Genomic DNA, 54,666 nt, shown 5'->3' with positions numbered 1-54,666 from the left:
GGCCCGCAGCATGCACGTCGACGGGGTCCAGCCGGTCCTGGTGATCGGCATCTGCGCCGCGCTGGGCGCGTCGGCCGGCATCTTCGCCGCCTACGCGGCGCTGAGCCGGTCGGTGGCCAGGTGGAACTTCAGCACGGTGGGCATCGCCGTGTGGGTGATCGCGCTGGTCTCGGTGGCGCCGGGTCTGGCTCCGGGCAAAACCACGTCGGCCGTACGCCTGGGCGTGCTCGAACCCGAGTTCCTCTCCGCCGATGTCATCAAGCGGACCGCCCTGTTCACGATGCCCGCGCTGGCCCTGCTGGCCGGCCTCGCGGTCGGCTGGTCGGCTCGGCGCCACGGCCTGTCGACGCTGACCATCGCGCTCGCCGGGCTGGCCGGCCCCGCCCTGCTCACGGTGTCCTACCTGATCGCCGGCCCAGGCTCGGCCGACGACCAGTACCAGGCCGTTCCGTACTGGGCGGCGATGACCGCGGCCGGCGCCGGCGTGCTCGGCTCGGTGCTGGCGGCCGTGCTGCGCCGCTCCCCGGCAGTCCAGCCGCCGGCCTCGCCGACGCCGGACCGCCCGGCACTGCCCAAGCGCGGCGCGCAGCCCGAGCCGACGATCGCCCGGGCGGCGGCCTCGGCCGCGCAGCGCCCCCAGGAGCAGCTCCGCCCGTCGGACACCGGCGTCTTCTCGATGAAGGACCTGCCCTCGTTCGACGGCTTCACCCCGCAGCAGCCGCCGCCGCAGCAGCAGCCGGTCCCGCCGCAGCCGGCCCGCGGCCGGGCCAAGCGCCCCCGGCAACGGCCCGACCAGCAGCAACAGCAGCAGGACAACGTGGCGACCTGGGTCAGCGGCCTGGGTAACGGATAGCCGAACATCACGCGCGACGCGTACCGGATCGTGATGAACCGGTCCGCCAGGAGACTGGTTCACCCCGACCACTACGTCACGTTCTACCAGCTCGACCCGGTGGCGGGCGGGCCTAGGCTCCCGCCTGCAGCTCGACGTAGACCTTGCCGCCGCCGGCCACGAACTCGTCCGACTTCTCCTGCATACCTCGGGCCCGGATCTCGTGCGAGATCTTCATCGAGCAGAACTTCGGCCCGCACATCGAGCAGAAATGCGCGGTCTTGGCGGGCGCCGCCGGAAGCGTTTCGTCGTGATATGCCCGAGCCGTCTCCGGATCGAGGGCCAGCTCGAACTGGTCCTCCCAGCGGAACTCGAAACGCGCCTTCGACAGCGCGTCGTCCCACGCCTGTGCCCCCGGGTGCCCTTTCGCGAGGTCGGCCGCGTGCGCCGCGATCTTGTACGCGATCATCCCGGCCTTCACGTCGTCCCGGTTCGGCAGCCCGAGATGCTCCTTGGGCGTCACGTAACAGAGCATCGCCGTCCCGAACATGCCGATCATCGCGGCCCCGATCGCCGAGGTGATGTGGTCGTAGGCCGGCGCGATGTCCGTGGTCAGCGGCCCGAGCGTGTAGAACGGCGCCCCGCCGCACAGCTCGACCTGCAGGTCCACGTTCTCCTTGATCTTGTGCATCGGCACGTGGCCGGGCCCCTCGACCATCACCTGCACGTCGTGCTGCCAGGCGAGGTGGGTCAGTTCGCCCAGCGTCCGCAACTCGCTGAACTGGGCCTCGTCGTTGGCGTCGGCGATCGATCCGGGCCGCAGCCCGTCGCCGAGCGAGAACGTGATGTCGTAGTCCGCGAAGATCCGGCAGAGCTCCTCGAAGTTCTCGTAGAGGAAATTCTCCCGGTGGTACGCGAGACACCAGGCCGCCATGATCGAACCACCCCGCGACACGATCCCGGTCACCCGGGCAGCGGTCAGCGGCACGTACGGCAGGAGCACCCCGGCGTGGATCGTCATGTAGTCCACGCCCTGCTCGGCCTGCTCCAGCACGGTCTCCCGGAAGATCTCCCAGGTGAGCCGCAGCGGGTCGCCGTTGACCTTCTCGAGCGCCTGGTAGATCGGCACGGTCCCGATCGGCACCGGCGAGTTCCGGATGATCGCCTCCCGGGTCTCGTGGATCCGCGGCCCGGTCGACAGGTCCATCACGGTGTCCGCGCCCCACCGGGTCGCCCAGGTCATCTTCTCCACCTCCTCGGCCACCGACGAGGTGACCGCCGAGGTACCGATGTTGGCGTTGACCTTCACGAGGAACCGCGACCCGATCACCATCGGCTCCGACTCCGGATGGTTCCGGTTGGCCGGCAGCACGGCCCGCCCGGCCGCGATCTCGTCCCGGACGAGCGTGGCGTCGACGCCCTCCCGGATCGCCACGAACTCCATCTCCGGCGTGATCACGCCCGCCCGCGCGGCGGCCAGCTGGGTTCCGTGCGAGCCGCGCCACGACTCTCGCAGCGGCGGCAGCCCGGCCGCCGGGTCGCTGCCCGGTCCGGACGTGTCGTACAGGCGAACCGGCGCGTTCCCGTCGCCGAGCACCACCTCGTTGAACGGCACGCGCAGATCGGAGCGCGAGCCCTCGACGTAGACCTTCCGCCTCATTTTTCCTCCCAAGTAGGTAGATAACGGGCGCCTGATGGCAGCACGAATCCCAGGTCCCGGGCCCGCAATGATCAGGCGAAGTGGTTCAGCGGCCCGGGCCCGGCGCCCAGCCGCCAATCACGACCACCTCGCAGTGCGGTCGTCACGTACTTCTTGGCGGCCGAGACCGCCTCCGGCACCGCATCGCCGAACGCCAGCCGCACCGCGAGCGCCGACGAGAAGGTGCAACCCGACCCGTGGTTGTTTCTGGTGTCCACGGGCTCGCCGCGCAGCATCGTGGTCCGTCCGCCGTGCCGCAGCACGTCGACCGCCAGCTCGCTGCCGGTCACCACCACCGCTCGCGCGCCACCGTCGGCGAGCCGGACGGCCGCCGACACCATGTCGTCCGCGGTCTCCACGGGACTTCCGCTGAGTGCCGCGGCTTCCTGCCGGTTCGGCGTCAAGATGCTTTCCCCGTACGCCACGAGTGGCGCGACCGAGACGGCGGTCGCGAGCCGCGCACCCGAGGTGGCCACCAGCACCGGATCGACGACCAGGTTGGGCAGCCGAGCGCCGCGCTCCCGGATGAGCTCGGCCACCGCCCGGTCCCCGATCATCCCGACCTTCACCGCCGACACCTCGAAGTCGGCCAGCACCGCATCCAGCTGCGCGGCCACCACCTCGATCGGCACCGGGTGAACAGCGGTGACGCCGACCGTGTTCTGCGCCGTGATCGCCGTGACGACGCAGGTCCCGTACGCCCCGAGCGCCGCGAACGTCTTGAGGTCGGCCTGAATCCCGGCTCCCCCACCGGAATCCGACCCGGCGATCGTCAACACCACCGGCGGATTCATCGCGGCCTGGCCGTTCCCCGCGGTCGGCGGCCCTCCGGCGAGGGCGCCGGCCGAGCCGTCCCCGCGGGCCGGGCCGAGCCGACCGGCCGGGCCGACCCCGCGGCGCCGGCCGCCAGGGCCGCACCGGTCGGCCGCACCTCGGACCCCGGCTCGGCCGCGCAACCGTCCAGATCGCACGCCGCGTCGTGGTCGTCGGCGGCAGCTGCGTCGTGCTGATCGGTTGTCGCCGCGTCGAATTGATCGGCTGAACTCGATGTCGACACCTCGGTGGCGGCCTCCTCCCGGCGGCAGGCCGAACGGGCCGCCCCGAAGCCCGCGGCCAGCTCCCGCGCCGTCCGCTCCGGGTCGCTCGCCCGCATGATGGCGCCCATCACGGCGATGCCCTGCGCCCCGGCGACCGCGCAGGCCGCCGCCCGGTCCGCCGTGTCGACCCCGCCGAGCGCGAGCCACGGCACCAGGCCCGCGAGCTCGGCGGCCGCCGCCGGGGCGAGCGCCGGTCCGTACCCCGGCTTCGTCTGGGTCGGGTAGACCGGCGACAACGTCACATAGTCCTCGATGGTCAGTTGCGGCGTGTCGTGGCAGGAGCGCCCGATCAGCGCCACCTCGGCGGCCGGCAACGGATCCGCCTCGGCCAGGTGCACCGCGTCCGCGCCGAGCGGGTCGGGCCCGGAGACGATGAGCCGGCCCGGCGGCAGGAGGTCGCGGAGGGTGACGGCGAGCGCTCGTCTCTCGGCGTACGGCAGATCGCGCTCCCGGAGAATGACCCACGCGACGCCGCCGCGGACCGCGGCCGCAACCACCCGCGGAAGCGAGCCGCAGGCGAGCCGCCGATCGGTGAGCAGCACCAACCCGCTCGGCGTCACCACCGGGCGAGCCCCTCGTCCGAGGTGGACGCGACGGCGTGGAAGCGACGGGGAATCCGCCCCGACGTGTAGGCGAGCCGGCCGGCCCGGACCGCGTGCCGCATCGCCGCCGCCATCCCGGCGGGGTCGTCGGCCCGGGTGATCGCGCTCGCGATCAGCACCGCGTCGCAGCCCAGCTCCATCGCCAGCGCCGCGTCCGAGGCGGTGCCGATGCCCGCGTCGAGGACGACCGGCACCTCGACCGACTGGCGGATCAGCCGGATGTGGTGCGGGTTGGAGATGCCGAGCCCGGAGCCGATCGGCGACCCGGCCGGCATCACCGCCGCGCACCCGGCGTCGGCCAGCCGGCGGGCCAGGATCGGATCGTCGCTGGTGTACGGCAACACCGTGAACCCGTCGGCCACCAACGCCTCCGCCGCCCGCAGCAACTCCACGCCGTCGGGCAGCAGGGTGCGTTCGTCGCCGATCACCTCCAGCTTGATCAGGTCGGTCTCGAACGCGTCCCGGGCCAGGTGCGCGGTCTTGATCGCGTCGCCGGCCGTGTAGCAGCCGGCCGTGTTCGGCAGCACCCGCACGCCGAGCCGGTCGAGCATCGGCAGCAGGCCGGGCCCGGCGGCGTCCACGCGGCGCAGCGCGACCGTGACCAGCTCGGCGCCGGACGCCGTGATCGCCTCCTCCAGCGCCACGAGGCTGGTCGCGCCGCCGGTGCCGAGGATGAGGCCTTCGCCGAACTCCACGATCAGCCTCCCTGCGCCGCGGTGAGCACCTCGACGGCGTCCCCGTCCACTACCCGGCTGGTCGCCCAGGTCGAGCGGGGCACCACCGTCCCGTTGACCGCGACCGCCACCCCGCGCCGGGCCTCGGTGAGCCGCTCGACCAGCGCCGCCACCGAGAGCCCGTCGCCGCTCTCGACGAGCTCCCGCCCGTTGACCGTCAACCGCATCAGAACCTCCCCGGCCGCTTCTCGCGCTCGTTCTCGCGCTCGTTCTCGCGCTCGTTCTGGCTCTCGCTCTCGCGCTCGTTCTGGCTCTCGCTCTCGCGCTCGTTCTCGCGCTTGCTCTCGCGCTTGCTCTCGCTCTCGCTCTCGCCGAGCCGTGACTTTCCGGGCGGCGTCCTCTCCAGCCGTCCCGGCGCGAACTGCGCGAGCAGCGGATCGGCGTGACCGTCGGCCACCAGGGCGGCGATCAGATCCGCGGTGATCGGGGCGAGCAGCACCCCGTTGCGGTGATGCCCGGCCGCCACGACCACCCGGCGGTCGCCGTCGAGCGGTCCCAGCAGCGGCGCGTTGTCCGGCGTGCCCGGCCGGTGCCCGACGGTGGTCTCCACCAGCTCCAGCTCGGCGAGCCCGGGCACCACGTCGAGCGCGGCGTGCAGCAGCTCGTGCACCCCGCCCGCGGTGATCGCGTGATCGGTTCGCTCCTCCTGGGTCGCGCCCACCACGATCTCGCCGTCGGCCCGGGGCACGAGGTAGACGTGCCGGCCGTCGACGGTCGCGTCGAGCACGTGCCGCAGCAGGCCGGGCTCGCCGCGCAGCCGCACCAGCTGGCCCTTGACCGGCCGCACCGGCAGCCCGGTCAGCTCGGCGGTGCCGCAGCCGGCCGCCACCACGACGACGTCCGCGTCCACCTCGGACAGGTCCTCGACGCGCTTGGCCACGATCCGGTCGGCCAGCCGGTCCCGGAGGGCCGCCACCACCTTGCGCGGGTCGACCTGCCGCTCGGTCGGCGCGTGCACCCCGGCCCGCACCCGCGGCGACAGGGCCGGCTCGCGTTCGCGCAGCTCCGAGGGGCGCAGCAGGGGCAGCTTCTGCCGGGTCCAGACCCGGGCCGCCTCGGCCAGGTCGTCCGCGGTCATCGCCAGCCCGAGCGTGCCGGTGGCGTCGTAGCCGACGTCCACGCCGAGCTCGGCGGCGAAGGCCGGCCAGCGCTCGTTCGCCTCATCGAGGAGCCGGACCAGCGCCGGTTGCTCGAAGGCGGACTCGCCCCCGGGCGCGAGCATGCCGGCCGCGACGTGCCAGGCGCCCGGTTCGCCGCTGTCGAGCAGGGCGAGGTCGGACACGCCACGCTGCCGCAGCCGCCAGCCGATGGCCAGCCCGATGATCCCGGCCCCGACGATCGCGACCCGCGGCCCGGTCATCGAGCACCGCCCGCGCCGGCCCGCAACTCCCCAGGATCGCCACTCGGCCGAAGATCGCTCGGCGGCCGCAGATCGCTCGGCAGCCGAAGATCGGTCGGCAGCCGAAGATCGCCGCGCGGGGCGAGGGCGTCGAGCAGCGCGATCGTCCCGCCGGCCGGGTCGCGGGCGATCGCCGAGATCACCGCAACCCCGTATCCGGGCAGTTCACGGACTCGATCCGCGGTGATCCCCCCGATCGCGATCACCGGCGTTCCGGGCACCGCGTCGGCCACCGCGCCGATGCCGGCCGCCCCGAGCGGCGCCGGCAACCCGTCCTTGCTGGTCGTGGCGAACGCCGGTCCGACACCGAGATAGCCGGCCCCGTCCGCGACGGCGGCCCGCGCGGCCTCCGGCGTACGGCAGGTGGCTCCGACGACGGCCGACGCACCCAGCACCCGGCGCACCGCCGCCACCGGCAGGTCCTCGGCACCGACGTGGACGCCGTCCGCACCGGCCGCGAGCGCCACCCCGACCCGATCGTCCACCAGGCACAGCGCCCCGGCAGCCCGGCAGACGTCGAGCGCCGCCACGGTCAGCTCAAAGGCCGCCCGGTCCGACGTCTTGACCCGCACCTGGATGGCGACCGGCCCGTGCCCGACCGCCGCCCGCACGACCGCGAGCGAGTCGGTGATGATGTGCAAGCGAGGAAACAAAACGAACGCTCCTCCCTGCGCCGGCATGATCCGGATCAGGTTCGACGGTCGGGGGCCGCATCAGCCCCCCTCTCAGCCCGGTGCTCCGGACTCCCGTGGGGTTGTCTTATCCCGGACCATAACCGGCCCGGCGGCGAAAAACTAGCGATCGGAGCCGGCCGGCTCAGCGGACGTCCCAGACCGGCTCCGGGGTCTCGATCACCTCGCCGTCGCCCTGGAACAGCACGAACCGGTCGAACGATCGGGTGAACCATCGGTCGTGGGTGACCGCTATCACCGTCCCCTCGAACTGCTTCAGCCCCTCTTCCAGGGCCTCCGCCGAGGCGAGGTCCAAGTTGTCCGTCGGTTCGTCCAGCAACAGAACGGTCGCCCCGGACAGCTCCAGCAGCAGCACCAGGAATCGTGCCTGCTGCCCGCCGGAGAGCGTGCCGAACCGCTGGTCGCCCTGACCCGCCAGCTCGTACCGATTGAGCGCCTTCATCGCCCCGGCCCGGTCCCGTCCGGCACGGTGGTCATCGCCCCGCCAGAGGATCTCCACGAGCGTGCGTTCGAGAAGCTCGGGCCGGTCGTGCGTCTGCGAGAAGTGCCCGGGACGGACCCGCGCACCGAGCCGCGCCACCCCGGTGTGCGCCACGTGCGCGAGCGGCGCGCCGTCCACCGGCTTGTTCTCGGCCTCCGGGTCGGTGCCGCCGGCCGCGAGCAGCCGCAGGAAGTGCGACTTACCGGTGCCGTTCGCGCCCAGCACGGCGACCCGGTCGCCGTACCAGATCTCCAGGTCGAACGGGAAGGTCAGGTCTTCCATCTCCAGTTGCTCGCAGATCACCGCCCGCTTGCCGGTGCGGCCGCCGCGCAGGTCCATCCGCAGCGACTGGTCCTTCGGCGGCAGCGGCGGCGGGCCCGCCTCCTCGAACTTCCGCAACTTCGTCTGCGCGGACTGATACCGAGAGGCCATATCGGAGTTGTAGGCAGCCTTCTGCTTGTACATCAGCATCTGCTCGCGCAGCTTCTGATGCTCCTCGTCCCAGCGGCGGCGGTTCTCCTCGAGCTTCTCGTGCCGGTGCACCCGAGCCTCGTGCCAGGAGGCGAAGCCGCCCGGATGCGTCCACGCGGAGCCGCCCTCCACCGCGACCACCCGGCTGGCCGTCTCGGCCAGCAGCTCGCGGTCGTGCGAGACGTAGAGCACGGATTTCGGCGACTCGCGCAGCCGCGCCTCGAGCCAGCGTTTGCCGGGCACGTCGAGAAAGTTGTCCGGCTCGTCGAGCAGCAGCACCTCGTCCCGGCCGCGCAGCAACAGGTCGAGCGCGAACCGTTTCTGCTGCCCACCGGAGAGGGTGCGGACCGGCCGGGCGCGTACCTCCTCCCACGGCTTGCCGAGAATGCCGACCGCCACGGTGTCGAAGAGGACCTCGGCGTCGTAGCCGCCCACCTCGCCCCAGTGCGCCAGGGCATTCGCGTACGCCAGCTGGCTGCGCTCGGTCTCGTCGAGAGCCGCCGCGGCCGTGGCGAGCCGCTCCCCGGCGGCGCCCAGCGCGGGCTCGACCAGCGAGAGAGCGAGGTCTTCGAGCGTACGGTCGTCGCCGATCATGCCGATGAACTGGCGCATCACCCCCAGCCCGCCGGAGCGCGCGATGCCGCCGACCGGGGTCGGCAGGTCGCCGGCGACCATCCGCAGCAGCGTGGTCTTGCCGGCGCCGTTCGGACCGACCAGCGCGACCTTGGCGCCCTCGCCGACCCGGAACGACACGTCGGCGAACAGCTCCCGGCCGTCGGGCAGCACGAACCCCACCCCGGCGACATCCACGTAACCCATGGGCGGCATTCTCCCGGGCGGCGAGCGTTCCGGTCAGCCGGTTTTCCGCGTCACCTTCAGCACGCGGAACCCCTTCTGGCTGGCCACCCGCTCGACCTCCCAGCCGAGCTCGACCAGCCAGGCATGCAACGAGTCCCCGCCGAGATGCCGGTTGATCACCAGCCAGGCCACGCCGTCCACGGCCAGCCGGGGCAGCCAGCGCTCCATCAGCGCGCGCAGCTCGGCCTTGCCGACGTGGGTCGGCGGATTGCTCCAGATCTGGTCGAAGACGACGTCGCCGGGCACCTCGTCGGGCTCGGCCACTTCGAGGTTGCCGAGGCCGAGCGACTCGGCGTTCTCGGCGGTCAGCTCGCGGGCCCGCGAGTTCACGTCGACCGCCCAGACGGTCGCCCGCGGTGACTCGGTGGCCAGCACCGCGGCGATCGGCCCGTACCCGCAACCGAGGTCCAGGAAGACCCCGGTGGTCGTGGCCGTGGGCAGGTCACCCTTTCGCAGCAGGACGGCGGTGCCCGGGTCGAGCCGACCGGCCGAGAAGACACCCGACGCCACGGTCAGCCGGTAGTCGCGCCCCGCGGCGCTGAACTCGATCTCGCCGCGCTGGGCGGGCGCGGTGGGCTCGGCGCTGAAGTAATGCTCGGCGGTCACCCCGCCAGTCTGCCGCCGTTCCGAACGACACGGCACGCCGGGGTGCCGCACAGTCAGTGCGTTCATCGACCGCCGTGCGCTTCTAACGTGAAAATCATGCTGTACGGGACTCCCTCGCTCGCGCCCGCCAGACAGCACCGCTCGCTTCGCCGCATCCGCCGCCGCGCCGCCCGCCGGCCGGAGCGTGCCGCCGAGATCCTGGTGCGTGGCCTCGGCGGGCTGATCCTGCTGGCGCTGCTCGCGGTCGGCGTGTTCTTCGTGGTGGCCGGCGAGCAGCACCGTGCCGACCCGCCCGCGCCGGCCGGCGGCCCCCCGGTCGCGGCCGACGCGCTCGACTCCCGGCAGGTCGACACGGCGCCGCTCTCGATCGAGGAGATCTTTCCGGACCAGGCCGCGGTGCGTCCGGCCGCGGCCTCGCCGTACCGGATCACCATGACCCACCTCGACGCCGACTGCCGCTCCGCGGCGTTCGGCGAGCTGGCCGCGCTGCTCGCCGCGCACGGCTGCGACCAGGTGGTACGCGCCGGTCTGGTCGCACCGTACGGCGGCTACCAGGTCACCGCGGGCGTGTTCGACCTGGCCGACGCGGCCGGGGCGGAGTACGTCGACGGGCGGCTGCGGCACGTGGTGGAGACCGGCGACGGCACGTTCACGACCCTGCCGACCACCAACCCGGACCCGTACGCGCTGCCCACGTCCCAGGTGGGCTGGCGCGCCCGCGGCCACTACCTGCTGTACTGCGTGATCAACCGGCCGGACGGCGCGGTGGTCACCGCCGACGACCCGTACGCCGCCCGGATCACCAGCGACCTGGTCGACAGCTATCTCGGCACCACGGTGCTGGGCCGGCGCGCGGCCGCCATGTCGGCAGCCCCTTAGGCCCGCAGCCGGCGCGTTGCCTCCGCTCGGGCCGCGTAGTCGGCCTCGTCCGCGTACCCCACCGCCACCAGCGTCAGCCCGTGTGCCGGCGCCACCGTCACCTCGCTCGAGCGTTCCCGCAGCGTGAGCAGGGTCGCGGGCCAGGACGGCTCGCGCCGCCCGTCGCCGACCGTGAGCATCGCCCCGACCAGGCTGCGCACCATCGACTGGCAAAACGCGTCGGCCTGCACGGTCGCCACGCACACCCCGTCCGGATCGCGCCGCCAGTCCAGCCGGGTGATCGCCCGTACGGTCGTGCCGTGCTCCTTGCGCTTGCAGTACGCCGCGTAGTCGTGCTCCCCCACCAGCCCCGCCGCGGCCGCGCCGAGCCGGTCGAGGTCGAGCGGCCGCACCCAGCCCAGCGTGTCGTGCCGGCGCAGCGGCTCCGGCCCCCACGGCGTGTCCGCGACCCGGTACTCGTACCGCCGGAAGGTCGCCGAGAACCGCGCGTCGAAGGTGGGCGGCACCGGGGTGATCGCCCGCACCCGGGCGTCCGGCGGCATCAACGCCGCCAGCCGCCGCAGCAGCGACCCTTCCAGGTCGGCCCAGGCCTCGAGCGGGACGTCGACGTGACAGACCTGCCCGGTGGCGTGCACCCCGGCGTCGGTACGCCCGGCGACGGTCAGCCCGAGCGGCGTGTCGGCACCGACCAGACGACCGAACGCCTCGGTGAGCACGCCCGCCACGGTGCGCCGCGTCGGCTGTGCGGCCCACCCCGAGAAGTCGGCGCCGTCGTACGACACATCCAGGCGCAAGCGGATGGATCCCATTCGCCCCTCCGACAAGAAAGGCCCGGCACCCAGGGGTGCCGGGCCTTTCGCCAAGACAATTACTTCTCGTCGCCCTCGGCCTGGTCGTCGGCCACGGCCTCGGAGGTGGCGGCGGGCGCCTCGTCCTCGCGGGCCAGCGCCTCGACCTTGTCCTGCTGCGCCGCGGCCTTCTTGGCGGCCTTCTTGGCCGGCGCCGTGGTCGCTGCGACCTGCAGCTCCTCGACCAGCTCGATGACGGCCATCGGAGCGGCGTCGCCCTTGCGCGGGCCGGTCTTGGTGATGCGGGTGTAGCCGCCCGGCCGGTTGCCGTACCGCGGAGCGATCTGCTCGAACAGGGCGTACACGACGTCCTTGTCCCGCACGACGGTCAGAACCCGGCGACGGGAGTGCAGGTCGCCGCGCTTGGCCTTCGTGATGAGCTGCTCAGCCAGCGGGCGCAGCCGCTTGGCCTTCGTCTCGGTGGTCTTGATCTTCCCGTGCCGGAAGAGCTCCGTGGCCAGGTTGGCCAGGATCAGCTTCTCGTGCGCCGGGCTGCCGCCGAGGCGGGGACCCTTGGTGGGCGTGGGCATTTCTGATGCTCCTTGGTGAATGGCGCGGCCGCCGAGCTTACAGCTGCTCGGTCTCGCGGTAGTCGTCGGTGTCGTAGTCCACGTCGCCGAACGAATCCACGACGTGCGCCGGGTCGAAGGACGGCGCGCTGTCCTTGAGTCCCAAGCCCATTCCGGCGAGCTTCATCTTGACCTCGTCGATGGACTTCTGACCGAAATTCCTTATATCGAGGAGGTCGGCCTCGGTGCGCCCGATCAGCTCGCCGACGCTGTTGATGCCCTCGCGCTTGAGGCAGTTGTACGACCGGACGGTGAGGTCCAGCTCCTCGATCGGCAGGGCCAGGTCGGCGGCGAGCTGCGCGTCCTGCGGCGACGGGCCGATGTCGATGCCCTCGGCGGTCTCGTCCAGCTCGCGGCAGAGGCCGAACAGCTCGACGAGGGTCGAGCCGGCCGACGCCAGCGCGGTGCGGGGCGAGATGGACGCCTTCGACTCGACGTCGATGATCAGGCGGTCGAAGTCGGTGCGCTGCTCGACACGGGTCGCCTCGACGCGGTAGGTCACCTTCATGACCGGCGAGTAGATCGAGTCGACCGGGATCCGGCCGATCTCCGCACCGGTGTTCTTGTTCTGCGCCGCCGTGACGTAGCCACGGCCCCGCTCGACGGTGAGCTCCATGTCGAGCCGGCCCTTGCTGTTGAGCGTGGCCAGCTTCAGGTCGGGGTTGTGCACGGAGACGCCGGCCGGGGGCTGGATGTCACCGGCGGTGACGTCGCCCGGGCCCTGCTTGCGCAGGTACATGCTGACCGGCTCGTCGTGCTCGGAGCTGACGGTGAGCTCCTTGACGTTCATGACCAGCTCGACCACGTCCTCCTTGACACCGGGGATCGTGGTGAACTCGTGCAGGACGCCGTCGATCTTGATGCTGGTCACCGCCGCGCCCGGGATGGACGACAGCAGGGTCCGGCGGAGGGAGTTGCCGAGGGTGTAGCCGAAACCCGGCTCCAGGGGCTCGATGGTGAACCGGGAGCGGGTCTCCGAGAGCGACTCCTCCGAGAGGGTCGGCCGCTGGCTGATGAGCACGCGCTTGCCTTTCTGTCAGGCCACCCGCTATTTGATGGCCGTCCGATGGCCCGGCGCTTGGAAAAACGCCGGGCCAGTTGCCTTACTTGGAGTAAAGCTCGACGATCAGCTGCTCCTGGACCTGCGTGTCGATGACCGCGCGGGACGGGAGCGAGTGCACGAGGATCTTCATCTCGCTGGGGATGGGCTCGAGCCACGCCGGCACCGGCCGGGAACCGGCCTGGGCCTGGGCGACGACGAAGGGGGTCATCTCCTTCGACTTCTCCCGGAGCGTGACGATGTCGTGCTCCTTCACCCGGTACGACGGGATGTCCACCTTGACGCCGTTGACCAGGAAGTGGCCGTGCTTGACCACCTGCCGGGCGGCGTCGCGGGACGGCGCGTAGCCGGCCCGGTAGACCACGTTGTCCAGCCGCGACTCGAGGATCTGCAGCAGCACCTCACCGGTCTTGCCGGGCTTGGTGACAGCCTCCTCGTAGTAGCCGCGGAACTGCTTCTCGAGCACGCCGTACGCGCGGCGGGCCTTCTGCTTCTCGCGGTGCTGGAGCAGGTACTCGGTCTCCTTGGTCCGGCCGCGGCCGTGCTGGCCGGGCGGGAAGGGACGCGACTCGAACGGGCACTTCGGCCCGTCGCACTTGCTGCCCTTGAGGAACAGCTTCATCTTCTCGCGGCGGCAGCGCTTGCAGTCCGCACCTGTATAACGAGCCATTGTCTCTGTATCTCCCTCAGACCCGGCGGCGCTTCGGCGGACGGCAACCGTTGTGCGGCTGCGGCGTGACGTCGGAGATCTGCCCGACCTCGAGGCCGGCGGCCTGGAGCGAACGGATCGCGGTCTCCCGGCCGGAGCCGGGGCCCTTGACGAACACGTCGACCTTGCGCATGCCGTGCTCCATCGCCCGGCGCGCGGCGGCCTCGGCGGCCAGCTGGGCCGCGAACGGGGTCGACTTGCGGGAGCCCTTGAAGCCCACCTGGCCCGAGGAGGCCCAGGAGATGACCGCACCGGTCGGGTCGGTGATCGACACGATGGTGTTGTTGAAGGTGCTCTTGATGTGCGCCTGCCCGTGGGCGACGTTCTTGCGTTCCTTGCGCCGGACCTTCTTGACTGCGGCCCCAGCGCGTGCCTTCGGTGGCATAAGTCAGTGCGCTCCTTGTTACTTCCGACCCGGCTTCTTCTTGCCCGCAACCGTGCGCTTCGGACCCTTGCGCGTACGCGCGTTGGTCCGGGTGCGCTGGCCACGAACCGGAAGACCCCGGCGGTGGCGGATACCGGCGTAGCAGCCGATCTCGACCTTGCGGCGGATGTCCGCGGCGACCTCGCGGCGAAGGTCACCTTCAACCTTGAAATTGCCCTCGATGTAGTCGCGGAGCTGGACCAGCTCCTCGTCCGTGAGGTCCTTGGCGCGCTTGTTCAGGTCAATCGCGGTGGCGGTCAGTGCCTCGACGGCACGGGTGCGACCGATCCCGTAGATGTAGGTGAGCGCGATCTCCATCCGCTTCTCGCGGGGCAGATCGACGCCGACGAGTCGTGCCATAAGTGGGCGTACTCCTCAGATCGTTCGGAGGTCTGTGCCCTCCCACCCCGCCTGCCCGGACGGGCCCCGGCCTCCGAGCCGGGGGTGTGCCGTTCGCAGGGAACGGCTGGGACGAGCTTTTTCCTGATGCCGGATCTGGCAGCGGGCGGGACTCAGCCCTGGCGCTGCTTGTGGCGCGCGTCGGTCTTGCAAATGACCATGACGCGGCCGTGCCGCCGGATGACCCGGCAGTTGTTGCAGATCCGCTTGACGCTCGGCTTGACCTTCACGGTTTGCCTTAACTCTCAGAACGGACGGGACAATCCCCGTCCCCTGGCTACTTGTAGCGGTAGACGATTCGTCCCCGGGTCAGGTCGTACGGCGACAGCTCGACGACGACTCGGTCCTCGGGAAGGATGCGGATGTAGTGCTGCCGCATCTTGCCGGAGATGTGTGCAAGCACCTTGTGACCATTGGCGAGCTCTACGCGGAACATGGCGTTCGGCAGGGGCTCGATCACACGGCCCTCGATCTCGATGGCTCCGTCTTTCTTAGGCATGTCCTCCGCTACCTGACACTGGGGTTCGGGGCTAGCATGCAACGTCATACCCGAGCCGCTCAGGTGAGCTCTCGGACCAGCCGCGGCACCCGCTACCCTCGAAGCGCTGAGGGCATGCGGGAGTGGACGCTGCGCGCCAAGGAGCCAGTGTACGCGCGCCCATCTGGGACGCCAAACCGAGGTCGCCCTGACCCGAGGTCGGGTGTGTCGCCCCGCCGCGAAACAGACAAGTCGGCCTTTGTCACCCGCCCGGCGGGGGCCGCCGCGGTTTGGGCGGCAGGTCGCCGCGGGCGGTCGCCTCGGCGATGAACGCCTTGCGCTGCTCCTTGCTCGGATTCGCCGGCAGCTCGCCGGCCGCGATCGCCTGCCGGTAGAGCGCCCTCCGCTCCTGCCGGTGCTCCCGCAGCGCCCGCCGGTGCTCCGCCTCGACGGCGTACCTGCGCGGCTCCCCCGAGGCCAGGCCGCCGACCGTGCGGGCCAGCAGCACCACGCCCCACGGCCCGAGCACCCAGGCCGGCCAGTAGAAGATCGCGTCGCCGGCGAACGCGAAGGCCACCAGCCAGAACACCGTCAGCCAGACGGCGGTCTTGAGCCAGGGCGCCCAGACGTGCGCCAGCCAGGCCCGGGTCAGGTCGCTGCGCTCGGCGGCGATCGGCGGCGGGCTCGGGACGACCGGCGCGGCGTTCGGCAGATCGGCCAGCAACCGGTCGAGATCGCCATAGGTCTTTGCCGCGTACGCCCCTTGCAGGCGCTCGTCGTACTCGGTCAGGTCGAGCCGGCCCTCCTCGAGCGCCGCTCGCAGCCGATCGGCGACCCGGTGGCGGTCGGCGTCCGCGGCCCGCATCCGGTCCCGGCTCAGATCCCCCACGATCTCAACCCCCCGCCGCCCGGTCAGCGCCGCCGGCGCCGGTCCCGCCGCCGGCCGCCGTCGCCGGACCACTGCATGAACACGCCCAGGATCAACGGGATGAGCATCCAGACCGGCCAGAAATACTGCAGTTGGTGGGCGCTGATGCTTTGGATCAGCCAGATCAGGGTGCAGACCAGAATCACACCGGCATACGGGCCCACCCAGTGAGCCATCTGACGGCCCGTGGGGCTCGGGCGGCCGGTCGGTGCACCGATCGGGGGCGCCGGGGCGGCAGGCTGGACCTGAGCGTGCTCTACCGGCACCGTGCCCGGGAGGTCGTCCAGCAGACCGTCGAGGTCGGCGTAGGTCTTCGCGGCGTACGTCCGCTGGATGCGCTCGTCGTACTCGCTCAGATCGAGGCGTCCCTCATCGAGCGCGGTCTTCAGCTGATCGGCAACCTGTTTGCGATCACCGTCGCCGGCCCGCATGTCCGCCCGTCCCATGAGTCAAAGCATGCCCCACCGAAACCACGGCCGGTAGGTCAGGGTTGGCGAGCGGTAACCAGGTCGCCGAGCCGGGACCGGCCGCCGTCGACCGCCGTGGTCACCCACACGCCGTCCTCGAGAAGGCACATCGTGTGCTCGACGTGCGCGGCGACCGACCCGTCCCGGGTGATCACCGTCCAGCCGTCGTCGAGCTCGACGGTCCGCGGCGAACCCATCGTGATCATCGGCTCGATCGCCAGGCACAGACCCGGGACCAGGCGCGGGCCCTTGCCGGGCTTGCCGTGGTTGAGCACATGCGGGTCCTGGTGCATCTCGGTGCCGATGCCGTGCCCGCCGTAGCCGTCCACGATGCCGTACCGGCCGGCCTTGCGGACCACCTTCTCCACGTTGAAGGAGATGTCGGTGAGCCGCCCGCGCCCGTTCGCGGCGCCCCGCGCGGCCGCGGCGATCCCGGCCCACATCGAGTCCTCGGCCACCTCGGCCATCTTCAGCAGGGCCGGGTCGGTCTCCCCCACGCCCACCGTGATCGCCGAGTCGCCGTGCCAGCCGTCCAGGATCGCGCCGCAGTCCAGCGAGATCAGATCTCCCTCGGCCAGCACCTGCTCGGCCCGCGGGATGCCGTGCACGACCTGCTCGTTGACCGAGGCGCAGATCGTCGCCGGGAAGCCGTGGTAGCCCTTGAACGACGGGACGGCGCCGGCCTCCCGGATGACCTTTTCGGCGATCGCGTCCAGGTCGGCCGTGGAGACGCCGGGCGCGATCGCGTCGCGCATCGCGGCCAGCGCGGCGGCGACCACCAGGCCGGCGCCGCGCATCAGCTCGATCTGCTCGGGTGTCTTCAGCTGGATGTCCAGCTGCGGGCGGCGCAACTCAGCCCCCGTACGACCGCAGGGCGTCGATGGCGCGCACGGTCACGTCCTCGACCGGACCGGTCGCGTCGATCCCCACCAGCTTGCCCTGCGCGCCGTAGAAGTCGACCAGTGGCGCGGTCTTCTCGGCGTACTCGACCAGACGGTTGGCGATCGTCTCGGCCTTGTCGTCGTCCCGCTGGAACAGCTCCGACCCGCAGCGGTCGCAGATGTTCTCCTTGCTGGTCGGGTCGAACTCGACGTGCCAGATCTTGCCGCAGCCGCGGCAGGTGCGCCGGCCGGACAGCCGCCGGATGACCTCGTCGTCGTCGACCACGAGCTCCATCACCAGGTCGAGCGCGGTGCCCAGGTCGGCCAGCAGCTTGTCGAGCGCGGACGCCTGCGGGACGGTCCGCGGGAAACCGTCCAGCAGGAAGCCGTCGCCGGCGTCCGGCTCGGCGAGCCGGTCCCGGACCATGTTGATGGTGACCTCGTCCGGGACCAGCTGCCCGGCGTCCATGTAGCGCTTGGCCTCCACGCCCAGTGGAGTGCCCTGCGACACGTTGGCCCGGAAGATGTCCCCGGTCGAGATCTTCGGTACGGCCAGGTGCGCGGCGATGAACTCAGCCTGGGTCCCCTTGCCGGCCCCCGGGGGGCCCACCAGCACCAGCCGCACCTACATCGCCTCGCTTAGGTGAGTTGAGATCCTCGACGCATGAGCCCCCCGGCTCTGCGTCGCCACTACCGGAGGAACCCTTCGTAGTTGCGCTGCATGAGCTGGCTCTCGATCTGCTTCACCGTCTCCAGACCCACGCCGACCATGATCAGCACAGCAGTACCGCCGAACGGGAAGTTCTGGTACTGCTGCTGGTTCAGCCAGATGAAGAAGAAGTTCGGCAGAACCGAGATGACGGCCAGGTAGAGCGCGCCCGCCAGGGTGATCCGGCTGAGGATGAAGTCCAGGTACTCGGCGGTCGGCTTGCCGGGGCGGATGCCCGGCACGAAGCCGCCGTACTTCTTCATGTTGTCCGCGACCTCGGTCGGGTTGAACGTGATCGAGACGTAGAAGTACGTGAAGAAGATGATCAGCAGGAAGTAGACCCCGATGTACAGCGTGCTCGTCGGGGTAGCCAGCCAGGTCTTGATCCAGACCTGGTAGCCCTTGAGCTCGTTCGGGTTGAAGAACTGGAGGTACAGCTGGGGCAGGTAGAGGAGCGAGGACGCGAAGATCACCGGGACGACACCGGCCTGGTTGACCTTGAGCGGGATGTAGGTCGAGGTACCGCCGTACATCCGTCGGCCGATCATGCGCTTCGCGTACTGCACCGGGATCCGGCGCTGCGCCTGCTCGATGAAGACGACCAGGCAGATGATCACCAGGACCAGGGCGATCACGAGGAAGAACTTGGCGACGCCGCTGGACTGCTTGATCGCCCAGCCCTCGCCGGGGAGGCGGGCGGCGATCGAGGTGAAGATCAGGACGGACATGCCGTTGCCGACGCCCCGGTCGGTGATCAGCTCACCGAGCCACATCACCACGCCGGTGCCGGCGGTCATGGTCAGCACCAGGATGCTGAGCGTGAGCCACATCGGGATCCCGGTGTTCTCCGGGATGATCTGCATCTTCGGGTCGCTCTGGTCACAGACGTTGCCGAAGAGCTGGCCGGTACGGGCGAGCGCGACGAACGCCGAGGACTGGAGGACGGCCAGACCGAGCGTCAGGTAGCGGGTGTACTGCGTGATCTTCGCCTGGCCGGACTGACCCTCCTTGCGGAGCTGTTCGAGGCGGGGGATCACGACCGTGAGCAGCTGCAGGATGATCGACGCGGTGATGTACGGCATGATGCCGAGCGCGAACACCGACAGCCGCAGCAGCGCCCCGCCGGAGAACAGGTTCAGCAGGTTCAGCACGCCACCGGTGCCGGCTTCGTTCACCTTGGTGAGACACGTCTGCACGTTGGTGTAGGAGACGCCCGGACTGGGCAAGGTGGCGCCGAGCCGGTACAGCGCAATAATCGCGACCGTGAACAGCAGTTTCTTGCGCAGGTCAGGCGTCCGGAACGCACTGGTAAAGGCGGAGAGCAACTTCTTCCTCCTGCGCGAGGTTACCGCCGTGTCCGGCGGGTGGGGGAAAGGCATCGGTCCGGACGACCGATATCCCTAGCTGGGAACGGACTCTAACAGTCTTGGAGCGGCGCGGTGAGTCACGGTATGGCTCACCGCGAGTAGGCGCCCGGCCTTGACGAGAAGTCGCTGGTCAGACGCCACGAAGGGGATGCTGCCCGAGCGACGCCATTTTTTCGGCGCTCGGGCGAGCACCCCCACGAGCCTCACAGCTCGGTGGCGGAACCACCGGCTGCTGCGATCTTCTCCTTGGCCGACTCGCTGAACGCGTGCGCCGAGATGGTCAGCGACACGCCGCCCAGCTCGCCGGAGCCCAGCACCTTGACCAGCTGGCCCTTGCGGACCGCGCCGGCCTCGGCCAGCTCCACCGGACCGACCTCGCCGCCGTTCGGGAACAGCTCGGCGAGACGGTCCAGGTTCACGACCTGGAAGACGACCTTGTTCTTGTTCTTGAAGCCCTTGAGCTTCGGCAGGCGCATGTGAATGGGCATCTGCCCACCCTCGAACCGGGCCGGAACCTGGTAACGCGCCTTGGTGCCCTTGGTACCGCGACCGGCGGTCTTGCCCTTCGAGCCCTCACCGCGACCCACGCGGGTCTTCGGAGTCTTGGCACCGGGCGCCGGGCGGAGGTGGTGGACCTTGATCGCCATTACTCGACCTCCTCAACACTCACGAGGTGGTTCACGGCGAAGATCATGCCCCGAATCTCGGGGCGGTCCTCCTTGACCACCACATCGTTGATCCGCTTCAGGCCGAGCGACCGCAGGGAGTCCCGCTGGTTCTGCTTACGGCCGATCTCGGACCGGATCTGGGTGACCTTCAAGCGAGCCATCAGTGCACCGCCGCTTCCGCACGCGCCGCCAGCATGGCCGCCGGCGCCACGTCCTCGACCGGCAGGCCACGGCGAGCCGCGACCTTCTCCGGCGACTCGAGGCCCTTCAGCGCAGCCACCGTCGCGTGCACGATGTTGATGGGGTTCGACGAGCCGAGGCTCTTGGAGAGCACGTCGTGGATGCCCGCGCACTCCAGCACGGCGCGCACCGGACCACCGGCGATGACACCGGTACCGGCGGACGCCGGCTTGAGCAGCACGACACCCGCGGCCGCCTCACCGGTGATCGGGTGCGGGATGGTCGCACCGATCCGCGGAACCTTGAAGAAGTGCTTCTTGGCCTCCTCGACGCCCTTGGCGATGGCCGCGGGCACCTCCTTGGCCTTTCCGTAGCCGATGCCGACGGTGCCGTCGCCGTCGCCCACGATCACCAGGGCGGTGAAGCTGAAGCGACGACCACCCTTGACGACCTTGGCGACGCGGTTGATCGCGACGACCCGCTCGAGGTGCGGGGTCTTCTCGACGGGCGCGTTGCCGCGACCGCCCTCGCGGCGGTTGTCCCGGCGGTTGCCACCCTCGGTGTTACCGCCGGACCCGCCGCCTCGGCGCTGCTGACCAGGCATTGGTCAATTCCTCCTAGAACTCGAGTCCGGCTTCGCGGGCGGCGTCAGCCAGCGCGGCGATCCGCCCCGCGTACTTGTTGCCACCGCGGTCGAAGACGACCTTGGACACGCCCGCGGCCTTGGCCCGCTCGGCGAGAAGCGCGCCGACCTTGCCGGCCAGGGCGCTCTTGTCGCCCTCGGTGCCCCGCAGCGAGGCGTCGAGGGTGGAGGCCGACACCAGCGTGTGGCCCTTGAGGTCGTCGATGATCTGCGCGGAGATGTGCCGCGTCGACCGGGTGACGACCAGGCGGGGACGCTCGGCGGTGCCGCGGACGTTCTTGCGGACCCGGAAGTGCCGGCGCGCCTTCCCCACGGCACGCTTGGCGGCGACACCGCCGCCATTGCGGCGCTTGAGCAGCGTGGCGGTCACTTCTTACCTGCCTTTCCAGCCTTGCGGCGGATGACCTCGCCCTGGTACTTGACGCCCTTGCCCTTGTAGGGCTCCGGCGGGCGGATCTTCCGGATGTTCGCGGCGACCTCGCCGACGAGCTGCTTGTCGATACCGGCGACGGTGAACTGCGTCGGGCGCTCGACCGAGAAGGTGATGCCCGCCGGCGGAACCACGTTGACCGGGTGCGAGAAGCCCAGGGCGAACTCGAGGTCCTTGCCCTTGGCCGTCACGCGGTAACCGGTGCCGTTGATCTCCAGGGTCTTCTTGTAGCCCTCGGTCACGCCAATGATCATGTTGGCGACCAGGGTACGAGACAGGCCGTGGAGCTCCTTCGACTTGCGCTCGTCGTTGGGGCGGTTGACGTGCAGCTCGCCATCCTCGCGCTCGACCGTGATCGGCTCGGCGACGGTGTGCGAGAGCTCGCCCTTGGGGCCCTTGACCTTGACGGTCTGGCCCGTGATGGTGACATCGACGCCGGCCGGGACCGGGATCGACTTACGTCCGATTCGCGACATGTCTAAGTCTCCAGTTACCAGACGAAGGCGAGGACTTCCCCGCCAACGCTCCGCTTGCGGGCCTGCTTGTCGGTCAGCAGCCCCTGGGACGTCGAAATGATCGCGACGCCCAGGCCGCCGAGCACCCGGGGGAGCTCGTCGGACTTGGCGTAAACCCGAAGGCCGGGCTTGGAAACGCGCTTGATGCCGGCGAGGCTGCGCTCGCGGTTCTGGCCGTACTTGAGCTCAACGACCAGACGCCTGCCGACGGCGCCTTCCTCGGGCTCCTCGGCCGCCCAGGAGGCGATGTAGCCCTCGGCCTTGAGGACCTCGGCGATGTTCGCCTTGATCTTCGAGAAGGGCATCGTCACCTTGTCGTGGTACGCCTGGTTGGCGTTACGCAGACGGGTAAGCATGTCTGCGATCGGGTCCGTCATCGTCATGGGTATTCGTCAACCTTTCTCGCCGGGGTTCCCGGGGGAGGCCCAGGCCTACGGCGAAGCGGTATTACTTAAGATCCAGCCTTTAGTCCGCTTTGAGGGCGGAGGGTGGGGCGGTCGGACGGGGGTTACCAGGAAGCCTTCGACACGCCCGGGAGCTCACCGCGGTGAGCCATCTCCCGGATGCACACCCGGCAGAGGCCGAACTTGCGGTAGACCGAGTGCGGCCGGCCGCAACGCTGGCAGCGGGTGTACGCCCGCACAGCGAACTTCGGCTTCGCGGCAGCCTTCAGGATCAGCGCCTTCTTAGCCATACTCAGTTCTCCTTGAACGGGAAGCCCAGGAGCTTGAGCAGCGCCCGGCCCTCGTCGTCGGTCTTGGCCGTGGTGACCACCGTGATGTCCATGCCCCGCGGCCGATCGATCCGGTCCTGGTCGATCTCGTGGAACACCGACTGCTCGGTCAGGCCGAACGTGTAGTTGCCGTGACCGTCCAGCTTCTTGCCGTCCAGGCCGCGGAAGTCGCGGATACGCGGCAGCGCGATGGACAGCAGCCGGTCCATGAACTCCCACATCCGGTCGTTGCGAAGGGTGACCTTCGCGCCGATCGGCATGCCCTCACGGAGCTTGAACTGGGCGATGGACTTGGTGGCCCGGCGGACCAGCGGCTTCTGACCGGTGATCGTGGTCAGGTCGCGAACCGCGCCGTCGATCAGCTTGGCGTCGCGGGCGGCTTCGCCCACACCCATGTTCACGACGACCTTCACCAGGCCGGGAACCTGCATGGGGTTGCCATACTTGTACTGCTCCTGAAGCGCGGCGATGACCTCGCTGCGGTACTTCTGCTTCAGGCGCGGCAGCGTCTTCGTCTCGGTGGCGGCAGTCATCAGAGTTCCTTACCGGTCGTACGTGCGATGCGGACCTTTTGGCCGTTGTCGTCGATCCGGTAGCCGATCCGGGTCGGCTTGCCCTGGTCGTCCACGATCTGCACGTTGGAGATGTGGATCGGGGCTTCCTGGGTCACGATGCCGCCGGTCTTGGAACCGCGCTGCGACGTGCGGATGCGCTCGTGCTTCTTGACGCGGTTGACGCCCTCGACCAGGAGCTTGTCCTGCCGCGGGTAGGCCGCGATGACCTTGCCCTTGGCGCCCTTGTCCTTGCCGGCGATGACGACGACCGTGTCGCCCTTCTTGATCTTCACGGTCAGAGCACCTCCGGTGCCAGGCTGATGATCTTCATGAACCGCTTGTCGCGCAGCTCGCGGCCGACCGGGCCGAAGATGCGGGTACCGCGGGGGTCTCCGCCGTCCTTGATGATGACGGCGGCGTTCTCGTCGAACCGGATGTACGAGCCGTCCGGGCGCCGCCGCTCCTTGCTGGTGCGGACGATGACCGCCTTGACGACGTCACCCTTCTTCACACCGGCGCCGGGGATGGCGTCCTTGACCGTGGCCACGATGACGTCGCCGATGCTCGCGTAGCGGCGGCCGGAGCCACCGAGCACGCGGATGCACAGAATCTCGCGCGCACCCGTGTTGTCGGCGACACGCAGTCGCGACTCCTGCTGGATCACTGGGGTCTCCTATGTCTGCCAGTTCTTCGGGTCAACCGCCCGAAGCTTGGCGGAACGATGGTGGGCCGGGCCGGCCGTGGCCGGCCCGGCACACTCACTTGGCCTTTTCGAGGATCTCCACAACCCGCCACCGCTTGGTGGCGGAGAGCGGACGGGTCTCCATCAGGAGGACCCGGTCGCCGATGCCGCACGCGTTCTGCTCGTCGTGCACCTTGAGCTTGCGGGTGCGCCGCAGAACCTTGCCGTAGAGGGCGTGCTTGACACGGTCCTCGACCTCGACGACGACCGTCTTGTCCATCTTGTCGCTGACCACCAGGCCCTCGCGAACCTTGCGGGTCGCGCGCACCGGGGTCGTGCTCTCGTCACTCATGCGGTCACCTCATCCGGCGCAACCGAGAGCCCCAGCTCGCGTTCACGCATGATCGTGTAGATCTTCGCGATGTCCTTGCGGACCACCTGCAGTCGACGGTGATTGTCGAGCTGCCCGGTCGCGCCTTGCACGCGAAGATTGAACAGCTCCGCCTTGGCCTCACGCAGCCGCGAAACCAGCTCCTCGCCGGAGAGTTCGCGCAGCTCGCCGGCCTTAACGCCCGCTGCCATCAGCTTTCACCCACTTCGCGCGTCACGATGCGGCACTTCATCGGGAGCTTGTGGATCGCGCGGCGCATCGCCTCGCGCGCGATCGTCTCGTTCGGGAACGACATCTCGAACAGGATGCGTCCCGGCTTGACGTTCGCCACCCACCACTCGGGAGAGCCCTTACCGGAACCCATCCGGGTCTCGGCCGGCTTCTTGGTCAGGGCCTGGTCGGGGAAGACCGAGATCCAGACCTTGCCGCCACGCTTGATGTGGCGGGTCATCGCGATACGAGCCGACTCGATCTGCCGGTTGGTCACGTACGCGGGCTCCAGCGCCTGAATACCGAACTCGCCGAAGACGACCCGGTTGCCGCCCTTGGACGCGCCGTGGCGGTCCGGGTGGTGCGGCTTGCGGAAGCCCTTCGGGGGCTTACGCGGCATCAGCATGGGTCAGCCCTCCTGCTGCGTTTCGGCCGCGGCCGGAGCAGCGGCGGTGTTCTCGGCGGCGGCCTGAGCCTGAGCCGCGCGACCCGCCTCGGTCCCACCCGCGGTCGTGCCGGACGAACCGGAACGGCCACGGCGCGGACGCTCGGGGCGGTCGGCGCGGTCCCGGCGCGGACGCGCGGGCGCCTCGGTGACGACCTCGCGACCCGGAACGGCGTCGCCCTTGTAGATCCAGACCTTCACGCCGATCCGGCCGAACGTGGTACGGGCCTCGAAGAAGCCGTACTCGATGTTCGCCCGCAGCGTGTGCAGCGGAACGCGACCCTCACGGTAGAACTCCGTGCGGCTCATCTCCGCGCCGCCGAGACGGCCGGAGACCTGCACCCGGATGCCCTTGCAGATCGGGTTCTTCATGGCCGACTGCATGGCCTTGCGCATCGCGCGCCGGAAGCTGACCCGGGAGGACAGCTGCTCGGCGACGCCCTGCGCCACCAGCTGCGCGTCCGACTCGGGGTTCTTCACCTCGAGGATGTTCAGCTGCACCTGCTTGCCGGTGAGCTTCTCGAGGCGGCCACGGATCTTGTCGGCCTCCGCGCCCTTACGGCCGATGACAATGCCCGGCCGGGCGGTGTGGATGTCGACGCGGACCCGGTCCCGGGTGCGCTCGATGTCCACCTTGGAGATGCCGGCGCGCTCGAGGCCCTGGGACATCATCTTGCGGATCTTGACGTCCTCGCCGATGTAGTCCTTGTAGAGCTTGTCGGCGAACCACCGGGACTTCCAGTCGGTGGAGATACCGAGGCGGAATCCGGTGGGGTGAACTTTCTGGCCCATTACTCGGACTCCTCCGTCGTCTGGGTCTCCACGGCCGGCGCCTCAGCCTTCTTGGCCGGCGCGGCCTTCTTCGCGGCCGCGGCCTTCTTGGCCGGACGCGCGACCTGGACCGCCTCGACGGCGATCGTGATGTGGCAGGTGCGCTTGCGGATCCGGTACGCCCGGCCCTGCGCCCGCGGGCGGAACCGCTTGAGCGTCGGACCCTCGTCGACGAACGCCTCGCTCACGAGGAGGGCGCCGGGGTCCAGCCGCTCGTTGTTCTCCGCGTTGGCGATCGCCGAGGCGAGCACCTTGTAGACCTGCTCGCTGGCGGCCTGCGGCGCGAACTGCAGGACGGTGAGCGCCTCCTTCGCGGGCAGACCGCGGACGAGGTTGACCACCCGGCGCGCCTTGTTCGGCGAGATGCGCACGTGCCGCGCAACCGCCCGCGCGCCCGGAAGCACCGGAGCGTCGCCCTTGACTGGCATCGCTGTAGCTCCTTGATCCTCTAATCCGTGTATCTGCTTAGCGGCGACGGCTCTTGCGGTCGTCCTTCTCGTGACCCTTGAACGTACGGGTCAGAGCGAACTCACCGAGCTTGTGCCCGACCATGGCCTCGGTGACGAACACCGGGACATGCTTGCGTCCGTCGTGCACCGCGATCGTGTGCCCGAGCATGTCGGGAATGATCGTCGAGCGCCGCGACCAGGTCTTGATGACGTTCTTCGAGTTCTTCTCGTTCTGGACTTCCACCTTCTTGAGCAGGTGGTCGTCGACGAACGGGCCCTTCTTCAGGCTACGAGGCATCTTCTTCTACTCCCGTTACCCGCGCTTGCGGGTGGCGTAGCGGCGGCGAACGATCAGCTTGTCGCTCTCCTGGCCCTTGCGGCGGGTACGGCCCTCAGGCTTACCAGCGGGGTTCACCGGGTGGCGACCACCGGAGGTCTTGCCCTCACCACCACCGTGCGGGTGGTCGATCGGGTTCATGGCGACACCGCGGACGGTCGGGCGCTTGCCCTTCCAGCGCATGCGGCCGGCCTTGCCCCAGTTGATGTTCGACTGCTCGGCGTTGCCGATCTCGCCGACCGTGGCGCGGCAGCGGATGTCGACCCGGCGGATCTCACCGGAGGGCATACGCAGCGTGGCGTACGCGCCCTCACGGCCGAGCAGCTGGATTCCGACACCGGCCGAACGGGCCAGCTTGGCGCCACCGCCGGGACGAAGCTCCACACCGTGGATCGTCGTACCGACCGGGATATTGCGCAGGGGAAGGTTGTTCCCCGGCTTGATGTCCGCGCCCGGTCCCGACTCCACCCGGTCGCCCTGGGCGAGGTCCTTCGGCGCCAGGATGTAGCGCTTCTCACCGTCGGCGTAGTGCAGCAGGGCGATGCGGGAGGTGCGGTTCGGGTCGTACTCGATGTGCGCGACCTTGGCCGGCACGCCGTCCTTGTCCACCCGCTTGAAGTCGATCAGCCGGTACTGCCGCTTGTGACCGCCGCCCTGGTGCCGGGTGGTGATCCGGCCGTGGACGTTGCGGCCGCCCTTCTTGGGCAGCGGGACCAGCAGAGACTTCTCCGGCGTGGACCGGGTGATCTCGGCGAAGTCGGCGACGCTGGAGCCGCGACGGCCCGGCGTGGTCGGCTTGTACTTACGGATAGCCATTGTTTTACAACCCCTTAGCTGACCGGGCCGCCGAAGGCCTCGATACGGTCACCGTCAGCCAGCTTGACCATCGCGCGCTTGGTCGCCTTGCGCTGACCGAAGCCCGTCCGGGTGCGCTTGCGCTTGCCCTCGCGGTTCGCGGTGTTCACCGTCAGCACGCGCACATTGAAGATCTGCTGGATCGCGATCTTGATCTGGGTCTTGTTCGCGTCCGGGTGGACGAGGAACGTGTACCAGTTCTGGTCGAGAACGCTGTAGCTCTTCTCGGAGACGACGGGCGCGAAAATGACGTCGCGCGGGTCGGCGATCGTGGTCACTTGTTCCCCTCCTCGGAGGCCTCGGCCGGCACGCCCAGGAACTCGTCGAGAGCGTCCTTGGTGAAGACCACCTCGTCGGCGACCAGCACGTCGTACGTGTTCAGCTGGCCCGCCTCGATCAGGTGCACGGTCGTCTCGTTGCGCAGCGACAGCCAGTTCAGCTCGTCGGTGCTGCTGAGCACGACCAGGACCTTGCTCGACTCGGTCGCCTTGCGCAGGGTCGCGATCGCGGCCTTGGTCGACGGCGTCTCGCCGGTGACGAAGGACTCGACCACGTACACCCGGCCGTCGCGGGCCCGGTCGGACAGGGCGCCGTGCAACGCGGCGGCCTTCATCTTCTTGGGGGTCCGCTGGCTGTAGTCGCGCGGCACCGGGCCGTGGACCACGCCACCGCCGGTGAACTGCGGCGCGCGGATCGAGCCCTGGCGGGCACGACCGGTGCCCTTCTGCTTGTACGGCTTCTTGCCGCCACCGGCGACCTCGCCGCGGGTCTTGGCCTTGGCCGTACCCTGCCGCGCCGCGGCAAGCTGGGCCACCACGACCTGGTGCATCAGCGGGATGTTCGCCTGCACGTCGAAGATGTCGTCCGGCAGCTCGACCGAGCCGGCCTTCGCGCCCTCGGCGTTGATCACGTCAACCGAGCTCACTGGGCACCGCCCTTCTTAGCCGCGCTGCGGACCAGGATCAGCGAGCCCTTGGGACCGGGCACCGCACCCCTGACCAGCAGCAGGTTGTTCTCGGTGTCCACCGCCTGCACCGTCAGGTTCTGCACGGTGAAGCGACGGCCACCCATCCGGCCGGCCATCCGCACGCCCTTGAAGACGCGACCCGGGGTCGCGCAGGCGCCGATCGAGCCCGGCGAGCGGTGCTTGCGCTCCACGCCGTGGCTGCTCTTGAGGCCGTGGAAGCCGTGTCGCTTCATGACACCGGCGTACCCCTTGCCCTTGGTCTTGCCGGTCACGTCGACCGGGACACCGGGCTCGAACGAGTCGACGGTGATCTCCTGGCCGAGCTCGTAAGCGCCGGCGTCGGTGGTGCGCAGCTCCACGAGGTGGCGCCGCGGCGACACACCGGCCTTGGCGTAGTGGCCGCTCTCCGGCTTGTTGACCTTGCGCGGGTCGATGGCGCCGAACGCCAGCTGAACGGCGCTGTAGCCGTCCTTGTCATCGGTGCGGACCTGGGTCACGACACAAGGGCCGGCCTGAACCACGGTCACCGGGACGACCTTGTTGTTGTCCCAGACCTGGGTCATGCCGAGCTTGGCGCCCAGGATCCCCTTAACTTGCCTGTCCATCAGTCCGGATCCCTACAGCTTGATCTCGATGTCGACGCCAGCCGGCAGGTCGAGGCGCATGAGCGAGTCGACCGTCTTCGGAGTCGGGTCGATGATGTCGATCAGACGCTTGTGCGTGCGCATCTCGAAGTGCTCGCGCGAGTCCTTGTACTTGTGCGGCGAACGGATCACGCAGAAACGGTTGATCTCCGTGGGCAGCGGCACCGGGCCAGCAACCTGCGCCCCGGTACGCGTCACCGTCTCCACGATCTTCCGCGCCGAGGAGTCGACGACCTCGTGGTCGTAGGCCTTGAGCCGGATGCGGATCTTCTGTCCCGCCATGGTGGCTTCTGTTTCCTTCTCTCGATGCCGCTACGTGCGAGAGCGGGTGACCCTCGCATGCCCGCAGGACCGTCGATCCTGCGTTGTCCGACCCCCGCGGTCGGGCGTGTCGCGCCTGCAGTCGCTATGCAGCCTTTGTCAAACAACTCGATCACGGGGATCTGGAGTGCCTGGTGGGCCGTAAACACACCCGGACACCCGACGAGGGTGGCTGGCTAACCAGAGGCAACCAGCCACCCCGCGCGGACGCAACCTGACTAGTATGCCGGATTGACTCCGGCATTGCTAATCGGGGTCACTGACCTTACTTGTTGATCTTCGTGACCGTTCCGGCGCCGACGGTGCGGCCACCCTCGCGGATCGCGAACTTCAGGCCCTGCTCCATGGCGATCGGCTGGATCAGCTTGACCGACATGCTGGTGGAGTCGCCCGGCATGACCATCTCGGTGCCCTCGGGCAGCGTGACGACGCCGGTGACGTCCGTGGTGCGGAAGTAGAACTGCGGGCGGTAGTTCTGGAAGAACGGGGTGTGCCGGCCGCCCTCCTCCTTGGAGAGGATGTAGACCTGGCCCTCGAACTCCGTGTGCGGGGTCGTGGTGCCCGGCTTGATGACCACCATGCCGCGCTCGACGTCCTCGCGCTTGATACCGCGGAGCAGCAGACCGACGTTCTCACCCGCGCGGGCCTCGTCGAGCAGCTTGCGGAACATCTCGATGCCGGTGCAGACGGTCTTCGTCGACTTCTCGCGGATGCCGACGATCTCGACCTCCTCGTTCGGCTTGAGGATGCCACGCTCGGCCCGGCCGGTGACGACCGTGCCACGACCGGTGATCGTGAACACGTCCTCGATCGGCATGAGGAACGGCTTGTCGGTGTCCCGCTCGGGCTGCGGAATCGCGGTGTCGACCGCGTTCATCAGCTCCAGCAGCTTCTCGGTCCACTCGGCGTCGCCCTCGAGCGCCTTGAGCGCCGAGACGCGCACGACCGGCAGGTCGTCGCCCGGGAACTCGTAGGTCGACAGCAGCTCGCGAACCTCGAGCTCGACGAGCTCCAGGAGCTCCTCGTCCTCGACCATGTCGCTCTTGTTCAGCGCCACGACGATGTACGGAACGCCGACCTGGCGGGCCAGGAGCACGTGCTCCTTGGTCTGCGGCATCGGGCCGTCGGTCGCGGCGACCACCAGGATCGCGCCGTCCATCTGCGCGGCACCGGTGATCATGTTCTTGATGTAGTCGGCGTGGCCGGGGCAGTCCACGTGCGCGTAGTGCCGCGCCGCGGTCTGGTACTCGACGTGCGCGATCGAGATCGTGATGCCGCGGGCCTTCTCCTCCGGCGCCTTGTCGATCTCGTCGAACGGGGTGTACGGGTTGAGGTCCGGGTACTGGTCGTGCAGGACCTTCGTGATGGCCGCAGTCAGCGTCGTCTTACCGTGGTCGATGTGACCAATGGTGCCGATGTTGACGTGCGGCTTAGTCCGCTCGAACTTCGCCTTCGCCACTGGTGTCCTCCTGTGGACTGATCATTACGTTGCCCGGCACGCCCGATAAGGCGACTGGGACTCTGTCGACTGCTCGCGCGCGTGCGGTCCTCGACGGCCCGCACGCGCCTCAGCGCTTCCGGTGAAGGACGCTTACGCGCCCGTCGCCTTCGCGATGATCTCCTTCGCGACGCCCTGCGGGACCTCGGCGTAGGAGTCGAACTGCATGCTGTAGCTGGCCCGGCCCTGGGTCTTCGACCGAAGGTCACCCACGTAGCCGAACATCTCGGAGAGCGGCACCAGCGCCTTGACGACCCGGGCGCCGGAGCGCTCCTCCATCGACTGGATGATGCCACGCCGCGAGTTGAGGTCGCCGATGACGTCGCCCATGTTGTCCTCGGGCGTCGTCACCTCGACGGCCATCATCGGCTCGAGCAGCGCGGGGTCGGCCTTGCGGGCCGCCTCCTTCATCACCATCGAGCCGGCGATCTTGAACGCCATCTCGGACGAGTCGACCTCGTGGTACTGACCGTCGAGCAGGGTCAGCTTGACACCCACCAGCGGGTAGCCGGCGAGGACGCCGTACTGCATCGCGTCCTGGGCGCCCGCGTCCACCGAGGGGATGAACTCCTTGGGGATACGGCCACCGGACACGGCGTTGACGAACTCGTAGGTGGGGCCGTCCGCGGCGAGCGGCAGCGGCTCCAGCTTGACGATGACCTTGGCGTACTGGCCCGAGCCACCGGTCTGCTTCTTGTGGACGTAGTCGAGCTTCTCCACGGTGCCGCGGATCGTCTCGCGGTACGCCACCTGCGGCTTACCGATGTTCGCCTCGACGTTGAACTCGCGACGCATGCGGTCGACGAGGATGTCGAGGTGCAGCTCGCCCATGCCGGCGATGACCGTCTGCCCGGTCTCCTCGTCGTTCCAGACGCGGAAGGTCGGGTCCTCCTCGGCCAGACGCTGGATCGCGGTGCCCAGCTTCTCCTGGTCGGACTTGGTCTTCGGCTCGATGGCGACCTGGATGACCGGCTCCGGGAAGGTCATCGACTCCAGGATGACCGGGTTGGCCGGGTCGCTGAGCGTGTCACCGGTGGTGGTCTGCTTGAGACCCTGGACGGCGATGATGTCGCCGGCCTGCGCGGTGGCGCGCTCCTCACGCTTGTTCGCGTGCATCTGGTAGATCTTGCCGATCCGCTCCTTGCGGTCCTTGGTGGAGTTGACCACCTGAGAACCGGACTCGAGCGTGCCGGAGTAGACCCGGACGTACGTGAGCTTGCCGAGGTGCTTGTCGGTCTGGATCTTGAAGGCCAGCGCCGAGAACGGCTCGGAGTTGGAGGGCTTGCGCTGGATCGGCGTCTCGCCGTCCGTCGCGGTGCCCTCGATGGCCGGGATGTCCAGCGGCGACGGCAGGTAGTCGATCACGGCGTCGAGCATGGGCTGCACGCCCTTGTTCTTGAACGCCGAGCCGCACAGCACCGGGTTGGCCTTGCTGGCGATCGTGGCGCGCCGGACGGCGGCCTTGATCTCGTCCACCGAGACCTCTTCGCCCTCGAGGTACTTGAGCATGACCTCGTCGTCGACGTCGGCCAGGGTCTCGATGAGCTTCTCGCGCCACTCGTTCGCGGAGTCGACCAGGTCGGCCGGGATCTCCTCGATCGCGTAGTCCTCACCCTTCTGGGTCTCCCCACGCCAGGTGAGCGCGCGCATGTTGACCAGGTCCACGACGCCGATGTGGTCGCCCTCGAGCCCGATCGGGATCTGCAGGACCAGCGGGGTCGCGTTGAGCCGGTCGATCATCATCTGCACGCAGCGGAAGAAGTCGGCGCCGGTCCGGTCGAGCTTGTTGACGAAGCACATCCGGGGAACGTGGTACTTGTCCGCCTGGCGCCAGACGTTCTCGGTCTGCGGCTCCACGCCGGCCACACCGTCGTAGACCGCCACCGCGCCGTCGAGCACGCGCAACGACCGCTCGACCTCGACCGTGAAGTCGACGTGGCCGGGCGTGTCGATGATCTGGATCGTGTGACCCTTCCACTCGCACTTGGTGGCGGCGGAAGTGATCGTGATACCGCGCTCCTGCTCCTGCTCCATCCAGTCCATGACGGCAGCGCCCTCGTGGACCTCACCGATCTTGTACGTGATGCCGGTGTAGAACAGGATCCGCTCGGTGGTCGTGGTCTTACCGGCATCGATGTGCGCCATGATGCCGATGTTGCGTACGTTGGCGAGCGCGTCTGCGGCGGCCACTTCAATCCCTACTCTTCTTCGTCGTCGTCTCGTGGAGCGGTACGACTTGCCGCGTGGCCCGGCTGTCGCCGGGCCGGCGGCGGGGTCTTACCAGCGGTAGTGCGCGAAGGCCTTGTTGGACTCCGCCATCTTGTGGGTGTCCTCACGCCGCTTGACGGCGGCGCCGAGGCCGTTGCTGGCGTCGAGCAGCTCGTTCTGGAGACGCTCGATCATCGTCTTCTCCCGGCGGGCCTTGGAGTACTGGACCAGCCAGCGGAGGCCGAGAGTGGTCTGCCGCGGGGTGCGGACCTCGACCGGCACCTGGTAGGTCGCGCCACCGACACGGCGGCTGCGGACCTCGAGGGTCGGCTTCACGTTGTCCATCGCGCGCTTGAGCGTCACGACGGGGTCGGTTCCGCTCTTCTCCCGGCAACCCTCGAGCGCGCCGTACACGATGCGCTCGGCCAGCTGACGCTTGCCGCCGATCAGGATCTTGTTGATCAGCTGCGTGACCAGCGGGGAGTTGTAAACCGGGTCCGCAACCACTGGGTGGCGCGGAGCGGGGCCCTTACGCGGCATGTCAGCTCTTCTCCTTCTTCGCGCCGTAACGGCTGCGGGCCTGCTTGCGGTTGCGGACACCCTGGGTGTCCAGCGAACCGCGAACGATCTTGTAGCGGACGCCGGGGAGGTCCTTCACCCGGCCGCCACGCACGAGCACGATCGAGTGCTCCTGCAGGTTGTGGCCGACGCCGGGGATGTACGCCGTCACCTCGATCTGGCTGCTGAGCTTCACACGAGCGACCTTGCGCAGCGCAGAGTTCGGCTTCTTGGGGGTGGTGGTGTACACGCGCGTGCACACGCCGCGCCGCTGAGGACTTCCCTTCAGCGCCGGCGTCTTGGTCTTGCTCGTCTTCGCCTGGCGGCCCTTTCGGACCAGCTGCTGGATCGTGGGCACCGGGTTTCTCCGCTCCCTTCGGCCGCGTCCTTCCGCGACCGCACCGTCTAGTTATTCCTCTGTGTGCCGGAGGTAGTCCCTCCGGCACCCGCGGTCGGGCGTGTCGTCCGGCTCACGGTCCCGCCACGCTTTGCACACGTACCGGGTTTGGTCTCTGTCGTCGTCCCGATTTCCGCGGGCCGACGGTCTCGGCGTGCTGATACCCCGTCCTGGTTGTTCGACTCGGGCGCACGCACGAGTTGCCCGGGCAAGCCCGGGCACGGAGGGAAAGAGTACCCACCACGGGGAGCCAGGTCAAAATCGACAGGGCTGGTTCCTCACGACGGATATCTCCGATGCAAGTGTACCGGGTCTCCCGAGGCGCCATACCGCGGCATCGGGATACCGGAACGAGGGGCTCGGACGGCCCCCGGCGGTCAGGTCCCGGAGGACGACAACTGCAACATCAGACTCAACGCCAGGGCGGCCAGCGCGATTCCCGCGCCGACGGCGCCGCACGAGATTCCCGCCGCCGCGATGCCCCGGCCGGTGAAGCGCACCTGCCCGCTGCCGCCGGAGCCGCGGATCTGCCGCCGGGCGACCAGGCCCACCACGATGGCACCGACCCCGCCGATCACGCTGAGCAGGGTGAAGGCGCCGCCCACCACGGCACCCCAGCCGTCCTGGGCACCGAGCAGGCCGAAGCAGAGAACGAGCATCGAGACCAGGATGGCCGCTATCCCGGCCAGCAGCGAGCCGATCGCCAGGCCCGAGGTCAGCGGCTCGACCCGCAGCTGGACCAGCGCGAACTCGGTGCCCGGCACCTGGTCGACCCGCTCCGGCTGCCAGCGACCGGACGGCGGGGGCGGCGGCACGGGCGCCGGGTATGGATACGGCTGCTGACTCATGAGTCGAGGATGTCACCCGTACGGGGAAGGGCGCAGCCCGGGCCCAGGGCCTGCCCTAGTCGGTGCCGGGCGCGAAGTTCGGGCCGGACGGTGACGACGCGAGGTGCAGCAGCCCGGCGATCGCGGCCACCACCAGGGTGGTGAGCGTCAACACGATGCCCGCCCAGGCCAGCCGGCGGCCGCGGCGGATCCACACCGAGCCGGTGAGGTAGCCCTTGGCCGCGTACGCGTCCCGGGCGGCCTGACGCGCCAGCAGCAGCGCCACCGTCGCCGGGATCACACCGCCGACGAACGCGCCGGTCAGGAAGCCCACCAGGCCCAGCGCGAAGACCGCCCGCGCCTTCGACGAGGGCGCCGGATCCGGATCCAGGGGATGACGGGTGGGCGTCGTTGCGGGCGAGGTCACTCCCCCATCCTAGAAAGGCCAAAGGGCGGCCGCGCAGTGCGCGGCCGCCCTTTGTTTCCCAACCGTCAGCGGTACGACCCGAAGTCGAAGTCGTCCAGCGGCACGGCCTGCCCGCTGGCCGGCCCGAAGCCGTAGTCGGTCTCCGGGTACCCGGTCATCGAGTACACCTTGGCCTTGGCCTCCTCGGTCGGCTCGACCCGGATGTTGCGGTACTTGCTGATGCCCGTACCGGCCGGGATGAGCTTTCCGATGATCACGTTCTCCTTGAGGCCGACCAGCGAGTCGCTGCGCGAGTTGATCGCCGCGTCGGTCAGCACCCGGGTGGTCTCCTGGAAGGAGGCCGCCGAGAGCCAGGAGTCGGTGGCCAGCGAGGCCTTGGTGATACCCATGAGCACCGGACGACCGGCGGCGGGCTCGCCGCCCTCGCCCACGAGCCGGCGGTTCTCCGACTCGAACAGCGCCCGGTCGACCAGCACGCCGGGCAGGAACTCCGCGGCGCCCGAGTCGATGACCGTCACCCGCTTCAGCATCTGGCGGATGATGATCTCGATGTGCTTGTCGTGGATGAGCACACCCTGCGAGCGGTAGACCTCCTGGACCTCCTGGGTCAGGTGGACCTGGACCGCCCGCGGACCCATGATCCGCAGAAGCTCGTGCGGGTCGATGGTGCCCTCGGTGAGCTTCTCGCCGACCTCGACGTGGTCGCCGTCGTGGGCGCGGAGCTTGACCCGCTTGGAGATCTTGTCGTACACGATCTCCTCGCTGCCGTCGTCCGGCACCACGATGATCTTCCGCGAGCGCTCGCCGTCCTCGATGCGGATGCGTCCCGGGGTGTCGGCGATGGGCGCCTTGCCCTTGGGCACGCGGGCCTCGAAGATTTCCTGCACACGCGGCAGACCCTGGGTGATGTCCTCACCCGCGACACCACCGGTGTGGAAGGTACGCATCGTCAGCTGGGTACCCGGCTCACCGATGGACTGGGCCGCGATGATGCCGACCGCCTCGCCGATGTCGACCGACTTGCCGGTCGGCAGCGAACGGCCGTAGCAGGCCGCGCACACGCCGAGCTTCGACTCGCAGGTCAGCACGCTGCGCACCCGGACGTTCTCGACGCCGGCGTGGACCAGCTGGTCCACCAGGATCGAGTTGAGGTCCGCGCCGCGGGGCACCACGAGGTTGCCGTTCGCGTCCTTGATGTCGTCGGCCAGCGTACGGGCGTGCACGCCGGTCTCGGCGTGCGTGTGCACGACGAGCGAGCCGTCCGCCTGCCGGTCCGCCACCTGCATCGGGATCGCGCGGTCGGTGCCGCAGTCCTCCTCGCGGATGATGACGTCCTGCGAGACGTCCACCAGACGCCGGGTCAGGTAACCCGAGTCGGCGGTACGCAGCGCGGTGTCGGCCAGACCCTTCCGGGCGCCGTGCGTGGAGATGAAGTACTCCAGCACGGTGAGACCCTCGCGGTACGACGACGTGATCGGCCGCGGGATGATCTCGCCCTTCGGGTTGGCCACCAGGCCACGGATCGCGGCGATCTGCCGAAGCTGGAGGAGGTTACCGCGAGCGCCGGAGTTGATCATCACCCAGAGCGGGTTCTCCTGCGGCAGCGCCGTCTCCATCTCCTTGGAGATCTCGTTGGTCGCCTTGGTCCAGATCTCGATGAGCTCGCCGCGACGCTCCTCGGCGGTCATCAGACCACGCTGGTACTGCTTGTCGATCCGGTCCGCCTCGACCTGGTACCGGGCGAGGATCTCCGGCTTGCGCGGCGGGCCGATGACGTCGCCCATGCCGATCGTCACACCGGACCAGGTGGCCCAGTGGAAGCCGGCCTCCTTGAGCGCGTCCAGGGTCGCCGCCAGGGCGACCTTGGGGAAGCGCTCGGCGAGGTCGTTGACGATCGCCGACAGCTGACCCTTGCGGATCTCGTAGTTGATGAAGCGGTAGCCCGGCGGCAGCGTCTCGTTGAAGATCACCCGGCCAAGGGTGGTCTCCACGAGCAGCGGCTCGCCCTCGGTCCACTCCTCCGGCGCAGCCCAGCCGGCGGCCTTGGCGCCGTTGTCGACACCGATGACCTCCCGCAGGCGGACCTTGATCGGCGCCTGCAGGTGCAGCTCGCCGTTGTCGAAGGCCATCCGCGCCTCGGCGTCCGAGGAGAACACCCGGCCCTCGCCCTTGGCGCCGGGCGTGAGGTGGGTCAGGTGGTACAGGCCGATGACCATGTCCTGGGTGGGCATGGTGACCGGCTTGCCGTCGGCCGGCTTGAGGATGTTGTTCGAGGACAGCATCAGGATCCGGGCCTCGGCCTGCGCCTCGGCGGACAGCGGCACGTGCACCGCCATCTGGTCGCCGTCGAAGTCGGCGTTGAACGCCGTGCAGACCAGCGGGTGGATCTGGATCGCCTTGCCCTCGACCAGCTGCGGCTCGAAGGCCTGGATGCCGAGGCGGTGCAGGGTCGGCGCGCGGTTCAGCAGCACGGGGTGCTCGCTGATGACCTCCTCCAGGACGTCCCACACGACCGGGCGCTGCCGCTCGACCATCCGCTTGGCCGACTTGATGTTCTGCGCGTGGTTCAGGTCCACCAGGCGCTTCATCACGAACGGCTTGAACAGCTCCAGCGCCATCTGCTTCGGCAGGCCGCACTGGTGCAGCTTGAGCCGGGGGCCGACGACGATGACGGAGCGGCCGGAGTAGTCGACGCGCTTGCCCAGCAGGTTCTGCCGGAACCGGCCCTGCTTGCCCTTGAGCATGTCGGAGAGCGACTTCAGCGGGCGGTTGCCCGGGCCGGTGACCGGCCGGCCGCGGCGGCCGTTGTCGAACAGCGCGTCGACGGCCTCCTGCAGCATGCGCTTCTCGTTGTTGACGATGATCTCGGGCGCGCCCAGGTCGATCAGGCGCTTGAGCCGGTTGTTCCGGTTGATCACCCGGCGGTACAGGTCGTTCAGGTCGCTGGTCGCGAACCGGCCACCGTCGAGCTGCACCATCGGGCGCAGGTCCGGCGGGATGACCGGGACGCAGTCGAGCACCATGCCGAGCGGCGAGTTGCGGGTGTTCAGGAACGCGGCGACGACCTTGAGCCGCTTGAGCGCACGAATCTTCCGCTGACCCTTGCCGCTGCGGATGATCTCCCGCAGGTTCTCGGCCTCGGCGTCCAGGTCCATGTTCTCGAGCAGCGCCTTGATCGCCTCGGCGCCCATGCCGCCGGTGAAGTACTCACCGAAGCGGTCCCGCAGCTCGCGGTAGAGCAGCTCGTCGGTGACCAGCTGCTTGGAGTCGAGCTTGCGGAAGGTGTCGAGCACCTCGTCGAGGCGGTCGATCTCGCGCTGCGCCTTGTCACGGATCTGGCGCATCTCCCGCTCGCCGGCCTCCTTGACCTTGCGGCGCACGTCCGCCTTGGCCCCCTCGGCCTCCAGCTCGGCGAGGTCCTGCTCCAGCTTCGCGGCCCGCTTCTCGATCTCCGAGTCGCGGCCGTTCTCGGACTGGCGCTTCTCCGCGAAGATCTCGTTCTCGATCGTGGACATGTCGCGGTGACGCGCCTCGGCGTCCACGCTCGTGATCACGTACGAGGCGAAGTAGATGATCTTCTCGAGGTCCTTGGGAGCCAGGTCGAGCAGGTAGCCCAGCCGGCTCGGCACACCCTTGAAGTACCAGATGTGCGTGACCGACGCGGCCAGCTCGATGTGGCCCATGCGCTCACGACGGACCTTGGACCGGGTCACCTCGACGCCGCAGCGCTCACAGATGATGCCCTTGAACCGGACCCGCTTGTACTTGCCGCAGTAGCACTCCCAGTCCCGCTGCGGACCGAAGATCTTCTCGCAGAAGAGTCCGTCCTTCTCGGGCTTGAGGGTGCGGTAGTTGATCGTCTCGGGCTTCTTGACCTCGCCGTGCGACCACTGCCGGATGTCGTCGGCGGTCGCCAGGCCGATGCGCAACTCGTCGAAGAAGTTGACGTCGAGCACTTGGACTATCCCTCGTGTTTCATTGCTCGGATGAATTCAAGGCCGGCGGAGGCGCCCCCTTGCGGGGGCGCCGACCGTCAGATCTCTTCGACGCTGCTGACGCCCTCGTTCGGGCGTCGGGACAGGTCGATACCCAGTTCCTCCGCGGCCCGGAAGACCTCGTCGTCCGTCTCGCGCATCTCCAGGGCCACGCCGTCGCTGGAAAGCACCTCAACGTTCAGGCACAGCGACTGCAGCTCCTTGAGCAGCACCTTGAAGGACTCCGGGATGCCCGGTTCCGGGATGTTCTCGCCCTTGACGATGGCCTCGTAGACCTTCACGCGACCGAGCACGTCGTCGGACTTGATGGTGAGCAGCTCCTGCAGCGCGTAGGCCGCGCCGTAGGCCTGCATGGCCCAGCACTCCATCTCGCCGAACCGCTGGCCACCGAACTGCGCCTTACCACCCAGCGGCTGCTGCGTGATCATCGAGTACGGGCCGGTCGACCGCGCGTGGATCTTGTCGTCGACCAGGTGGTTCAGCTTGAGGATGTAGACGTAGCCGACCGAGATCGGGTCCGGCAGCGGCTCACCGGAGCGGCCGTCGAACAGCTGCGCCTTGCCATCGCCGTTGACCAGCCGCTTACCGTCGCGGTTGACCAGCGTCGACTCGAGGAGGCCCTTGATCTCCTCCTCCTGCGCGCCGTCGAAGACCGGGGTCGCGACGTTCGAGTCCTTGGGGGACTCGTGCGCCTCGATGGCCTTCAGCTGACGCTTCCAGTCGGCGTCCTCGCCGTCCACCGACCAGCCGGTCTTGGCGATCCACCCGAGGTGGGTCTCCAGCACCTGGCCGATGTTCATACGCGAGGGCACACCGAGCGGGTTGAGCACGATGTCGACCGGCGTGCCGTCCTCGAGGAACGGCATGTCCTCGACCGGAAGGATCTTGGAGATGACGCCCTTGTTGCCGTGCCGGCCGGCGAGCTTGTCGCCGTCCTGGATCTTCCGCTTCTGTGCGACGTACACCCGGACCAGCTCGTTCACGCCCGGGGGCAGCTCGTCGCCGTCCTCGCGGGAGAAGGTGCGGACGCCGATGACCGTGCCGGTCTCGCCGTGCGGCACCTTCAGCGAGGTGTCCCGGACCTCGCGCGCCTTCTCACCGAAGATCGCGCGGAGCAGCCGCTCCTCGGGGGTGAGCTCGGTCTCGCCCTTGGGCGTGACCTTGCCGACCAGGATGTCGCCGGGGACGACCTCGGCGCCGATCCGGATGATGCCCCGCTCGTCCAGGTCCGCCAGCATCTCCTCGCTGACGTTGGGGATGTCGCGGGTGATCTCCTCCGGGCCGAGCTTGGTGTCCCGGGCGTCGACCTCGTGCTCCTCGATGTGGATCGAGGTGAGCACGTCCTGCTGCACGAGGCGCTGCGACAGGATGATCGCGTCCTCGTAGTTGTGGCCCTCCCAGCACATGAACGCGACCAGGAGGTTGCGGCCCAGAGCCATCTCCCCCTCGTCGGTGCACGGACCGTCGGCGATGACCTGGCCGGCCTCGACCCGGTCACCCTCGAACACGACCGGCTTCTGGTTGACGCAGGAGCCGGCGTTCGAGCGGCGGAACTTGTGCAGCAGGTAGGTACGGCGGTGACCGTCGTCCTGGTGCACCGTCACGTAGTCGGCGCACAGGTCCTCGACCACGCCGCCGACCTCGGCGACGACCACGTCACCGGCGTCGACCGCGGCGCGGTACTCCATGCCGGTGCCGACCAGCGGCGCCTCGGCCTTGACCAGCGGCACGGCCTGACGCTGCATGTTCGCGCCCATGAGCGCGCGGTTCGCGTCGTCGTGCTCGAGGAACGGGATCATCGCGGTCGCGACCGAGGTCATCTGCCGCGGCGACACGTCCATGTAGTCGACCTGCGCGCCGGGCACGTAGTCGACCTCACCGCCCTTCCGGCGGACCAGGACGCGGTCGTCGGCGAAGGTGCCGTCACCCATCAGCGGCGCGTTGGCCTGCGCCTTGATGTAACGGTCCTCCTCGTCGGCGGTCAGGTAGTGGACCTCGTCGGTGACCCGGCCGTCCTCCACCTTCCGGTACGGCGTCTCGATGAAGCCGAACGGGTTGACCCGCGCGAACGTGGAGAGCGCGCCGATCAGACCGATGTTCGGGCCCTCGGGGGTCTCGATCGGGCACATCCGGCCGTAGTGGGACGGGTGCACGTCGCGAACCTCGAAGCCGGCCCGCTCACGCGACAGACCACCCGGGCCGAGCGCGCTCAGCCGCCGCCGGTGGGTCAGGCCCGCCAGCGGATTGGTCTGGTCCATGAACTGCGACAGCTGCGAGGTGCCGAAGAACTCCTTGATCGCCGCCACCACCGGGCGGATGTTGATCAGGGTCTGCGGCGTGATCGCCTCGACGTCCTGGGTCGTCATGCGCTCGCGCACGACGCGCTCCATCCGGGACAGGCCGACACGGACCTGGTTCTGGATGAGCTCGCCGACGGTACGCAGACGCCGGTTGCCGAAGTGGTCGATGTCGTCGGCCTCGTAGCCCTCCTCACCGGCGTGCAGCCGGCAGAGGTACTCGACGGTCTTGACGATGTCTTCCTCGGTGAGAACGCCGTTCTGGATCGGGACGTCGATCTCGAGCTTCTTGTTGAACTTGTACCGGCCGACCTTGGCGACGTCGTACCGCTTCGGGTTGAAGAAGAGGTTGTCGAGCAGGGTCTGCGCGTTCTCCCGGGTCGGGGGCTCGCCCGGGCGAAGCTTGCGGTAGATGTCGAGCAGGGCCTCGTCCTGCCCCGCGATGTGGTCCTTCTCGAGGGTCGTCATGAGCAGCTCGGACCAGCCGAACCGCTCCCGGATCTGGTCGGCCGACCAGCCGATCGCCTTGAGCAGGACGGTGACGGCCTGCCGGCGCTTGCGGTCGATCCGGACACCCACGGTGTCGCGCTTGTCGATGTCGAACTCCAGCCAGGCACCCCGGCTCGGGATGACCTTGACGCTGGAGAGGTCGCGGTCGGAGGTCTTGTCCGGCTCCTTGGTGAAGTACACGCCCGGCGAGCGGACGAGCTGGCTCACCACGACCCGCTCGGTGCCGTTGATGACGAACGTCCCCTTGGGGGTCATCATCGGGAAGTCGCCCATGAACACGGTCTGGCTCTTGATCTCACCAGTCGTGTTGTTGGTGAACTCCGCGGTCACGAACAGCGGCGCGCAGTAAGTCAGATCCTTCTCCTTGCACTCCTCGATCGAGGCCTTGACCTCGTCGAATCGGGGAGACGAGAAGGACAGCGACATAGTGCCGGAGAAGTCCTCAATGGGACTGATCTCTTCGAGGATCTCTGCGAGGCCCGAGTGGGCGTGCGGGTCGTCCGTCGACCGGGCCTGCCAAGCCTCGTTACCGACCAGCCAGTCGAAGGACTCCGTCTGGAGGGCAAGAAGGTTGGGGACCTCTAGTTGCTCGGTGATCCTGCCGAAAGAGACACGGCGGGGTGCGTAAGCGCTCGACGTACGGCTGGTCTTCGCAGGGCGGGAAGCTGCCAAGATGCGTCCTTCCGAGGACCGGTGCTGCTGATGCGGCTGCAGCTGCGGTATGCAACTGTTTGCGTTGCCCTCGTTTGTAGGCACTGTAACGAGCCCCCAGGAAGTCACCCAGATGGATGTCCTGGCAGGGCTCAAGGCAGAAGGCAGCGCAAACTAGCAGTGTAGCCGCTCGGCTAACCGCTGTCCAGCCCACACCAGAGGGGGCCTGCGGAACGTTGCCCCACTAGCCGCTGACCTGCGCCTCCAGGGGCCAGGGCCAACTGCGGGGCCGCTCGAACGCGGCACGTCTCCCTCGGGTGCCGTCTGCGAAGGACCCGTTGAATGCCGGGCCACCCGCAGGGCGGCTGTCGCAAGCGCGGAGAACTTGCTGATGTCAGCGTGCCTGTCAGCGGACACTCAGTCAAGAGTTGCGCCGCGGGTCGGACTTGTGCCGCAGCCCAGCGGGCACATCCCAGCGACCATACTCCAACGATTGCCCGATTAAACCGACTTTGCCGGTCGGGAGGCCGACAGCCTCACTAGCTGCCGCAATACGGCCAAAAACGCCGATGGCGGAGACCCGGGTACCGGGTCCCCGCCATCCGCAAGGGAAAGCTTGGAGCGTTAGATCACTTGAGGGTGACCTTGGCGCCCTCGCCCTCGAGCTTGGCCTTGGCGGCCTCGGCCTTCTCCTTGTTGACACCCTCGAGGATCGCCTTGGGGGCGCTCTCGACGGCGTCCTTGGCCTCCTTGAGGCCCAGGCCGGTCAGCTCACGCACGACCTTGATGACCTGGATCTTCTTGCCACCGTCGCCCTCGAGAACGACGTCGAACGAGTCCTTCTCCTCCTCGGCCGGAGCGGCCGGGCCGCCCGGGCCGGCAACGGCCGCGACGGCGACCGGAGCAGCCGCGGTGACCTCGAAGGTCTCCTCGAACTGCTTCACGAACTCGGACAGCTCGATCAGCGTCATCTCCTTGAACGCGTCGAGCAGCTCGTCGGTGCTGAGCTTCGCCATGTTAGGCAACCTTTCCTAGCTTTTGTGGTGAAAGTCGTGCTGGGTTCCGGGTGGCGCTCAGGCCTCCGCGGAACCGTCCTTCTCGCGCTTCTCCTGCAGGGCGGCCGCGAGGCGCGCCACCTGCGACAGCGGGGCCTGGAACAGACCGGCCGCCTTGGTCAGGTTGCCCTTCATGGCGCCGGCCAGCTTGGCCAGCAGAACCTCACGAGACTCGAGGTCAGCGATCTTGTTGACCTCAGCGGCCGTGATCGCCTTACCCTCGAAAACACCGCCCTTGATGATCAGGACGGGGTGGGCCTTGGCGAAAGCCCGAAGGCTCTTGGCCGCCTCGACCGGGTCGCCGTTGATGAAGGCGAGCGCGGTAGGACCGGTGAACAGCTCGTCGAGGCCCTCGATACCCGCGTCGGTCGCCGCCCGCTTCGCGAGCGTGTTCTTCGACACGGAGTACTTGGTCTCCTTGCCGAGCGAACGCCGCAGCTCGGTGAGCTGCTTGACCGTGAGGCCGCGGTACTCGGTCAACACGGTGGCCGTCGAACCACGGAAGTCATCGGTGAGCTCGGCGACGGCGCTGGCCTTGTCGGCCCGGACCGGCTTGTCCGCCATGTCCCTCCTCTCTCAGTGCTCAAAGCCACTGGCCTGGGAGAAGGAACCGAGAATGAGAAACGCCCCGGCGCAAGGGCACGGGGCGGGCGCACGGCGTTCCGCTAGGAAGCCTGCTCACGAACCGTTCTCCCCTACGCGGGCCGCCCGCAATCTGCGGGGCCTTCGACCGAACCCTCCGTCGTTTCCGGCGGCGGTGCGGCGACCAGCGGTCTATGGGTGGAACTTCGATAAGAAAGATTACGCGCTCCCGTCCCGACCGCCAAATCCGCCCCCGGCGTGCGGCCCCCGGCGTGCCGCCGCTCGTCCGGCTGCCCTCGCCCGACTTCGCCTGCGGCCCCTGGCGTGCGGCCCGTCGGGTGCGGCCCCTGGCGTGCGGCCCGTCGCATGCGGCCCCTTGCCCGCCGTCGCGTGCGGCCCCTTGCCCGCCGTCGCGTGCGGCCCCTTGCCCGCCGTCGCGTGCGGCCCTCGCCCGCCGTCGCGTACGGCCCTCACGCGCGTTCTCCTCGCATGCGCCCCCGCTCGCGACGCCTCGCGTGCGGCGCCTCGCGTGCGGCCGCTCGTCCGGCGCGCCTCGCATCGACCTCGCGTGCGGGCCTGGCGCACAGCCCCTTGCTCGCCGTCGCGTGCGGTCTCCTCGCATGCGGCCCAGGTGCGCGGCGCCTGGCGTGCGGCCCCATGGTGTGCGACTCGCCGCGGCCCCTCGCGCGCGGCCGCGAACCGCCCCCGCCCCGGCACTGGGTGGGGACGAGTCAAGCATGCGGGTCTGACAGTTTTGGGGCGTTGTCCACTGGGCGACCGTCAGGAGCGGGCGCGGCGCAGCCAGCCGTAGGCGGCGAAGGCGACGGTGCACCACAGCGCGGCCCAGCCGGTCAGGAAGGCGAGACGGTCGGGGGACGGCAGGTGCCGGCCGTTCAGGGCTCGGGCGGTGGCCATCACCGGGGGCACCAGCCAGGGGGCGACCGAGCCGCTCAGCCCTAGCACCACCACCAGCACCGCGGCCACCACCAGGATCGTCAGGCTCAGCCGGACGCTGCGCGTGACGGCTCGGCTGGCCAGGGCGCCGACGGCGATCGCCGGTGGGACGGCCAGGAGGTGGGCCAGGATGCCCAGGGCGATGCCGCCGCCGAGGGCGTTGCTGGCGTCGATGCCGTTGAACAGCCAGGGGGCGGCCATCGCGGCCACGCAGACGGCCAGGGACAGCACCAGGGCGGCCAGGATGCCCGCGGTGGCCTCTCGGGCGGGGCCGACCGACAGGCGGGCCAGGCGGCGCTGCACGTCGGGCTCGGTGTCCAGGAGCAGCTTGGTGAGCCAGGCGAGGACCGGGAACAGCGCGGCGGCGGAATAGCCGTAGGCGACCGCGGCCGGGGAGGCGCCGCCGCCGTAGATGATGCCGAGTTCGACCAGGACGGCGATCAAGGGGGCCAGCGCTCGGCCGCCGCGGACGAAACCGGCGATCCGCATTGCCACCAGCGGCCTCATCTGCGTACGCCCAACACACGGTGACCGGATGCGCGCAGCGCAACCACCGCCCGGTCGGCCTCGGAGCGACGGACCGCGACCTCGACGATCACCTCGTCCTCCGCCACGGGCGAGCCCGACAAAGGCGAAGGCGAGGGCAAAGGCGAAGGCAAAGGCAAAGGCAAAGGCGCAGGCGAAGGCAAAGGCGCAGGCGCAGTGATCTGCAGGACGCCGTCGGCGACCGTCCAGTGCACCGCGCCGGGCAGTGCGGTGATCTCGCCGCGGTGGTCGCTGACCAGGACCACGCCGCCGGCCGCGGTGACCTCGGCGACGATGTCGGGGATCAGCGTGCGGGCGACCGAGTCGAGGCCCTCCCACGGCTCATCAAGAACAAGCAACCCAGGGGGTACGAGGAGGGCTTGCGCGAGCCCCACCTTCTGCGCGGTGCCCTTGGAGAGGTCGGCCAGCCGCGTCTCGGCGTGCTCGGTCAGCAGCAGGCGCTCGATCCAGTGGCCGACGGCCGCCGGGGAAGCGCCGCGCACCTCGGCCATCCGGCGCAGGTAGTCGCCCGCGGTGAACGGCTGGTCAGCTGGGAAGCGCTCGGGCACCCAGCCGACGACCGCGGGCCGGCCGCGGATCGCGCCGCGGCCCGGGCGCAGGACGCCGGCGGCCAGCTGGAGCAGGGTGGACTTGCCGGCGCCGTTGCGGCCCAGGATCACGACCGTCGAGCCGGGGTCGGCCGTGGCCTCCACCTCGCGCAGCGTCCAGTCAGCCCGCCGGGCGTACCGGAACCACATCTGCTCGAACCGCACGGCCGCAAGCCTGCCACAAAGAAGGCCCCCGGAGTGTCCCCCGGGGGCCGTTCCAGTGATCTAGGTCGATCAGGCCTCGGACTTGAAGCCCTTGATCACGTTCGGGTCGACCGGCACGCCGGGGCCCATGGTGGTGGTGACGGTGACCTTCTTGAGGTACTTGCCCTTGGCCGCCGACGGCTTCACGCGGAGCACCTCGTCGAGGACGGCCGCGTAGTTGTCGATCAGCTGGTCCTGGGAGAAGGACGCCTTACCGATGATCAGGTGCAGGTTCGAGTGCTTGTCCACCCGGAAGGTGATCTTGCCGCCCTTGATCTCGTTGACCGCCTTGGTGACGTCCATCGTGACCGTGCCGGTCTTGGGGTTCGGCATGAGGCCGCGCGGGCCGAGGATACGGGCGATCCGACCGATCTTGGCCATCTGGTCGGGGGTCGCGATCGCGGCGTCGAACTCCAGCCAGCCGCCCTGGATGCGGGCGACGAGCTCGTCGGTGCCGACCTCGTCGGCGCCGGCCGCCACGGCCTCCTCGGCCTTGGCGCCCTGGGCGAAGACGATCACGCGGGCCGTCTTGCCGGTGCCGTGCGGCAGGTTCACCGTGCCGCGGACCATCTGGTCGGCCTTGCGGGGGTCGACGCCGAGGCGCATCGCGACCTCGACGGTGGCGTCGAACTTGGTCGGGCTCGTCTCCTTGGCCAGTTTGATCGCGTCGGCCGGCTCGTAGAGCTTGGTGTGGTCGATGAGCTCGGCCGCCTTGCGGTAGCCCTTACTGCGCTGCATTTCTTGACTCCTGTGGTTGCTGGCGGGGCCCCTCGGATCGGGACCCCTCCCACTGACTTGCGGTCAGATCTTGGTGACCTGGTTGAAGTTGAGCTCCACCGGCGTCTCGCGCCCGAAGATGGAGACCAGAACCTTCAACTTCTGCTGGTCGGCATTAATTTCGCTGATCGAGGCCGGCAGCGAGGCGAACGCGCCGTCGGTGACCGTGACCGAGTCGCCGACCTCGAAGTCGAGGACCTTGATCTCGGGCTTGGCCTTCTTCTCCTCCTGCTCGACGGCCGGGGCGAGCCACTTGAGCACCTCGTCCAGCGAGAGGGGAGCCGGCCGGTCGACCCGGTCGGTGGCGCCGACGAACCCGGTGACGCCCGGCGTGTTGCGCACGCAGGAGTACGACTCGGGGGTCAGATCCATCCGGACCAGGATGTAGCCCGGGAAGACCTTGTTGTTGACCTGCTGGCGCTTGCCGTTCTTGACCTCGACCTCTTCGCGGGTCGGCACCTCGACCTGGAAGATGAAGTCCTCCATGTCGAGGCTCGTGATCCGGGTCTCGAGGTTGGTCTTGACCTTGTTCTCGTAGCCCGCGTAGGAGTGCACGACATACCACTCGCCGGGCGCATAGCGCAGCTTCTGCCGCAGCTCCTGCACCGGGTCGAAGTCGTCGTCGTCCTGCTGCTCGGTCTCGTCGGAAGCCACGACGGCCTCCTCCTCAACGGGGGCGGCCTCGACCGACTCGTCGGTGCCCGCCGTGGCCACCGACGAGGGCTCGTCGGCGGACTGCGCGGTCTCGTCGTCGTACTCAGGCACGCTCGCTCACTTCCAGATAAGTCTGCTCAGTACTGCCGGGACGGCGTCACTTGCCGCCGAAAGCCCAGAAGATCAGCTTGCCGAACCCGTAGTCCAGCACGCCGACGATGGCGGTCATGACCGTCACGAACGCGATCACGATCGTCGTGTAGGTCAGCAGTTCCTTGCGCGTCGGCCAGATGACCTTACGCAGTTCGCTGACCACCTCACGGAAGAAACCACCGATGCGGCCGAAGAAGCCGGTGCGACGTGCTTCCTTCTTCTTCTTGGGCTCGCCCTTGGTGCGCTCGGCGACGGCGGTGCCGCCACGGCTCACCGGGGCGTCGTCGGCGTCGTCGGACTCCGTGTCGTCGTCGACGATGTCGTCAAACACCTCGTCGTCGGCCGGGTCGCCGGCGTCACCGGGTCGGTTCCTCTCGGCCATGGCGCCCTACTTCCGTCCTCGTGGTGGTGGTCCCCGTCGGCACCCGTTTCCGGGGCGGGGGTCGTGCGGACCGCTGTCCCGGGCGGGCACGTCTGGGAGAGTTGCGCAGGGGTGACAGGACTTGAACCTGCAGCCTGCGGTTTTGGAGACCGCTGCTCTGCCAATTGAGCTACACCCCTGTGCGAGGCGCTTTTCCCCCCGGATCGCGGCATGCGCGTCTAGGGGGTCAATGCCCCACGGCGGACCAGTGTACGGGTACACCGCCCGTTAGCCCAACCCGCCCTACCGTTTCCGGATGACGGCTTGTGCCATGGAGAGAACTTTCTCTCCCTGACAGGTCGCGGTGAGCGCCAGTCTGGTGTTCCCGTCCTCGGTCTCGCCCTTCACGGTGGCGGTCACGACGACCTCGGTGCCCTCGTCGGTGTCCGGCACCGGGACCGGCCGGGAGAAGCGCACGCCGAACTCGACGACCGCGTCGGGCGCGCCGGCCCAGGCGGTCACCGCACGGCCCACCAGGGCCATCGTGAACATGCCGTGGGCGATCACGCCGGGCAGGCCCACCGAGTTCGCGAAGCGCTCGCTCCAGTGGATCGGGTTGAAGTCGCCGGAGGCGCCGGCGTAGCGGACCAGGTCGGCCCGGGTGACCCGGAAGGTCTGCGGCTCGAAGGACTCGGTCACGTGCTACTCCTCCCCGCGCTGCACGAGCTTGGCCCACACGGTGACCACCGGCTCGCCGTCCTCGGTCGACACGTCGCTGCGGGTGGTCATGAAGTCGTGACCGCCCCGGCTGGTGATCTCCTCGACGGTGTTCACGCAGACCAGGGCGTCACCGGCGACGATCGGCCGGCGGTAGGCGAACCTCTGGTCGCCGTGCACCACTCGGCTGTAGTCGATGCCGAGCGCGGGGTCCTCGACGATCTGCCGGTGGCTCGAGGCCATCGTGAAGATGATCGGGAAGGTCGGCGGGGCGACGACGTCGGCGTAACCGAGGGCGCGGGCCGCCGCGGGGTCGAGGTACTCCGGGTCGGTGGCGCCGATCGCGCGGGCGAACTCGCGGATCTTCTCGCGGCCGACCTGGTACGGCTCGGTGGGCGGGTACGAACGTCCGACGTAGGACTGGTCCAGCGGCATGCCCACAAACTACTCTGCGCCGCCCGGTGCCCCCATGGTGAGAGGGCCTGGACGGCGCAGGTCGTGCTGGTGACCCTGGGTCAGCGCGTCTCGCGGTGCACGGTGTGCTTGCCGTCCCGCGGGCAGAACTTCTTCAGCTCGATGCGGTCGGGGTCGTTACGCCGGTTCTTCCGGGTGATGTAGTTCCGCTCCTTGCACTCCGTACACGCCAGGGTGATCTTCGGACGGACGTCGGTCGCCTTGGCCACGGCAAGGTGCCTTCCTGCTCACAGGGTTTCTTAACGACATACCAGCGTAGTTGACCGGTACGCCGATCGCAAAAAGTTGCTAGTAGCGGTGGCCGGACTTGAACCGGCGACACAGCGATTATGAGCCGCTTGCTCTGCCAACTGAGCTACACCGCCGAGCCAGGCTCACGATCCAGCGCCGGCGGCGGGGAACGAACCCGGTAGAGCCCCCTTACGGAATCGAACCGTAGACCTTCTCCTTACCATGGAGACGCTCTGCCGACTGAGCTAAGGGGGCTTGCGCGCGCGCTTTCGCTTGCCGCGCAGACAAGACAATACACGGCCCCAAGTCGGGGGTGAAATCGGGGTCAGATCACCGCGCGCAGCCGGCGGACCTCGCCCGTGGGGGTGGATTCCGGCTCGGTCTGAGCGCTGAACCAGGCCTCCAGGCGCTCGTACGGCAGCGGGCGGCTGAACAGATAGCCCTGGCCGATCTCGCAGCCCATCTCCTCCAGCAGGTCGAGGGTCAACTCGCTCTCGACCCCCTCGGCCACCACGGTGAGACCGAACTCACGGGACAGGCTGACCACCGCCCGCACGATCGCCAGGTCGCCGGAGTCGGTTGCCATCCCCTGCACGAAGCTGTCGTCGATCTTGACCTCGTGCACCGGCCACTGTCGCAGGTACGACAGCGACGACGCGCCCGTCCCGAAGTCGTCGACGCTGAGCCGTACGCCGAGGTCGCGCAGCCGGTAGAGGGTCGGCAGCACCCGTTCGATGTCGCCGAGCATGCCCGGCTCGGAGATCTCGAAGGTCACCTGGGCAGGGGCCACGCCGTACCGCTCCAGCTGCTCCTCCACCACGTCGGGGAAGCGGGAGTCGAGCAGGGTGCGGACCGACAGGTTGACCGCGATGGAGAGCGGACGGTCCGCCTCGGCCCACTCCCGGCAGCGGCGCAGGCCCTCGGTGAGCACCCGCTCGGTGAGCCGGGAGAGCTGGCCGGTGTGCTCGGCGACGGCCACGAAGTCTTCCGGTGCGACCTCGCCGTGCGCGGCGTGCGTCCAGCGGGCCAGGCACTCGACGCCGACCAGGTGCCGGTCGGCGAGCGTGACCTTGGGCTGGTAGTAGACGTCCAGCTCGTCGTTGTCGAGAGCATTGCGCAGATCGGCGGCGATCCCGAGACGGCGTACGGCGCGGGACTCCAGGGCGGGGTGGAAGAGCTGGACGCCGTACGGCAGGACCTTGGCGGCGTTCGCGGCGAGCTCGGCCCGCTGGATCAGCGTCTCCGGATCGGCGCCGTGATCGGGGTAGACCGACACCCCGACGGCCGTGTCGACGTCCAGCGTGAGGGTGCCGACCGTCATCGGGCCGCGCAGCTGCTCGCGCATCTCGGTGGCCAGCCGGACGGTCGCGTCGACGCTCTCGGCGCGCTGGGTGACCACGAACTCGTCACCGCCGATCCGGCCGACCAGGGCGCCCGGGCCGGCGATCGCGCGCAGCCGCTCGGCCACCTCGGCGAGCAGCTTGTCGCCGGCCGCGTGGCCCATCGACTCGTTCACGTCGCGCTGACCGTCGACGTCGAAGAGCAGGGTGGCGACGACCTCGGACTCGGCGTGGACCTTGACCGCCTCGGCGAGCGCGTCGGTGATCCGCCGGCGGTTGGGCAGGCCGGTGAGCCGATCGTGGTACGCGTCGTGCCGCAGGCGCTCGACCAGCCGGGAGTTTTCCACGGCGGCGGCCGCGTGCGCGGCGATCGTCTCGAGCACCTGGGCGTCGGCGGCGCGGAAGACGCGGGTGTCGCCGATCCGGTTGATCACCTCGAGGCTGCCGATCGTGGTCTGCCCGGACCGCAGCGGGACGACGATGACGTCTTTGATCTTGAAAGCGCGGAGTTCCCTGCGCAGATCCTGGGTCTGCTTGAAGCTGGGCCCGACCGCCACGGTCTGCCCGTCCTCGATCGCCCGTGTCCGGATCGCGGGCGGGGTAGGCGACAGGTCGAGCAGGCCCTTGTTCTCCACCCGGGCGGTGAGCATGACCTCCGGGTGCCGACCCTGCGGGGCGAGCCAGAGCGTCGCGTACTCGGCGCGCATCAGCGCACGCACCCGGCCGAGCAGCACGTCCGGCAGGGCGGCGTCGCCGCCCGCCTCGCGGACGGCCTTGGTGAGCTCGTAGACGTCGGTGAGGGTGCGGTGCTGCCGGAAGAACTCGGCGAACGACCGGAGCATCAGCACCAGCGCGCCGACCAGGACGGCCAGCAGGAGCGCGGACCATTTGGTGGCCGTCAGAGCGACCAGGAAGACCAGGCCGATCACGGTGTTGACGCAGGCGATGGCCAACGCCAGGGGCAGCCCGCGCAACGCGTCCTGACCGGCCCGGACGCCCTGGACGGCGGCCATGACGCCGGCCAGGCACAGGAAGTCGATCACCGTGTTGAACAACAGTGCCGCGGCGAGGACGCCCCAGCTCGCCGGGCCGGCGTCATGTGCGTGCGGGATCGCGGCGATCAGCAGGAGCGCCGCCGAGATCGCGGCCGACTGCTTGGCGACGTTGAACCACATCTTGACCGGGGTGATGACGGTCGAGCGCACCATCTGGGTACCGACCGAGGCGCAGGCCACGATGAGGATGACCATGGGCGGCGGCAGGAAGTACAGCAGCAGAACGAACGGAACCTCGGTCAGGATCATGCTGTACGTGCTGCGCCGGATGACGATGTTGAAGACGCTGACGTAGGCCAGGCAGATACCGACCAACCCGACCAGCCCGGCGGGCCAGGACTTGTACCAATCCGAATCGTGGCCCCAGAACGCGACGAAGCAGACGGCAGCGAACAGCGTCAGGGGGCCGGTGATCAGCCATGCATACTGCGCGGAGTGTTGGCGTGCGCGCGGGCGCCTGGCCATAACGCTCCTTTGTCAGTCGAGGCCGCCGGGGCGCAACCGGGTTGCCAGGCTCAGCGAAGGGCTCAGTCCCAATCGACGGTCAGGGACCCGACCGCGACCGCGGTGTGATTCTGTTCCGCTGTCCCGCCAGCGATGCCGACGCCGCCGAAGACAACGGCAAGCACGAGAACCAGACCCGCCACGCGGCCCAGTTTTCTTGCGAACATGCCCGGCTCCTCTGACGTCTTACGCGAACACATTGTTACGCAACCTGCGGTGGGTCACATGATGGTGCCACACCCGTTGTGCGACAGGGAGTGTCCGACGGCGGGTCGAGGCCACACATACTGAAATCCTGACCGAACGGCTGAGGTAGGGCGTGGTCCTGAACTCGAAAAATTGACGGCTTTCGGTAGGATTTAGTGGTAGAAATGAATGCGATTCGCCTCGCTTTCGTCAAGACCGCTTGACGTCAGGTCGGCCTGACGGGCAGGCTTTCCGGATGGCTGCCTCACCGGACGAGCTGGAGCGCGAACACACGCTTTCGACCGCCACATCGCGGTACGACGAGCTGCGGATGCGGGACGCGCTCGCCACGATGGCCGGCGATGCGCACGGCGACGACATCTCGCCGGCGCTCGGCCGCGACGAGGCGCTCGAGATGCTGGCGCTCAGCGAGGTCGTGATCCGTAAGGCCGGGTACGGCCGGCAGGCGATGGTGCGGACGGCGCGCGGCGCCGGGGCGTCCTGGACCCAGATCGGGGCGGCGCTGGGGAGCAGCAAGCAGGCGGCCTGGGAGGCGCACACGCGCTGGATCGAGGACCAGGGCCGCCAGCACGACCGCACCGGCTTCGAGGGACTCGGCCCGGACGCGGTCGCCCAGGCGCGCGACCTGGCCGGCGAGCCGGACTCTTAGCCGATCAGTCGCCGGTCGCGGCCGGGCGGTCGGTGGCGCTGTACTGCGACCAGGAGCCGGGGTAGAGCCGCCCCGGCGCGAACCCGGCCCGCTCGAGCGCCAGCAGGTTGTGGCAGGCGGTCACGCCCGACCCGCAGTAGGAGACGACCGTCGCGCCGTCGGTGACGCCGACCGCGACGAACCGCTCCCGAAGCTCGGCGGGCGGCAGGAAGAGGCCGGCCGCGTCCACGTTCTCCCGGGTCGGCAGGCTGCGGGCGCCCGGTATGTGCCCGGCACGCGGGTCGATCGGCTCGGTCTCGCCGCGGAACCGCTCCGGCTGCCGCGCGTCCAGCACCACGAACTCGGCGCTCGTGGCGTCCTCGACGTCGGCGAGCCGCTCGCTCGGCCAGGGCCTCGCCTCGAAGCTGCCGCGGGCACGCCGCGGCGTCGCGGTTTCCAGCTTTTCCCGGTACGCGTCGAGCCCGCCGTCCAGGAGGGCGGCGTCGTGGCCGGTGGCGCGCAGCATCCAGACCAGTCGCGCGGCCATCACTCCGCCGGCGTCGTCGTACCCGATCACGATGGTGTCGTCGCTCAGGCCGAGATCCGCCATACGCTCGGCGAACGCCTCCGGCGACGGCAGCGGGTGCCGGCCCTGCGCCGGCTCGGCGTGCGCCGCGAGATCGGTATCGAGGTCCACGAAGATCGCGCCCGGCAGATGCCCGCCCTCGTAGGCCGCGCGGCCGGACCGGCCGTCGAGGTAGTAGCGGACGTCGGCGAGCACCACCCGGTCGGAGTGCGCGCGGACGAAGTCGGGGCCGACCACCGGATCGATCACTGCTGCTCCCCTGCGTCTGGTTCTTGGTCTGGCTATTGGCTGCTCAGGCCGAGCTTCAGGCCGAAGCCGAGCAGGACCGCGCCCGTGCCGCCGTCCACCGCGCGCCGCACCGACCGCCGGGTCAGATACCTCCGCAGCGCGCCGGCCCCCACGATGATCCCACTGAACCAGAGCAGACCTTCAAGATCGTGTACGAGCGCGAGCAGCACCCCGACGAGCAGGGGCGACGAGCCGTGCGGGACGAACTGCGGCAGGACGGCGAGGTAGAACGCGCCGACCTTCGGGTTGAGGAGGCTGGTGCACAGGCCACGGCCGACGGTGTTCCAGACGGTCGGCACTGCGGCACCGGGTGCTTCCTCGGCGTACGCAATCCTGGTTTTGATCGCTCCG

General features: G+C 69.2%; 65 protein-coding genes, 3 tRNA genes, 3 pseudogenes and 1 riboswitch (2 of these 72 running past the window's edge). Of the genes and pseudogenes, 3 read left to right on the top strand and 68 right to left on the bottom strand.

Annotation, left to right across the window (positions count from 1 at the left end):
* Nucleotides 1-853, top strand: partial view of a hypothetical protein gene (locus ODJ79_RS06070; RefSeq protein WP_263022302.1) — the 3' portion only. Its footprint begins 311 nt before the window's first position; 853 of the gene's 1,164 nt are visible here — the last part of the coding sequence; its start codon lies off the left edge, out of view; its stop codon occupies nt 851-853.
* A gap of 112 nt (nt 854-965) precedes the next feature.
* Here ODJ79_RS06070 and thiC read toward each other — a convergent pair whose 3' ends face one another.
* The 9 genes and pseudogenes from thiC to ODJ79_RS06025 all read right to left on the bottom strand — a co-directional run bounded on the left by thiC (nt 966) and on the right by ODJ79_RS06025 (nt 9,471).
* Nucleotides 966-2,492 (bottom strand): phosphomethylpyrimidine synthase ThiC, encoded by a 1,527-nt coding sequence (gene thiC, locus ODJ79_RS06065; protein ID WP_263022301.1) that lies wholly within the window; start codon nt 2,490-2,492, stop codon nt 966-968.
* A gap of 71 nt (nt 2,493-2,563) precedes the next feature.
* Complete coding sequence (gene thiD, locus ODJ79_RS06060; RefSeq protein WP_263022300.1) at nt 2,564-3,325, bottom strand: bifunctional hydroxymethylpyrimidine kinase/phosphomethylpyrimidine kinase; 762 nt, start codon at nt 3,323-3,325, stop codon at nt 2,564-2,566.
* Between the two features lie 281 nt (nt 3,326-3,606).
* Nucleotides 3,607-4,191: pseudogene (locus ODJ79_RS06055) on the bottom strand (thiamine phosphate synthase); the annotation flags it as partial.
* Nucleotides 4,185-4,931 (bottom strand): thiazole synthase, encoded by a 747-nt coding sequence (locus ODJ79_RS06050; protein ID WP_263022372.1) that lies wholly within the window; start codon nt 4,929-4,931, stop codon nt 4,185-4,187. The pseudogene ODJ79_RS06055 and the gene ODJ79_RS06050, both read right to left, overlap by 7 nt.
* A complete protein-coding gene (thiS, locus tag ODJ79_RS06045) occupies nt 4,928-5,131 on the bottom strand; it encodes a sulfur carrier protein ThiS (protein ID WP_263022299.1) in 204 nt (67 codons plus the stop codon). The genes ODJ79_RS06050 and thiS overlap by 4 nt, the downstream gene beginning before the upstream one ends.
* Nucleotides 5,131-6,324: a glycine oxidase ThiO gene (gene thiO, locus ODJ79_RS06040; protein ID WP_263022298.1), complete on the bottom strand. Its 1,194-nt coding sequence runs from the start codon at nt 6,322-6,324 to the stop codon at nt 5,131-5,133. The genes thiS and thiO overlap by 1 nt, the downstream gene beginning before the upstream one ends.
* Nucleotides 6,325-6,446: 122 nt before the next feature.
* Nucleotides 6,447-7,043, bottom strand: a pseudogene (locus ODJ79_RS06035) (thiamine phosphate synthase); the annotation flags it as partial.
* Nucleotides 7,012-7,123, bottom strand: a riboswitch (TPP riboswitch). (Overlaps the previous pseudogene by 32 nt.)
* Nucleotides 7,124-7,179: 56 nt before the next feature.
* Entirely contained in the window at nt 7,180-8,826 is a 1,647-nt protein-coding gene (locus ODJ79_RS06030) for an ABC-F family ATP-binding cassette domain-containing protein (RefSeq protein WP_263022297.1), read from the bottom strand.
* Between the two features lie 33 nt (nt 8,827-8,859).
* Nucleotides 8,860-9,471 carry a class I SAM-dependent methyltransferase gene (locus ODJ79_RS06025; protein ID WP_263022296.1) on the bottom strand — a complete coding sequence of 204 codons (612 nt, stop codon included), beginning with the start codon at nt 9,469-9,471 and terminating at the stop codon, nt 8,860-8,862.
* A gap of 96 nt (nt 9,472-9,567) precedes the next feature.
* Between ODJ79_RS06025 and ODJ79_RS06020 the strand changes: the two genes are divergently transcribed.
* Nucleotides 9,568-10,350: a hypothetical protein gene (locus ODJ79_RS06020; RefSeq protein WP_263022295.1), complete on the top strand. Its 783-nt coding sequence runs from the start codon at nt 9,568-9,570 to the stop codon at nt 10,348-10,350.
* Here ODJ79_RS06020 and truA read toward each other — a convergent pair.
* From truA to ODJ79_RS05735, 57 genes and pseudogenes are all read right to left on the bottom strand, one after another.
* Nucleotides 10,347-11,159 carry a tRNA pseudouridine(38-40) synthase TruA gene (truA, locus tag ODJ79_RS06015; RefSeq protein WP_263022294.1) on the bottom strand — a complete coding sequence of 271 codons (813 nt, stop codon included), beginning with the start codon at nt 11,157-11,159 and terminating at the stop codon, nt 10,347-10,349. The genes ODJ79_RS06020 and truA overlap by 4 nt on opposite strands.
* 59 nt (nt 11,160-11,218) lie before the next feature.
* A complete protein-coding gene (rplQ, locus tag ODJ79_RS06010) occupies nt 11,219-11,728 on the bottom strand; it encodes a 50S ribosomal protein L17 (protein ID WP_263022293.1) in 510 nt (169 codons plus the stop codon).
* A 37-nt stretch (nt 11,729-11,765) separates the two neighbouring features.
* Nucleotides 11,766-12,788, bottom strand: a complete 1,023-nt coding sequence (locus ODJ79_RS06005) for a DNA-directed RNA polymerase subunit alpha (RefSeq protein ID WP_020513615.1) — start codon at nt 12,786-12,788, stop codon at nt 11,766-11,768.
* Nucleotides 12,789-12,870: 82 nt separating this feature from the next.
* Entirely contained in the window at nt 12,871-13,497 is a 627-nt protein-coding gene (gene rpsD, locus ODJ79_RS06000; protein ID WP_263022292.1) for a 30S ribosomal protein S4, read from the bottom strand.
* A 16-nt stretch (nt 13,498-13,513) separates the two neighbouring features.
* A complete protein-coding gene (gene rpsK / locus ODJ79_RS05995) occupies nt 13,514-13,921 on the bottom strand; it encodes a 30S ribosomal protein S11 (RefSeq protein ID WP_014440747.1) in 408 nt (135 codons plus the stop codon).
* Between the two features lie 18 nt (nt 13,922-13,939).
* On the bottom strand, nt 13,940-14,320 hold the full coding sequence (rpsM, locus tag ODJ79_RS05990) for a 30S ribosomal protein S13 (RefSeq protein WP_133873210.1): 381 nt from the start codon (nt 14,318-14,320) through the stop codon (nt 13,940-13,942).
* A 152-nt stretch (nt 14,321-14,472) separates the two neighbouring features.
* Nucleotides 14,473-14,589: a 50S ribosomal protein L36 gene (rpmJ, locus tag ODJ79_RS05985; RefSeq protein ID WP_015619018.1), complete on the bottom strand. Its 117-nt coding sequence runs from the start codon at nt 14,587-14,589 to the stop codon at nt 14,473-14,475.
* Between the two features lie 47 nt (nt 14,590-14,636).
* A complete protein-coding gene (gene infA / locus ODJ79_RS05980; protein ID WP_007073013.1) occupies nt 14,637-14,858 on the bottom strand; it encodes a translation initiation factor IF-1 in 222 nt (73 codons plus the stop codon).
* A gap of 331 nt (nt 14,859-15,189) precedes the next feature.
* Nucleotides 15,190-15,702, bottom strand: a pseudogene (locus ODJ79_RS05975) (DUF1707 domain-containing protein); the annotation flags it as partial.
* Nucleotides 15,703-15,749: 47 nt separating this feature from the next.
* Nucleotides 15,750-16,211 carry a DUF1707 domain-containing protein gene (locus ODJ79_RS05970; RefSeq protein WP_263022290.1) on the bottom strand — a complete coding sequence of 154 codons (462 nt, stop codon included), beginning with the start codon at nt 16,209-16,211 and terminating at the stop codon, nt 15,750-15,752.
* Nucleotides 16,212-16,249: 38 nt separating this feature from the next.
* Nucleotides 16,250-17,083: a type I methionyl aminopeptidase gene (map, locus tag ODJ79_RS05965; protein WP_263022289.1), complete on the bottom strand. Its 834-nt coding sequence runs from the start codon at nt 17,081-17,083 to the stop codon at nt 16,250-16,252.
* A gap of 1 nt (nt 17,084) precedes the next feature.
* On the bottom strand, nt 17,085-17,738 hold the full coding sequence (locus tag ODJ79_RS05960) for an adenylate kinase (RefSeq protein ID WP_030436520.1): 654 nt from the start codon (nt 17,736-17,738) through the stop codon (nt 17,085-17,087).
* Nucleotides 17,739-17,803: 65 nt separating this feature from the next.
* The gene (gene secY / locus ODJ79_RS05955; RefSeq protein ID WP_263022288.1) at nt 17,804-19,147 is read right to left on the bottom strand and encodes a preprotein translocase subunit SecY; all 1,344 of its coding nucleotides are present in this window, start codon (nt 19,145-19,147) and stop codon (nt 17,804-17,806) included.
* Between the two features lie 245 nt (nt 19,148-19,392).
* On the bottom strand, nt 19,393-19,836 hold the full coding sequence (rplO, locus tag ODJ79_RS05950) for a 50S ribosomal protein L15 (RefSeq protein WP_263022287.1): 444 nt from the start codon (nt 19,834-19,836) through the stop codon (nt 19,393-19,395).
* Entirely contained in the window at nt 19,836-20,018 is a 183-nt protein-coding gene (gene rpmD / locus ODJ79_RS05945; protein ID WP_026206137.1) for a 50S ribosomal protein L30, read from the bottom strand. The genes rplO and rpmD overlap by 1 nt, the downstream gene beginning before the upstream one ends.
* Nucleotides 20,018-20,641, bottom strand: coding sequence for a 30S ribosomal protein S5 (rpsE, locus tag ODJ79_RS05940; RefSeq protein ID WP_020513602.1), 624 nt, complete (start codon nt 20,639-20,641; stop codon nt 20,018-20,020). The genes rpmD and rpsE overlap by 1 nt, the downstream gene beginning before the upstream one ends.
* 13 nt (nt 20,642-20,654) lie before the next feature.
* Complete coding sequence (gene rplR, locus ODJ79_RS05935; protein WP_263022371.1) at nt 20,655-21,038, bottom strand: 50S ribosomal protein L18; 384 nt, start codon at nt 21,036-21,038, stop codon at nt 20,655-20,657.
* 8 nt (nt 21,039-21,046) lie between these two features.
* Nucleotides 21,047-21,586 carry a 50S ribosomal protein L6 gene (gene rplF / locus ODJ79_RS05930; protein ID WP_263022286.1) on the bottom strand — a complete coding sequence of 180 codons (540 nt, stop codon included), beginning with the start codon at nt 21,584-21,586 and terminating at the stop codon, nt 21,047-21,049.
* Nucleotides 21,587-21,600: 14 nt separating this feature from the next.
* Entirely contained in the window at nt 21,601-22,008 is a 408-nt protein-coding gene (gene rpsH, locus ODJ79_RS05925; protein ID WP_020513599.1) for a 30S ribosomal protein S8, read from the bottom strand.
* Between the two features lie 125 nt (nt 22,009-22,133).
* Nucleotides 22,134-22,319 carry a type Z 30S ribosomal protein S14 gene (locus tag ODJ79_RS05920; RefSeq protein WP_106130632.1) on the bottom strand — a complete coding sequence of 62 codons (186 nt, stop codon included), beginning with the start codon at nt 22,317-22,319 and terminating at the stop codon, nt 22,134-22,136.
* Nucleotides 22,320-22,321: 2 nt separating this feature from the next.
* Nucleotides 22,322-22,891: a 50S ribosomal protein L5 gene (rplE, locus tag ODJ79_RS05915; RefSeq protein WP_263022285.1), complete on the bottom strand. Its 570-nt coding sequence runs from the start codon at nt 22,889-22,891 to the stop codon at nt 22,322-22,324.
* The gene (rplX, locus tag ODJ79_RS05910) at nt 22,891-23,211 is read right to left on the bottom strand and encodes a 50S ribosomal protein L24 (protein WP_263022370.1); all 321 of its coding nucleotides are present in this window, start codon (nt 23,209-23,211) and stop codon (nt 22,891-22,893) included. The genes rplE and rplX overlap by 1 nt, the downstream gene beginning before the upstream one ends.
* Entirely contained in the window at nt 23,208-23,576 is a 369-nt protein-coding gene (rplN, locus tag ODJ79_RS05905) for a 50S ribosomal protein L14 (protein WP_014687766.1), read from the bottom strand. The genes rplX and rplN overlap by 4 nt, the downstream gene beginning before the upstream one ends.
* 94 nt (nt 23,577-23,670) lie before the next feature.
* Nucleotides 23,671-23,946 carry a 30S ribosomal protein S17 gene (rpsQ, locus tag ODJ79_RS05900; RefSeq protein ID WP_030436513.1) on the bottom strand — a complete coding sequence of 92 codons (276 nt, stop codon included), beginning with the start codon at nt 23,944-23,946 and terminating at the stop codon, nt 23,671-23,673.
* Entirely contained in the window at nt 23,943-24,176 is a 234-nt protein-coding gene (gene rpmC, locus ODJ79_RS05895) for a 50S ribosomal protein L29 (RefSeq protein WP_213008517.1), read from the bottom strand. The genes rpsQ and rpmC overlap by 4 nt, the downstream gene beginning before the upstream one ends.
* On the bottom strand, nt 24,176-24,601 hold the full coding sequence (rplP, locus tag ODJ79_RS05890) for a 50S ribosomal protein L16 (RefSeq protein ID WP_020513593.1): 426 nt from the start codon (nt 24,599-24,601) through the stop codon (nt 24,176-24,178). The genes rpmC and rplP overlap by 1 nt, the downstream gene beginning before the upstream one ends.
* A gap of 3 nt (nt 24,602-24,604) precedes the next feature.
* Nucleotides 24,605-25,432, bottom strand: coding sequence for a 30S ribosomal protein S3 (gene rpsC, locus ODJ79_RS05885; protein WP_263022284.1), 828 nt, complete (start codon nt 25,430-25,432; stop codon nt 24,605-24,607).
* Nucleotides 25,432-25,899, bottom strand: coding sequence for a 50S ribosomal protein L22 (gene rplV, locus ODJ79_RS05880; protein ID WP_263022283.1), 468 nt, complete (start codon nt 25,897-25,899; stop codon nt 25,432-25,434). Before rplV ends, rpsC begins: the two co-directional genes overlap by 1 nt.
* A gap of 37 nt (nt 25,900-25,936) precedes the next feature.
* Nucleotides 25,937-26,218, bottom strand: coding sequence for a 30S ribosomal protein S19 (gene rpsS, locus ODJ79_RS05875; RefSeq protein ID WP_014687760.1), 282 nt, complete (start codon nt 26,216-26,218; stop codon nt 25,937-25,939).
* Between the two features lie 15 nt (nt 26,219-26,233).
* Nucleotides 26,234-27,073 (bottom strand): 50S ribosomal protein L2, encoded by an 840-nt coding sequence (gene rplB, locus ODJ79_RS05870; RefSeq protein WP_263022282.1) that lies wholly within the window; start codon nt 27,071-27,073, stop codon nt 26,234-26,236.
* 14 nt (nt 27,074-27,087) lie between these two features.
* Nucleotides 27,088-27,390: a 50S ribosomal protein L23 gene (gene rplW, locus ODJ79_RS05865; protein WP_263022281.1), complete on the bottom strand. Its 303-nt coding sequence runs from the start codon at nt 27,388-27,390 to the stop codon at nt 27,088-27,090.
* Nucleotides 27,387-28,037 (bottom strand): 50S ribosomal protein L4, encoded by a 651-nt coding sequence (gene rplD, locus ODJ79_RS05860; protein WP_263022280.1) that lies wholly within the window; start codon nt 28,035-28,037, stop codon nt 27,387-27,389. The genes rplW and rplD overlap by 4 nt, the downstream gene beginning before the upstream one ends.
* Nucleotides 28,034-28,684, bottom strand: coding sequence for a 50S ribosomal protein L3 (gene rplC / locus ODJ79_RS05855; protein WP_263022279.1), 651 nt, complete (start codon nt 28,682-28,684; stop codon nt 28,034-28,036). Before rplC ends, rplD begins: the two co-directional genes overlap by 4 nt.
* 12 nt (nt 28,685-28,696) lie before the next feature.
* The gene (gene rpsJ, locus ODJ79_RS05850; RefSeq protein WP_007073037.1) at nt 28,697-29,005 is read right to left on the bottom strand and encodes a 30S ribosomal protein S10; all 309 of its coding nucleotides are present in this window, start codon (nt 29,003-29,005) and stop codon (nt 28,697-28,699) included.
* 304 nt (nt 29,006-29,309) lie between these two features.
* Nucleotides 29,310-30,503, bottom strand: a complete 1,194-nt coding sequence (tuf, locus tag ODJ79_RS05845; protein ID WP_263022278.1) for an elongation factor Tu — start codon at nt 30,501-30,503, stop codon at nt 29,310-29,312.
* Between the two features lie 132 nt (nt 30,504-30,635).
* A complete protein-coding gene (gene fusA / locus ODJ79_RS05840; RefSeq protein ID WP_263022277.1) occupies nt 30,636-32,732 on the bottom strand; it encodes an elongation factor G in 2,097 nt (698 codons plus the stop codon).
* A gap of 87 nt (nt 32,733-32,819) precedes the next feature.
* Nucleotides 32,820-33,290 (bottom strand): 30S ribosomal protein S7, encoded by a 471-nt coding sequence (gene rpsG / locus ODJ79_RS05835; RefSeq protein ID WP_020513583.1) that lies wholly within the window; start codon nt 33,288-33,290, stop codon nt 32,820-32,822.
* A 1-nt stretch (nt 33,291) separates the two neighbouring features.
* Complete coding sequence (gene rpsL, locus ODJ79_RS05830) at nt 33,292-33,666, bottom strand: 30S ribosomal protein S12 (protein ID WP_014440718.1); 375 nt, start codon at nt 33,664-33,666, stop codon at nt 33,292-33,294.
* Between the two features lie 416 nt (nt 33,667-34,082).
* The gene (locus ODJ79_RS05825; protein WP_263022276.1) at nt 34,083-34,553 is read right to left on the bottom strand and encodes a hypothetical protein; all 471 of its coding nucleotides are present in this window, start codon (nt 34,551-34,553) and stop codon (nt 34,083-34,085) included.
* A 55-nt stretch (nt 34,554-34,608) separates the two neighbouring features.
* Entirely contained in the window at nt 34,609-34,959 is a 351-nt protein-coding gene (locus tag ODJ79_RS05820; protein WP_263022275.1) for a hypothetical protein, read from the bottom strand.
* 65 nt (nt 34,960-35,024) lie between these two features.
* Complete coding sequence (locus ODJ79_RS05815; protein WP_263022274.1) at nt 35,025-38,915, bottom strand: DNA-directed RNA polymerase subunit beta'; 3,891 nt, start codon at nt 38,913-38,915, stop codon at nt 35,025-35,027.
* A gap of 77 nt (nt 38,916-38,992) precedes the next feature.
* Nucleotides 38,993-42,433 (bottom strand): DNA-directed RNA polymerase subunit beta, encoded by a 3,441-nt coding sequence (locus tag ODJ79_RS05810; RefSeq protein WP_263022273.1) that lies wholly within the window; start codon nt 42,431-42,433, stop codon nt 38,993-38,995.
* 608 nt (nt 42,434-43,041) lie between these two features.
* The gene (gene rplL / locus ODJ79_RS05805; protein WP_263022272.1) at nt 43,042-43,428 is read right to left on the bottom strand and encodes a 50S ribosomal protein L7/L12; all 387 of its coding nucleotides are present in this window, start codon (nt 43,426-43,428) and stop codon (nt 43,042-43,044) included.
* Between the two features lie 57 nt (nt 43,429-43,485).
* Complete coding sequence (rplJ, locus tag ODJ79_RS05800; RefSeq protein WP_263022271.1) at nt 43,486-44,031, bottom strand: 50S ribosomal protein L10; 546 nt, start codon at nt 44,029-44,031, stop codon at nt 43,486-43,488.
* Between the two features lie 798 nt (nt 44,032-44,829).
* The gene (locus tag ODJ79_RS05795; RefSeq protein WP_263022369.1) at nt 44,830-45,492 is read right to left on the bottom strand and encodes a hypothetical protein; all 663 of its coding nucleotides are present in this window, start codon (nt 45,490-45,492) and stop codon (nt 44,830-44,832) included.
* Between the two features lie 14 nt (nt 45,493-45,506).
* Nucleotides 45,507-46,301 carry an ATP-binding cassette domain-containing protein gene (locus ODJ79_RS05790; protein ID WP_263022270.1) on the bottom strand — a complete coding sequence of 265 codons (795 nt, stop codon included), beginning with the start codon at nt 46,299-46,301 and terminating at the stop codon, nt 45,507-45,509.
* 69 nt (nt 46,302-46,370) lie between these two features.
* On the bottom strand, nt 46,371-47,078 hold the full coding sequence (gene rplA / locus ODJ79_RS05785) for a 50S ribosomal protein L1 (RefSeq protein WP_263022269.1): 708 nt from the start codon (nt 47,076-47,078) through the stop codon (nt 46,371-46,373).
* Between the two features lie 63 nt (nt 47,079-47,141).
* Nucleotides 47,142-47,882: a transcription termination/antitermination protein NusG gene (gene nusG / locus ODJ79_RS05780; RefSeq protein ID WP_263022268.1), complete on the bottom strand. Its 741-nt coding sequence runs from the start codon at nt 47,880-47,882 to the stop codon at nt 47,142-47,144.
* A 46-nt stretch (nt 47,883-47,928) separates the two neighbouring features.
* Nucleotides 47,929-48,306 (bottom strand): preprotein translocase subunit SecE, encoded by a 378-nt coding sequence (secE, locus tag ODJ79_RS05775; RefSeq protein WP_263022267.1) that lies wholly within the window; start codon nt 48,304-48,306, stop codon nt 47,929-47,931.
* 106 nt (nt 48,307-48,412) lie between these two features.
* A tRNA-Trp gene (locus ODJ79_RS05770) sits at nt 48,413-48,485 on the bottom strand.
* 103 nt (nt 48,486-48,588) lie between these two features.
* On the bottom strand, nt 48,589-48,984 hold the full coding sequence (locus ODJ79_RS05765; RefSeq protein ID WP_263022266.1) for a MaoC family dehydratase: 396 nt from the start codon (nt 48,982-48,984) through the stop codon (nt 48,589-48,591).
* Between the two features lie 3 nt (nt 48,985-48,987).
* Complete coding sequence (locus tag ODJ79_RS05760; RefSeq protein ID WP_263022265.1) at nt 48,988-49,437, bottom strand: MaoC family dehydratase N-terminal domain-containing protein; 450 nt, start codon at nt 49,435-49,437, stop codon at nt 48,988-48,990.
* An 80-nt stretch (nt 49,438-49,517) separates the two neighbouring features.
* A complete protein-coding gene (rpmG, locus tag ODJ79_RS05755) occupies nt 49,518-49,685 on the bottom strand; it encodes a 50S ribosomal protein L33 (protein WP_263022264.1) in 168 nt (55 codons plus the stop codon).
* Between the two features lie 83 nt (nt 49,686-49,768).
* A tRNA-Met gene (locus tag ODJ79_RS05750) sits at nt 49,769-49,841 on the bottom strand.
* 48 nt (nt 49,842-49,889) lie between these two features.
* Nucleotides 49,890-49,962 (bottom strand) — tRNA-Thr (locus tag ODJ79_RS05745).
* Nucleotides 49,963-50,032: 70 nt separating this feature from the next.
* Nucleotides 50,033-52,567 carry a putative bifunctional diguanylate cyclase/phosphodiesterase gene (locus tag ODJ79_RS05740; protein ID WP_263022263.1) on the bottom strand — a complete coding sequence of 845 codons (2,535 nt, stop codon included), beginning with the start codon at nt 52,565-52,567 and terminating at the stop codon, nt 50,033-50,035.
* Nucleotides 52,568-52,629: 62 nt separating this feature from the next.
* Nucleotides 52,630-52,773, bottom strand: a complete 144-nt coding sequence (locus tag ODJ79_RS05735) for a hypothetical protein (RefSeq protein ID WP_263022262.1) — start codon at nt 52,771-52,773, stop codon at nt 52,630-52,632.
* A 275-nt stretch (nt 52,774-53,048) separates the two neighbouring features.
* Here ODJ79_RS05735 and ODJ79_RS05730 point away from each other — a divergent pair, with 275 nt between their 5' ends.
* On the top strand, nt 53,049-53,462 hold the full coding sequence (locus ODJ79_RS05730) for a hypothetical protein (protein WP_263022261.1): 414 nt from the start codon (nt 53,049-53,051) through the stop codon (nt 53,460-53,462).
* Between the two features lie 4 nt (nt 53,463-53,466).
* Here the strand turns inward: ODJ79_RS05730 and ODJ79_RS05725 are convergent, their stop codons facing one another.
* Together ODJ79_RS05725 and ODJ79_RS05720 are read right to left on the bottom strand one after the other, a co-directional pair.
* Nucleotides 53,467-54,276 (bottom strand): sulfurtransferase, encoded by an 810-nt coding sequence (locus tag ODJ79_RS05725; RefSeq protein ID WP_263022260.1) that lies wholly within the window; start codon nt 54,274-54,276, stop codon nt 53,467-53,469.
* A 32-nt stretch (nt 54,277-54,308) separates the two neighbouring features.
* On the bottom strand, nt 54,309-54,666 hold the 3' portion of the coding sequence (locus ODJ79_RS05720) for a LysE family translocator (protein ID WP_263022259.1). Its footprint extends 278 nt past the window's final position; the window shows 358 of its 636 coding nt (coding positions 279-636); its start codon lies off the right edge, out of view — the gene reads right to left on this strand; its stop codon occupies nt 54,309-54,311.

This window comes from Actinoplanes sp. KI2 (genome assembly GCF_025630775.1).
In the GTDB taxonomy this organism is placed as follows: Bacteria; Actinomycetota; Actinomycetes; order Mycobacteriales; family Micromonosporaceae; genus Actinoplanes.
The sequence above is the reverse complement of the archived record's forward strand: the minus strand, read 5'-3'. Positions and strand labels throughout refer to the sequence as shown.

Bases quoted from the DNA above. Each gene is read 5' to 3' on its own strand.
- thiC (WP_263022301.1), bottom strand. From the start codon at position 2,492: ATGAGGCGGAAGGTCTACGTCGAGGGCTCGCGCTCCGATCTGCGCGTG.
- thiD (WP_263022300.1), bottom strand. From the start codon at position 3,325: ATGAATCCGCCGGTGGTGTTGACGATCGCCGGGTCGGATTCCGGTGGG.
- thiS (WP_263022299.1), bottom strand. From the start codon at position 5,131: ATGCGGTTGACGGTCAACGGGCGGGAGCTCGTCGAGAGCGGCGACGGG.
- thiO (WP_263022298.1), bottom strand. From the start codon at position 6,324: ATGACCGGGCCGCGGGTCGCGATCGTCGGGGCCGGGATCATCGGGCTG.
- ODJ79_RS06030 (WP_263022297.1), bottom strand. From the start codon at position 8,826: ATGGGTTACGTGGATGTCGCCGGGGTGGGGTTCGTGCTGCCCGACGGC.
- ODJ79_RS06020 (WP_263022295.1), top strand. From the start codon at position 9,568: ATGCTGTACGGGACTCCCTCGCTCGCGCCCGCCAGACAGCACCGCTCG.
- truA (WP_263022294.1), bottom strand. From the start codon at position 11,159: ATGGGATCCATCCGCTTGCGCCTGGATGTGTCGTACGACGGCGCCGAC.
- rplQ (WP_263022293.1), bottom strand. From the start codon at position 11,728: ATGCCCACGCCCACCAAGGGTCCCCGCCTCGGCGGCAGCCCGGCGCAC.
- rpsD (WP_263022292.1), bottom strand. From the start codon at position 13,497: ATGGCTCGTTATACAGGTGCGGACTGCAAGCGCTGCCGCCGCGAGAAG.
- rpsK (WP_014440747.1), bottom strand. From the start codon at position 13,921: ATGCCACCGAAGGCACGCGCTGGGGCCGCAGTCAAGAAGGTCCGGCGC.
- rpsM (WP_133873210.1), bottom strand. From the start codon at position 14,320: ATGGCACGACTCGTCGGCGTCGATCTGCCCCGCGAGAAGCGGATGGAG.
- infA (WP_007073013.1), bottom strand. From the start codon at position 14,858: ATGCCTAAGAAAGACGGAGCCATCGAGATCGAGGGCCGTGTGATCGAG.
- ODJ79_RS05970 (WP_263022290.1), bottom strand. From the start codon at position 16,211: ATGGGACGGGCGGACATGCGGGCCGGCGACGGTGATCGCAAACAGGTT.
- rplO (WP_263022287.1), bottom strand. From the start codon at position 19,836: ATGGCGATCAAGGTCCACCACCTCCGCCCGGCGCCCGGTGCCAAGACT.
- rpmD (WP_026206137.1), bottom strand. From the start codon at position 20,018: ATGGCTCGCTTGAAGGTCACCCAGATCCGGTCCGAGATCGGCCGTAAG.
- rpsE (WP_020513602.1), bottom strand. From the start codon at position 20,641: ATGCCTGGTCAGCAGCGCCGAGGCGGCGGGTCCGGCGGTAACACCGAG.
- rplF (WP_263022286.1), bottom strand. From the start codon at position 21,586: ATGTCGCGAATCGGACGTAAGTCGATCCCGGTCCCGGCCGGCGTCGAT.
- rpsH (WP_020513599.1), bottom strand. From the start codon at position 22,008: ATGACGATGACGGACCCGATCGCAGACATGCTTACCCGTCTGCGTAAC.
- ODJ79_RS05920 (WP_106130632.1), bottom strand. From the start codon at position 22,319: ATGGCTAAGAAGGCGCTGATCCTGAAGGCTGCCGCGAAGCCGAAGTTC.
- rplE (WP_263022285.1), bottom strand. From the start codon at position 22,891: ATGACTGCCGCCACCGAGACGAAGACGCTGCCGCGCCTGAAGCAGAAG.
- rpsQ (WP_030436513.1), bottom strand. From the start codon at position 23,946: ATGAGTGACGAGAGCACGACCCCGGTGCGCGCGACCCGCAAGGTTCGC.
- rpmC (WP_213008517.1), bottom strand. From the start codon at position 24,176: ATGGCAGCGGGCGTTAAGGCCGGCGAGCTGCGCGAACTCTCCGGCGAG.
- rplP (WP_020513593.1), bottom strand. From the start codon at position 24,601: ATGCTGATGCCGCGTAAGCCCCCGAAGGGCTTCCGCAAGCCGCACCAC.
- rpsC (WP_263022284.1), bottom strand. From the start codon at position 25,432: ATGGGCCAGAAAGTTCACCCCACCGGATTCCGCCTCGGTATCTCCACC.
- rplV (WP_263022283.1), bottom strand. From the start codon at position 25,899: ATGCCAGTCAAGGGCGACGCTCCGGTGCTTCCGGGCGCGCGGGCGGTT.
- rpsS (WP_014687760.1), bottom strand. From the start codon at position 26,218: ATGCCTCGTAGCCTGAAGAAGGGCCCGTTCGTCGACGACCACCTGCTC.
- rplB (WP_263022282.1), bottom strand. From the start codon at position 27,073: ATGGCTATCCGTAAGTACAAGCCGACCACGCCGGGCCGTCGCGGCTCC.
- rplC (WP_263022279.1), bottom strand. From the start codon at position 28,684: ATGGACAGGCAAGTTAAGGGGATCCTGGGCGCCAAGCTCGGCATGACC.
- rpsJ (WP_007073037.1), bottom strand. From the start codon at position 29,005: ATGGCGGGACAGAAGATCCGCATCCGGCTCAAGGCCTACGACCACGAG.
- rpsG (WP_020513583.1), bottom strand. From the start codon at position 33,290: ATGCCGCGTAAGGGCCCCGCTCCGCGCCACCCAGTGGTTGCGGACCCG.
- ODJ79_RS05825 (WP_263022276.1), bottom strand. From the start codon at position 34,553: ATGAGTCAGCAGCCGTATCCATACCCGGCGCCCGTGCCGCCGCCCCCG.
- rplL (WP_263022272.1), bottom strand. From the start codon at position 43,428: ATGGCGAAGCTCAGCACCGACGAGCTGCTCGACGCGTTCAAGGAGATG.
- rplJ (WP_263022271.1), bottom strand. From the start codon at position 44,031: ATGGCGGACAAGCCGGTCCGGGCCGACAAGGCCAGCGCCGTCGCCGAG.
- ODJ79_RS05795 (WP_263022369.1), bottom strand. From the start codon at position 45,492: ATGCGGATCGCCGGTTTCGTCCGCGGCGGCCGAGCGCTGGCCCCCTTG.
- rplA (WP_263022269.1), bottom strand. From the start codon at position 47,078: ATGCAGCGCAGTAAGGGCTACCGCAAGGCGGCCGAGCTCATCGACCAC.
- secE (WP_263022267.1), bottom strand. From the start codon at position 48,306: ATGGCCGAGAGGAACCGACCCGGTGACGCCGGCGACCCGGCCGACGAC.
- ODJ79_RS05760 (WP_263022265.1), bottom strand. From the start codon at position 49,437: ATGCCGCTGGACCAGTCCTACGTCGGACGTTCGTACCCGCCCACCGAG.
- ODJ79_RS05740 (WP_263022263.1), bottom strand. From the start codon at position 52,567: ATGGCCAGGCGCCCGCGCGCACGCCAACACTCCGCGCAGTATGCATGG.
- ODJ79_RS05735 (WP_263022262.1), bottom strand. From the start codon at position 52,773: ATGTTCGCAAGAAAACTGGGCCGCGTGGCGGGTCTGGTTCTCGTGCTT.
- ODJ79_RS05730 (WP_263022261.1), top strand. From the start codon at position 53,049: ATGGCTGCCTCACCGGACGAGCTGGAGCGCGAACACACGCTTTCGACC.